A 46,942-nucleotide genomic window follows, 5' to 3' on the forward strand; every position below is an offset into this window, starting at 1 on the left:
CGACAGCGGCCCACCACCGACTCCGACCGACCCCGCACCGGCCACCCGGAACCGACAGCGCAGCGGGTGCCGGGAACGCCCGGTCCACTCGGGGAGGCTTCCCGGCGGGCTCGACTTGACCGGCTACTCGGTGGTGGCATCCGTCGGCAAGGCAAGGTTCATGTCTCGTCGAGAAACTTGGGTTTTTGAAGTGCCTGGGCGGTGGGTCAGGTTGTCTGGAGGTTTGCCAGCAGGGCCGACCACGATGCCTGGGTGATGGCGAGGTGGCCGAGGTCAGGAGTTTTGCTGTCGCGGACCGGGACGGCGGTGTGGGTGGTTGCGACCTCGACGCAGTCGCCGCCGTTGTTGCCGCTGTAGCTGCTCTTGCGCCAACCGGCGGGCGTGGTCTGTGGCATGGGATCACGAGTCCTTGTGTCGGCGGACCGGGCTCCGCCGTCCGGGAGTGGGCGGCGGAGGCCGGGCGGCTGGTCAGGTCGTGTGGAGGGCGGTCAGCATTGCTGACCAAGAGGTCTCGGTGATGGTGAGGTGGCCGAGATTGGGCGCCTTGCTGTCGCGAACCGGGATGGTACCGAGGGTGGTTGCGACCTCGACGCAGTTGCCGCCGTTGTCGCTGCTGTAGCTGCTCTTGCGCCAGTGCCGGGGCGTGGCTGCCTTCGTGATCATGGGCTCACAGTTCCTTCAGCGTGGAGGCGATCAGATCCATTGACCGCGTGGGCGAAAGTGCCTCGGCAGTCAGCAGATCGTAGGCGCGCTGAGCGGACCTCACTTCCGCCGGTGCCGCCAGAATCTGCCCCTGCAAGAATCCGTCCACGTAGACCACGTCTGGTCCTTCGTCCAGCGTAAGCGCTGCGAACGGCCCGCCCACCCCCGCATGACCGCCGGCTTCGTAGGGAATCACCTGGATCACGAAGCGAGGCAGTTGCGCAAGTTCGATAATGCGCTCGAACTGCTCGCGCATGACCTCGGAACTCCCCCAACAGCGGCGCAGGGCGTTCTCGTCCAGCACGGCACGAAACTCTGGGGGATCAATGCGCTCGAAGATGCGTTGCCGCTGCATCCGAGCCGTGACCTGTTCCTCAAGGGCGGTCGCATCGGGACGCCTGGCTGCCAGAACCGCGCGGGCGTAGCGCTCCGTCTGAAGCAATCCGGGTACTACCTGTACCTCGAACGACCTGATGATCGTCGCCGCCTCTTCGAGTTCGACGAACGGCCTGAACCACGTCGGGTACGCGTACCTGATCACCAGTGGCCACAACCGCTGGAAGCGGTCGCCTGTTTCGAAGAGTTCGTCGGCGAGCTTGGACAGGTCTTCGGTGGGGAGGCGCTTCGCGGCCTCGATCTTGTTGAGCAGCGACGGGGCCATCCAGGCGCGTTTGGCCATCTCGCGTTGGGTCATCTTGATCTTTTCGCGCTCGCGCCTCAGTTCGGTCGCGTAGAACTTCAGAACGGACGCCGAGGGGTCCAGTTCGGTGGCGGCGGACACAGTGCCCCCAGAAACGTGTTGAAAGCGAACGAAGTCAACCCCGGCCCCAGCCGATCATAGGCACTTCTCGTCACGCTTGGCATACAAACGACTGCATTGAGCTTGTATGTCAACGAAAGGCGGCCCGGCGTGACCCACCCCCTGCGAAAGCCCCTTGCCCCCTCGCATCTCATCGACGCGGACGCCGAATCCGTCCCCGAGCCGCCGGGCAGCGGCATCACGATCGCCGTGTACACGGTCGGGCCGGAGGGGGTGCGCGTGGTCGTGCCGCGCGAGCTGCACAAGCGTTCGGCGCGGGATCCGTGGCCCACCCCGGATCCGCCGTGTCGGTGTTCGCCGGATTGCCCGACGCGGTGAACCTCCCGGCGTAGCCGAGTCCTTCGCGCGGTCGCCCACGGATCGGCGTCGGGGCTCAAGTCTTGGGAGTGGGGCGCCGATGACGCGATCGAGGCCCCCGCGACCCTCGTGATCCCCACGATCCCGTGAACGAATCGAGAGGCATCTGTATGACTACGCGCTACGTATGGGATGACCTGCCCCGCGCCGTTCGGCGGGGCGTCGAGTCGGTCGTGGGGACGGTCGTCGGGGCCGAGAGTCCCGACACGTCGTGCCACACGTCGCCGTTCGTGGCGGCGCTGGCCACCGCGGAAGGCGGCCGTGCGTTCGCCAAGGGTGCGCCGATCGGGGACACCGACGCGGCCGAGGGGTTGCGGCGGGAGGCGGTGGTGTCGCCGATCGTGGGGCGGTTCGCGGCGACGCTGCTCGGGGAGATCGCCGTCGACGGGTGGTGCGTGCTCGTGTTCGAGTATGTCGACGGGGCGCATCTCGATTTTTCGCCCGGCTCCGGCGAACTGGTCGTGCTGGCCGAGACGTTGGAGGACGTACAGACCATCGACCCACCTCCCGGCGTCGAACTGCCGCCCCTCGCCGAACGATGGGAGAAGTACCTCACCGGTGACGAGCGTTCCCTGCTGGCCGGCGACACGCTCGTGCACACGGACCTGGTCCCGGAGAACCTGAAGATCAGGTACGCCGGTTACGGCCGTCGGCTGTACCTGCTCGACTGGGGTCGCGCGGCGATCGGGCCGGCGTGGGCCGAGTACGCCGGGCTCTACGACCGGCTGCTCGTGCGTGGCCACACTCCCGAGTCGGCCCGGGCCTGGCTGCGTCGCTTCGCCGTGTGGCGGCACGCCGGCCGCGCCGCGCTGTGCGCCTTCGTCGCGGCCCGGCAGCGGCAGGAGATCGACCTCATGGGGGACAGGGCCGCCGCCCCCGGCGTCGCGCGCTGGGCGACGCTGCTCGACGAGTGACCGGCGACGCCGCCCTCACCGGCGGGATCTCTCCCGCTCACCGCACCCTCAGCGCATCCACCGCCAACCTCCCCACCGTCCCGATCACCGCGTCCGCGGCCGGCAGCGCGGCCGCCGTGTCGGCCGAGCGGGTGCAGACCGTGATCGCGTAGCGGCCGCCGTCCGGGTATTCGACGACGCCGGCCTCGTGTCGCATCGTCGGCAGCGTGCCGGTCTTCCCGGAGACCCGGACGTCGTCGAACGGGAAACCGGACGCCAGCCGGTGCGACCACGCCTGGAGGCCGAGCACCCGGCGCAGCCCCGCCCCGAATTCGCCCCCGCACGCCTCGTCACGCCAGATCGCGGCGAGCAGCCGGGTCAGGTCGCGCGGCGTGCCGCGGTTCGAGCGGTTCGGGTCGAGGGCCCGCAGCCGGGCCACGACGGCCGGGTCGACCAGCGCCGCCGGGCCGTTCGGGCCGGCGTCCTCCCGCATGCCCGCGTACAGCTCGCGCAGCGGTTCGATCGCCACCGTCCGGGTCAGCCCGAGCTCGACCATGGTCGCGTTCACCGTGTCCAGGCCCAGCTCGTCCCACAGCGCGTCGGCCGCCGCGTTGTCGCTCACCGCCACCGTCAGCGAGGCCAGGTCGCGCAGCGACATCGTGACCGGATCCAGCATCGCGGCCACGCCGGTACCCCCCGGCGAACGACCGGCGCCCGCAGGCAGTTCGAGCCGCCGGGTCAGCTCCACCCGGCCCGCCGCCGCCTCCCGGAACAGCGTGGTGACCAGGCACAGTTTGTGCAGACTCGCGGTGCTGTACAGCGTGTCGGCGCCCACCTCGACCTCGCGACCCGTGTCGATGTCGACCGCGTGCAGCGCACCGGTGACGCCGGCGTCGGCGAACGCGGCGGTGATGCGCCCCCGGACGGTGCGCAGGACGCGCGGCGGCGGGGTGCCGGGGCCCGTACTGCCGGGGCCCGGACGGTCCGGGCCCGGACTGCCGTCGGGTGCGGTGCGGGGATCGGTCACAGCGGGAACTCCGAGGCGGGACGCGGGAAGAGCGGTCGACCGGGACGTTCGGCGAGCACCCCGGCGTGGCGCCGCAGCGCGTCCTGCGCGGTCTCGGTGAACGCCCGAACGGCCGGCCCATCGGCGCCGCGCGGCCAGGCCGTCGAGGTACGCCACGCGAGCGGCGTCCCGGCCAACGGCCGCCACACGGTGCCCGGTTCGGGCGCCGTCGCGGGCATCAGCGCCACCGCCGCGCCGGACAACACCAGCGCCCGGGCGAAGTCGCCGGCCGGGACGTCGTGCACCGCCGCCGGCGTACAGCCGTGCCGGGCGCACGCGGTCAGCGTCTCGTCGTACAGCGCCGGGGCGAACTCCCGGGGGAACAGCACCAGCTCACACCCCGTCAGGTCGGCGAGCCCGATCTCGATCGAACCCGCGAGCGCGTTCCCGGCGGCCAGGAGCACCCCGAGCGGCTGGTACGACATCGGCCCCAGCTCCAGATCGGCCACCGCGCACGGGTGGCGCAGTACGCCCACGTCGAGGGTGCCGGCCGCCAACTCGCGCAGTTGCCCGGCGGTGGTCAGCTCGCGCAGCTCCAACGTGCCGCCCGGTGAGCGGTCCCGAAACCCGGTCAGGATCGCCGCGACGGCCGCGCCGCCCAGATCCGGCGGCACGGCCGCCCGGATCGCGCCCGTGGTCCCGCTGCGCAACCCGGCCACGGCCGCGCCGAGCCGATCGGCGGCGGCCAACAACGCGCCCGCCTCGGCCAGGACGACCCGGCCCGCCGGGGTCAGGGCGACCCCCCGGCTGTTGCGATCGAACAGGCGCACGCCCAGTTCGCGTTCGAGCCGCTGGATGCGCTGCGACAGGGACGGCTGGGCCACCCGCAGTCGTTCGGCGGCGCGGCCGACGTGTCCTTCCTCGGCAACGGTCCGGAAGTACCGGAGATGCCGAAGGAGGTCCATGACCAGCAATGATAGCCACCGGGCTATCAACCTCGGTGCGATCACACTCTTGGACCTCCCGGTCGAATCCCTGTTCTCCTGTCGAGGCACGCAGATCGGGGAGGACGCAGATGACGCACGGAGTGAACGCGATACCCGGGTCGCCAGGATCGCCCGGACCGCAGACCCGAGCCAGGCGCCGCCCCGGGCGGCCCCGCCGCGCCTGGGCCCTCGTGGTCGCGGGCACGCTGGTCCTCGGCGGCACCGGCTGGGCCGCGGCCGATCGCTGGTTCGGGGGCGGGGACGACGACCGACTCGGCCCGGCCGGGGCGCGGGGCACGGCGAGCGGCGAGGCGGACCGGGCCGCGCGTACCTTCCTCGACCACTGGGCCGCCGGCCGCTGGGCGGAGGCGGCGCGGCTGACCGACGATCCGCCGACCGCCGAGACCACGCTGCGCAGCTTCACCGTCGGCTTGGAGATCACCGAGCCCACGTTCACTCCCGGCCCGGCCCGGACGGCGGCGGCCGGCGCGGTCACGGTGCCGTTCGGCGCGGCGATGCCGGTGGCCGGATTCGGCGCCTGGAACTACGACTCGACGCTCACACTGGCCGAGGGCGACGGCGGCTGGATCGTGAAGTGGCAGCCGGCCCTGGTCCACCCCAAGCTCGGCGCCGAGGCCAAGTTCCGGCTGGCCAAGGGCGCTGCGGGCGCGCCGGCGGCGAAGGTGCTGGACCGCAACGGCGGTGTCCTGTCCCCGGCCGACCACCCGTCGCTGACCCCGATCTTCGCCGCCGCCGGCGGCGGGGCCGGAGCCGGTGGCGGATCGGTACAGCTGATCAACCGGGCCACCGGCGAAGTCGTGTCCACCGAGGCCGAGTTCGGCGCGACCAAGCCGCCCCCCGGCGGCGGCCCGGTGGCCACCACGATCGACCCGAGGCTCCAGCGCGCGGCGGACGCGGCGGTGGCGAAGCACGCGAACGGCCGGCTGGTCGGCCTGGTCGCGGTGAGCATCGACAAGGGCGAGGTGCTGGCGCTCGCGAACGCGCCGACCACGGGTATGAATCGGGCCTTCATGGGCCGGTACGCACCCGGCTCGACGATGAAGGTGATCACCACCGCGGCGCTGCTGAGCAAGGGCGCGGTGAAGCCGAGCGACGTGGTGGACTGCCCGAAGTACCTGACCGTGGGAAAGCAGTTCCACAACGTGGAGACGTCGGAGATCCGCGGGGCCACGTTCCGCGAGGATTTCAAGCACTCGTGCAACACGGCGTTCGTCTCGCTGCGCGGCAAACTCGGCAACGACGAGCTGAGCCGATTCGCGAACGACCACTTCGGGATCGGCCAGGAGTGGAAGACGGGGATCGCCTCGTTCGACGGCAAGGTGCCGCTGCCGGTGGACGAGACCGACAAGTCGGCGGCGATGTTCGGCCAGGGCACGGTACAGGCGAATCCGCTGGTCATGGCGTCGGCGACGGCGACGGCGGTGTCCGGCAAGTTCCGCCAGCCGGTGGTGATCAAGGGCCAACGGCCCACCGCGAAGGGCCGCGACCTGCCCGCGTCGGTGGTCGCCGACCTGCGCGGCCTGATGCGCGCCACGGTCACCGACGGCTCCGCCAAGGTGCTGGCCGACCTCCCCGGCGACGTCGGCGCAAAAACCGGCACCGCCGAGGTGACCGAGACCGGCCCCAACAACGGCTGGCTGGTCGCCTACCGAGGCAACGTGGCCATCGCCTGCCTGGTCGAAGGCGGCATCACCGGCAGCGGCTCCGCCGGCCCGATAGTCCACGACATCCTGTCGACAACGACCTGACCAGCCCCATCACCAACCGAACCGCCCACCGAATGCCAACCTCGAAAGCCGGCCGAGCCAATTCCGGCCCGGCCGGCGTTCGAGGCCGAGTAGCCCGTCCGGCGCTCGAGGACAAGCGGGCCGCAGGCCGGCCACCCGCTGACAGCCACACCGCAGGCCGGCCACCCGCGAACCGCCGACCACTCCGCCCAAGGAGACCTAAGCCCCAAAGGCCAACCCCACAGACCGCCCTATCTCCCGCCGCTGCAGGTAGAAACACGCCTTGTGCGGCTCCGCCCCATGCTCCCCGGTGTACCCACCCCGAAGCACCGGCCCGCCCTCCGTAGGCACCGGGAACATCCGCGCCAACGTGGGATCGGCCGCCACGAGATCGTCCCGGTCGGCGAGGTTCACCCAGTTCTCCACGAACGCCGGCGGCTGCGCCGGCTGCGGCCGCACCCACGAGTCGACCACCGTGTCCGGGCCGAGCGGCGACCCGAGCGTGATCAGCAGCGGCAGCGGTCTGCGCAAGCGGTGCGCGAGTTCGTACGCGACCACCGCCCCGAGCGAATGCCCGATCACCACCTTGGTGTCGAAACCGATCTCGGCACCCACCCGGTCCAGCACCCGGTTCCGGGTCTGATCGTCCGTCAGATAGCGGGTGAGCTGGGTGAGCGCCTTGTTCACGAATCCGCCGGCCGAGCCCGGGCCGTCGGCCGCGAACCAGCGCAGCCCCGCGAGTCCACACGTGGGGGAGAGCACGACGGTGCGTCCCGTCTCCCCGGGCCCGCCCTCCAGGCGGGCGATCTCCCGTGCCGCGCGCTGCCGTTCCGGCGGCACCGAGCCGCGAACCGCGGCACGATCCAGCCATTCGCGGCCTATCCGCGCGGTCACCTCGTGCTGGATGTCCTCGTCGATCATTTCGCTCTGCGACGGGTGCCGGCGGAGCAGATCACCATAGAACGCCATCCGCGCGTCGATCCCGCGACGGGTGTGGCGATACTTCCACAGACGGTCCGCGACCTCGGGAAAACCTGCGGCCTTCACTCCCCGGGCCAGTCGTGGGACCCACTCCTCCTCGAGCGTGTGGGCCGACCTGTATTCCTGCGCGATCCCGTGTACCAGCACGATGGCGGCCATCGTGTCCCCTCCCAAGCCCCGAGTCCTTGACGAGCGCGCTCTCGGACGCCGGGCCCAAGAGTTGTGCGAAGGGCCGATCGACGCGGGGGGACGCAGACCGGAGAGTGGCTTCGCAAGGTTCTCTTACCCAGTCGGTAACGGAAGTTGGCATTTGAGTGAAGTTACTTCCGGGTTGTTCGACGAGATGTGCCATCCGGCCGGAAATATTCGCACCTGCCCGGGGTCGCCACGCCCCCGCCACGTCCCCGCTACGTCCCCGCCACGACCCCGCGGCGCCCTCGGCGCGCGTTCGCGCACCCGCCGAGCCACTCCGAGCCGGCCGTACTCCGCGTGAACCGCCGCGCCGTCGGGCGGTCGACCGCCCCGCCGCCGAACCGCGCCGCCGGCCCGTCCGGCCGTCACGGAATCCGTTTCCGCTTCGCCATAGACTTGGCCCCCACACCCGACGAAACCGAAGGAACCCGCCTGCATGCCTGGCATCACGCGCGAGGAGGTCGCCCACCTCGCCCGGCTGTCGCGCCTCGAGCTCGGGGCCGAGGAGCTCGACCACCTCGCGGCCCAGCTCGACGACATCATCGGCGCGGTGGCCCGCGTCGCCGAGGTCGCAGCCGACGACATCCCGCCGACCTCGCACCCGCTGCCGCTGACCAACGTCATGCGGCCGGACGTCGTCCGCCCCGGGCTCACCCCCGAGGAGGCGCTGTCCGGTGCGCCGGCCGCCGAAGAGCAGCGTTTCCGGGTGCCCCGGATCCTGGGAGAGGAGTGACGGCCATGACCGAGACCATCCGCTGGACCGCGGCCGAGACCGCCTCCGCCATCGCCGACGGCAAGGTCACCGCCGTCGAGGTCGCCCAGGCGCACCTGGACCGCATCGAGGCCGTCGACGCCAAGGTGCACGCCTACCTGCACGTGGACGCCGACGGCGCGCTCGCCGCGGCCAAGGCCGTCGACGACGCCCGCGCGCGCGGCGACCGCCTCGGCCCGCTGGCCGGCGTACCGCTCGCGCTCAAGGACGTGTTCACCACCAAGGGCGTGCCGACCACCTGCGGGTCGAGGATGCTGGAGGGCTGGCGGCCGCCGTACGACGCGACCGTGACCCGCCGGCTCAAGGACGCGGGCGTGGTCGTCCTCGGCAAGACCAACATGGACGAGTTCGCCATGGGGTCCTCGACCGAGAACTCCGCCTACGGCCCGACCGGCAACCCGTGGGACACCACGAAGGTGCCCGGCGGCTCCGGCGGCGGTTCGGCCGCCGCGATCGCCTCCTTCCAGGCGCCGCTGGCGATCGGTACCGACACCGGCGGCTCGATCCGCCAGCCCGCCGCGCTCACCGGCACGGTCGGCGTCAAGCCGACCTACGGCGGGGTCTCCCGCTACGGCCTCGTCGCCTTCTCCTCCTCGCTCGACCAGGGCGGGCCGTGCGCGCGCACCGTGCTCGACGCGGCGCTGCTGCACGAGGCCATCGCCGGACACGACCCGCTCGACTCGACTTCGATCGACGCCCCGGTGCCGAACGTGGTCGAGGCCGCCCGCTCCGGGAGCGTGCGCGGGATGCGCGTCGGCGTGGTCAAGGAGTTCGCCGGCGAGGGCTACCAGGCGGGCGTGCTGGCGCGCTTCGCCGAGGCGGTCGAACTGCTGCGCGAGCTGGGCGCGGAGATCGTCGAGATCTCCTGTCCCAACTTCACCTACGCGATGCCGGCCTACTACCTGATCGCGCCCTCGGAGGCGTCCTCCAACCTGGCCCGCTTCGACGCCATGCGCTACGGCCTGCGGGTCGGCGACGACGGCGAGCACTCGGCCGAGGAGGTCATGTCGCTGACCCGCGAGGCGGGCTTCGGCGCCGAGGTCAAGCGCCGGATCATGCTCGGCACGTACGCGTTGTCCTCCGGCTACTACGACGCGTACTACGGCCAGGCGCAGAAGGTCCGCACGCTGATCACGCGCGACTTCGAGGCCGCGTTCGCACAGGTCGACGTCCTGGTCTCGCCGACCACGCCGACCACCGCCTTCCCGATCGGGGAGCGTGCGGACGACCCGATGGCGATGTACCTCGCGGACCTGTGCACCATCCCGTCCAACCTCGCGGGCAACGCCGCGATGTCGCTGCCGTGCGGGCTCGCGGACGAGGACGGCCTGCCGGTGGGTCTGCAGATCATCGCGCCGGCGATGGCCGACGATCGGCTGTACAAGGTGGGCGCCGCCGTCGAGGCCGGCTACCTCTCCCGCTGGGGTGCCCCGCTGCTCGACCGCGCACCCGCGCTCTGATCCCTCCCGACTTTCCCGGCGACTTTTCGAGGAGTCGATATGGCCAAGAAGAAAGCCCCCAAGAGCAACATCGGCAAGGTCTTCAGCGTCGGCATGCAACTCGTCGGCGCCTTCGGTGTGATCAAGCAGATCAAGGAGGCGCGCGGCAAGAACGACAAGCTCGAACTGGCCGACGCGGTGATCAGCGCCGCCGCGGTCGTCACCGGCTTCGCCCTGCTGATCCGGGCGATGCGCGAGACCGACGACGAGCTGACGGAGGCCGACGCCCTGTGAGTACCACCAGCCTGATGTCCTACGAGGACGCGCTGGAGACCTACGACCCGGTGATGGGCCTGGAGGTCCACGTCGAACTGGGCACCGCGACCAAGATGTTCTGCGGCTGCTCGACCGAATTCGGCGCCGCGCCCAACAGCCAGGTCTGTCCGACGTGTCTGGGCATGCCCGGCGCGCTGCCCGTGGTCAACGCGACCGCGGTCGAGTCGGCGATCCGGATCGGCCTCGCGCTCAACTGCTCGATCGCCGAGTGGTGCCGCTTCGCCCGGAAGAACTACTTCTATCCGGACATGCCGAAGAACTTCCAGACCTCGCAGTACGACGAGCCGATCGCGTTCGACGGCTACCTCGACGTCGAGGTCGAGGGCAAGACGTGGCGGGTCGAGATCGAGCGCGCGCACATGGAGGAGGACACCGGCAAGTCGCTGCACATGGGCGGCGCGACCGGCCGCATCCACGGCGCCGACTACTCGCTGCTCGACTACAACCGGTGCGGCATCCCGCTGATCGAGATCGTCACCAAGCCGATCGAGGGCGCGGGCGAGCTGGCCCCGCTGGTCGCCAAGGCGTACGTGGCCGAACTGCGCGAGCTGATCCGCGCGCTCGGGGTGTCCGAGGCCCGGATGGAACTCGGCCAGATGCGCTGCGACGCGAACCTGTCGCTCCGGCCCAAGGGGCGGGAGAAGTTCGGCACCCGCAGCGAGACCAAGAACGTCAACTCGCTGCGCTCGGTCGAGCGGGCCATCCGGTTCGAGATCCAGCGGCACGCCACGGTGCTCTCCGACGGCGGCACCATCGTCCAGGAGACCCGGCACTTCCACGAGGACGACGGCAGCACCACCGCCGGTCGGATCAAGGAGGAGGCGGAGGACTACCGCTACTTCCCCGAGCCCGACCTGGTGCCCGTCGCGCCCGCGCGCGAGTGGGTCGAGGAGCTGCGCCGAACGCTGCCGGAACTGCCGTCGCTGCGCCGGGCCCGGCTCCAGGCCGAGTGGGGCGTCAACGACTTCGAGATGCAGTCGATGGTCAACGCGGGCGTGCTCGACGTGATCCTGGCGACGATCGACGCCGGGGCCGACGCGGACGCGGCGCGCAAGTGGTGGCTGGGCGAGCTGTCCCGGCGGGCCAACGAGCGCGGCGTCGAGGTGGCCACGCTGCCGATCACCCCGACCCAGGTCGCCCGCGTGGCGGCGCTGGTCAAGGGCGGCGAGCTGAACGACAAGCTGGCCCGCCAGGTGATCGACGGCGTACTGGCCGGCGAGGGCGAGCCGGACGCGGTGGTCGAGGCGCGCGGGCTCAAGGTCGTCTCGGACGACTCCGCGCTCGGCGCGGCCGTGGACGAGGCGATCGCGGCCAACGCGGGCATCGCCGACAAGATCCGCGGCGGCAAGGTGCAGGCGGTGGGCGCGCTGGTCGGCGCGGTGATGAAGACCACGCGCGGACAGGCCGACGCGGCGCGCGTGCGGGAACTGATCCTGGAGCGTCTGGGCGTGTCCTGACCGGGCCGCCTTCCCGGATGGTGCCGAGAGCTCCCGACCGCCGCGTGCGGTCGGGGGCTCTTCGGCGTTCTTCGAGTCCGGTCGGGGGCCGGCGTCCGGCGGTCTTCGGCCTCCGTTCAGCCGCTCTTCACCGTCCGTGGTCGCAAAGTGCCTCGGTGTGCCTGAAGTTCCACCGGGGTTCTCCCTAGGTCTGTTCGACCCCCTTATCGGGTTCTTCCGAGGCGCCTTAGATCGGTGGTGGGCGAGCCGAGTGATCCCGGATGCGGCATCCGACCGATGTCCGTGGCCCCCCTGGGACGCGAAGCTCGTACCACGAGCCGGACGGACCGGCTCGGTGACCCGGAGGTCGAACACCATGTTGGAATACGAACTCTTCCGCACCCGCGAACTCGAACTGCGCGCCACCGCCGAGCGGGACCGTCTGGTCCGCGAGGCGCTGCGCACGAGCCGACTGGCGGCCAAGGCCGCGCGGGCGGCCCGGCGCGAGGAGCGGCGAAGCGGTCACGGTGCCGGCGGTCTCAGTTCCGATCGCGGCGTATCGGGGTGGCGGATATCCCATCTGCGCCTGTTCGCGCGGTAGAAGGGCGAGAGACGCGAGCACGCACGTGACGCCGGCCACGCTCGGCGGAACCCTGCGGCTGACCTGCGCAAACGGGTTTCGCCGGGCGTGAAATACCCCGCTGCGAGGGGGAGGGACGTGACATGCTCGGCATCGTGGCGAGTATTTCGGTTTCTCCCGTGTTCGTAGGCCGGTCCCTGGAAATGGCGCGGTTCGGCACGGCCCTGCGCGAGGCCGACGAGGGCACGCCGGGCGTGGTGCTCGTCGGCGGCGAGGCCGGCGTGGGCAAGACCCGGCTGCTCCAGGAGTTCCTGCAGCGCGCCGAGGAACAGGGCGCGGTCACCACCGTCGGCGGCTGTCTGGAACTGGGCGCGGAGAGCCTGCCGTTCGCACCGATCTCGGCCGCGCTGCGCACCCTCTCGCGCCGGATGGGCCCCGAGCTGGCAGAGGCGGCGGCCGGCCGCGAGCGCGACCTCGCCTGGCTGCTGCCCGACCTGGCGCCGGGCACCATCACGCGCGACGGCGAGTTCGACCGGGTCCGCCTGTTCGAACTGATGCTCGGCCTGCTGGAGCGGCTCGGCACCGACCGCACCCTGGTGATCGCGATCGAGGACCTGCACTGGGCCGACTCGTCCACGCGCGAACTGCTCGGTTTCCTGTTCCGCCTACTGCGCACCGGCCGCATCCTGATCATCGGTACGTATCGCGCCGACGCGGTCGGCCGCCGCCACCCGCTGCGCTCGTTCCTGGCCGAGCTGGACCGGGTGCACAACGTCTCCCGGATCGACCTGTGCCGGCTCACCCGGGCGCAGGTCGGCGACCAGCTGCGCGGCATCCTGCGCGAGGAGCCGCCGCGCCGGCTGATCCGGCAGATCTTCCAGAAATCGGAGGGCAACGCCTTCTTCGTCGAAGAGTTGGCGTGCAGCATCCGCGACGGCCAGCTCACCGGCATCTCCGACACGTTGCGCGACCTGCTGCTGATCCGGATCGAGGAGTTGTCCGAGGACGCGCAGAAGGTGATCCGGCTCGCCGCGATCGGCGGGGTCACGGTCGGCCACCGGCTGCTCACCGAGGTCTCCTGGCTCGACCCCGACCGGCTGGAGGAGGCGCTGCGCACGGCGGTGTCCGCGCACGTCCTGGTGCCGACGGGCGACGAGTTCCAGTTCCGACACGCGCTGGTGCGCACCGCCGTGCGGGAGGACCTGATGCCGGGCGAGCGGGTCCGGCTCTACGCGACCTTCGCCGAGGCCCTGGAGCGCTGCCCCGACCTGGTCGGCGCCGACGAGCTGCGCGGGCGGATCGCGACCTACTGGTTCCACGCCGGCAAGGCGGTCAAGGCGCTGCCGGCGGTGCTCGCGGCGGCGGAGGCGGCCCGTGAGCGCTATGCCTTCGACGAGCGCACCCGGCTCCTCGAGCGGGCCCTGCTGCTGTGGGAGCAGGTGCCCGAGCCGGAGCGGCTGAGCGGTCGCCGGCTGCTCGACGTCTACATCGAGGCGGTCACCGCGGCCCGGCTGGGCAGCGAGCGGGAGTTGGCCATCCACTTCTGCAAGCGCGCCATCGAACTGGTCGACCCGGTCGCCGAACCCGAGTTGGCCGCGTTCCTGTGGCGGGAGAAGGCCCGCGGTCTGCGCACCATGTGCCGCTCGTCGGGCCGGCCGGAGCTGAACCGGGCCAAGGAGATCCTGGACGGACTGCCACCGTCGAAGGAACAGGCCCGCGTGCTGGCGCACATCGCCCGGGACCGGATGCTCGACGGCGAGGGCGGGGAGGTGGTCGCCGACGCGATGATCGCGCTGGAGCACGCGCAGCTCGTGGGCAGCCCCGACATCGAGGCCGAGGCGCGCAAGACGCTCGCCTGCGGCCTGGTGCAGATCGGTCGGGTCGAGGAGGGCATGGCGCAGCTGGCCCTCGCCGAGGAGACCGCGATCCGCAGCAGCGAGCCGGACAGTCGCGTACACATCCTGAGCAACAAGGCATCGCTCCTGGAGGGCCTGGGCCGGCACCGGGAGAGCACGGTGGCCGCGCGACTCGCGATGGAGCTGGCCGCCGAGCGCGGACTCACCCGCACGTCGGGCTCGTTCGCGCTGGGCAACCTGGCCGAGTCGCTGTTGTCGGTCGGCGACTGGGCCGATCTGGCGACGCTGGTGGAGAAGACCCTCGATCTCGATCCGGGACCGCAGACCACCCGCCACCTCGAACTGCAACTCGTCGGGCTGTGCCTGGCGCGGGGCGACGTGCGGGGCGCCAAGGCGCACCTGCGGCGGTCCCGGCTGGCCGCCGGCTCGCGCTACGTCGAGGCGCAGTACGCGATCCCGCTGGCCCGCGCGGAGATCCGGGTGGCCGAGGCGCAGGGCAGGCTGGACGAGGCCCGCGAGGCGCTGGTCGCGGCACTGGCCGCCGGCTGCCCACCCGGCCACCAGCGCTACATGTGGCCCCTGCTCGCCGACGCCGCCGCGAACGAGGCCGACGCGCGCACCTCGACCGTGCGCCCACGCGAATCGGAGCTGAAGACCCGCCAGGACATCGCCGACCGGATCGCGGCGATGGCCGCGTCGCTCGCGATCGACTGCCCGCTCGACGCGGCCTACGCCGCGCTGGTCGGGGCCGAGTCGGCCCGGGCGGCCGGCACCGACGACGCCGAACTGTGGGGCCTGGCCGCCGCCGCCTGGGAGCTGACCGAACAGCCCTACCGCACCGCCTGGGTCCGCTTCCGCCACGCCGAGACCCTGCTCGCCACCGGCAACCGCGACGCCGCCGCCCGACGCCTGGCCGAAGCCGCCGAAACGGCCGCCCGGCTCGGCGCCAGGGCGCTGCGCGAACACATAGACCTGCTCAGCCGCCGAGCCAGGGTCGGCTCGCCCACCCAGGGCGAGTCCGACACGACGCTGCCGACCCTGACCCCACGCGAGATCGACGTCCTGCGGCTGGTCGCCGACGGCCGCAGCAACCGCCAGATCGCGGAGGAGCTGTACATCAGCGCCAAGACCGCCAGCGTCCACGTCTCGAACATCCTGGCCAAACTCCAGGTCACCGGCCGAGGCGAAGCCGCCGCGGTGGCACATCGGCTGCACCTGGTCGACGGCTAGCGGCATCACGGGGGCACTGCCCGCGCCACGGTGGCCGTCCAGCCACAGACGGCCCACCCGGCGGCGCCGCCGAGCCGACGTACGGGGCTCCGAGACGTGGGGCTTCCGGTGGGGCGGGTGTGTTGGTCGGCGGAAAACCGGCCTGCAGCGGCGGGCGGGGTGGGTGCTCGGGTCGGGTCCGCCGGGCGTGCGTTCTTGAGTGGGCCGGGGGCGGCTTCCGGCGCGCGTTGCGCTTTTGGTGGCGGGTGGCCGGTGCGGGGCCGGTCAGAGTCGGGGATGGGCCGCCGCCGGCGTGCGGGGCTCCGAGACGTGGCGCTTCCGGTGGGGCGGGCGTGTTGGTCGGCGAAAAAGCGACCAACAGCGGCCGGCGGGGTGGGTGCTCGGGTCGGGTCCGCCGGGCGTGCGTTCTTGAGTGGGCCGGGCGACTTCCGGCGCGCGTTGCGCTGTTGGTTGCGGGTGGCCGGTGCGGGGCCGGTCAGAGTCGGGGATGGGCCGCCGCCGGCGTGCGGGGCTCCGAGACGTGGCGCTTCCGGTGGGGCGGGTGTGTCGGTCGGCGAAAAAGCGACCAACAGCGGCCGGCGGGGTGGGCGCTCGGGTCGGGTCCGCCGGGCGTGCGTTCTTGAGTGGGCCGGGCGACTTCCGGCGCGCGTTGCGCTTGTGGTTGCGGGTGGCCGGTGCGGGGCCGGCCTGAGTCGGGGATGGGCCGCCGCCAGCGTGCGGGGCTCCGAGGCATGGGGCACCCGACGTGGCGGCGTGTTGCTCACCGAAAACCGGCCGGCAGCGAGGGAGTGGGTGGGGGCTTGGGTCGAGTCTGTCGAGGGGCCTTCCGGGGTGGGTCGGGGCGTTTGGTGGTGTTGGGGGAAGGTTGGGGTTCGGAACCGGATCTCGGCGGGTGGTTGTGCGCTTCGAGGTTCCGTGACCTGCGCTTCTGTGGGGTCAGCGTGGAAAGTCAGGTGGCGAGTGCCGGTTTCGTGCGCTCTGACCCCCTCAACGCGAGCGCCTTGCGGACCGTCGAGGGGACCGAAAGTGCCCAGTGAGGGTCGAAACCGGATCCCGAGGCACCTCAAACTCTCTCCTCTTCGCGCTGACCTGCGGTTTTCCCTCATACCGAGGCCACGGCATCCCACGCCATCCGGTTTTGTGAACCTTCGTCACCCACACGCCGACCGCACACTGAAAACACCCGGCCCACTCGGGAAGGCTCCTCGGCGGACTCGACCCGAGCGCCCTCCTGCCCGCCGCTGCCGGCCGGTTTTCGGTGAGCAATACGCGCGCCACGTCGGGTGTGCCCCATGCCTCGGAGCCCCGCACGCTGGCGGCGGCCCATCCCCGACTCAGGCCGGCCCCGCACCGGCCACCCGCAACCACAAGCGCAACGCGCGCCGGAAGTCGCCCGGCCCACTCAAGAACGCACGCCCGGCGGACCCGACCCGAGCGCCCACCCCGCCCGCCGCTGTTGGTCGCTTTTTCGCCGACCAACGCACTCGCCTCGCCGAAAGCCCCATGCCTCGGAGCCCCGCACGCCGGCGGCGGCCCACCACCGACTCAGACCGGCCCCGCACCGGCCACCCGCCACCAAAAGCGCAACGCGCGCCGGAAGCCGCCCGGCCCACTCAAGAACGCACGCCCGGCGGACCCGACCCGAGCACCCACCCCGCCGGCCGCTGTTGGTCGCTTTTTCGCCGACCGACACACCCGCCTCGCCGAAAGCCCCATGCCTCGGAGCCCCGCACGCCGGCGGCGGCCCACCACCGACTCAGGCCGGCCCCGCACCGGCCACCCGCCACCCGCCACCCGCCACCACAAGCGCAACGCCCGCCGGGTGTGCCCCGCCTCTCGGGGAGCCCCCGGCTCGCACACGCCTCCGAGGTCCTGCCGCCCCCGGCCCGGTCGTGCGGCGAAGCCAACGGCTAGGCTGGAGGGAGCATCGCGTGTCGGTCGCCGGCTGGGTGAGGCATGGAGGTGCCGGGAGTTGCCTTCGGAGGCATTCCTTGTCTGTCGAGTTGAATCACACCATCGTCCACGCCCGGGACAACCGGGAGTCCGCCGAGTTCTTCGCGGATCTGTTGGGACTTGAAATCTCCGGCGAGTGGGGGCCGTTCGTCGCGGTCGCACTCGGCAACGGCGTCACGCTGGACTTCGCCGCCCTTGCGCTGGACAAGATCACCCCACAGCACTACGCCTTCCTCGTCTCCGAACCGGAGTTCGACGCCGCGTACGCGAAGATCAAGGCGCGCGGGATCGAGCACTACGCCGATCCGCATCGGCAATACCCCGACACGATCAACCACAACGATGGCGGCCGAGGCGTGTACTTCATCGATCCGGCGGGCCACTACATGGAGTTGATCACCGTGCCGTACGGCGGTTGGCCCGCGTAGGTCACCGATGCGGAGACGCCATCCCCGCACGGCTGCGATGCGGGGATGGGGTGGGTCAGATGTGTAGGCGGGCGGCGAGGCCGTCCAGGATGCAGTCGAGGCCGGTTTCGAATTGCCACTGCGGGTTGTCCTTGTGCCGCGCCGTGGAGATGTAGTTGTGGAAGGCCGGGTAGCGGCCGGTGCGGATGAGCCAGGTCATCTCCGGGGCCATGGACGTGCGCAAAGCGTCGGGGTCGCCCGGGGCGCCCTGGGCCGCCATCAGGCACCGCGTCGCGACCTCGGCGGCCGTGCGGCCCTGGACGTATGAGCCCACCGCGTCGACGGCGGCCATCGTCTCGTCGGCGGACAGGCCGGCCTCGGTCAGCGCCCGCAGGCCCCACTCGGCCACCGCCACCCGGTTCGGGGTCGGCGCGACCGCCGCCCGAGCCGAGGGCAGCTGTACCAACCAGGGGTGGCGCAGGACCAGTTCGCGGGTGGCCACGGCCAGGCTCCGCAGCGTCTCGCGCCACCCCGCACCCGGCTCGGGCGCGACCAGTTCGCCGTACGCGCGGTCGACCATCAGCTCCAACAGGTCGTCCTTGCCCGACACATACCGATAGGCCGCCATCGGCGCGACGCCCAACTCGGTCGCCAGCCGCCGCATCGTCACCGCCTCGATGCCCTCCGCGTCGGCGATCCCGACCGCGACCTCCGCGATGCGCTCCGGCGTGAGCACGGTGCGGGCGGCCGGGGCCGGGGCGGCCAATCGCTCCCACAGCGAGATGCGCGGCGCTGCGACGTCGGGGACGCCCGACCCCGCCCGGGCCGGGGGCGACTTCTTCTTCTGGCCGGCCATGGCGGCGGCTCCTCCCGGGACATTCGGTCTGTTGCGCACGTGGATGTGTACAACGTATCAGGAGTGGACGACGTACACCTTGCTGTGTACGTTGTATCCGAATCGATACGACGTACGCAGCCAAGTGGTCCGATACTCGGGAGCCCCCATGTCCACCCCCCTCCGCCTCGCCGTCCTGGTCGGCAGCACCCGCGAAGGCCGCTTCGCCCCCGTCGTCGCCGAGTGGGTCCGTGATCGGGCCGCCGCCCGGGACGACCTCCGCCTCGATGTCGACGTCGTCGACCTCGTCGAGACGCCGCTGCCCACCGTGTTCCCGGCCTTCGGGCAGCCGCCCGCGGCCGACACCGTCGCGTTGCTCGCCGAGGTGTCCCCACGGCTTGCCGCCGCCGACGCGTTCGTGATCGTGACGCCGGAGTACAACCACAGCTTTCCGGCCGCGTTGAAGAACGCCATCGACTGGCACGGCCCGGAGTGGCAGGCCAAGCCGGTCGGCTTCGTGTCCTACGGCGGACTCTCCGGTGGTCTGCGTGCGGTCGAGCAACTGCGGCTCGTGCTGGCCGAGTTGCACGCGGTCACCGTCCGGGACACGGTCAGCTTCCACGGGCACTGGGACAAGTTCGACGCCGACGGCGGCGCGATCGACCCGGCCGCGAACGCCGCCGCCGACACCATGCTCGACCGCCTCGCCTGGTGGGCCCACGCCCTGCGCGACGCGAAAGCGGCCCGTCCGTACGCGGCCTGACCCACCGTCACCCCACCCGACCCAGGCCACCCGACCCACGCCGCACCCACACCCGCACCACGCCCCGGGGGGACCCATGCACTCCGACACCGCGCCGCCCGACCGAATCCCCCTCGCCGTCCTCGGCCCGATCCTCGGCATGTTCCTGGGCATGCTCGACGGCACCATCGTCGGCACCGCCCTGCCCACCATCGTCGGCGACCTGGGCGGCCTGGATCGGCTCTCCTGGGTGGTCACCGCCTACCTGCTCGCCGCCGCCGCGACCACGCCCATCTGGGGCAAGCTCGGTGACCTGTACGGCCGCAAGGGCGCGTTCACGGCCGCGATCGGCGTCTTCCTGGTCGGCTCGATGGCGTCCGGCCTGGCCCGGGACATGAACGAGCTGATCGTCTTCCGGGCCGTGCAGGGCCTGGGCGCCGGCGGGCTGATGGTCGGCGCGTTCGCCCTGATCGGCGTGCTCGTGCCGCCGCGCCAAAGTGGCCGCGTGCAGTCGCTCTTCGGCGCGATCATGCCGATCGCGCTGGTCGGTGGGCCGCTGCTGGGCGGCTTCCTGACCGATCACCTGGACTGGCGCTGGGCGTTCTACGTCAACGTCCCGGTCGGCATCCTGGCGCTCGCCGTCGTCGGCCTGGGCATCCGCATCGAGCATGTACGGATCAAGGCCCGCGTCGACATCGCCGGCGCCGCCCTGCTCACCATCGGGATCGTCGCGCTCACCCTGCTCGCGGGCTGGGCTGGCACCTCCCACGCCTGGACCTCGCCGCCGATCCTCGGCCTCGCCGCCGTCACCGTCGTCGCCCTCGCCTGCTTCGTCCCGGTCGAGCGGCGCGCGGCGGAGCCGATCATCCCGCCCCGGCTGTTCGCCGACCGCAACTTCACCCTCGCGCAGGTGCTGAGCTTCCTGGTCGGCGCGGTGATGATGGCCGCGATGAACTACCTCCCGCAATACATGCAGTTCGTCCGGGAGACCTCGCCGACCGCCGGCGGCCTGCTGCTCCTGCCGCTGATGTTCGGCATGCTCGGCGTACAGATCGCCACCGGGCGCCTGATCGGCCGCAACGGGCGCTACCGGATGTACCCGATCCTCGGCGGCGCGGTGATGGTCGTCGGCGCGCTCGCCCTGCTCGGGCTGCGCGTGGACACCCCCACCGCCGTCGCCTCCGCGCTCACCGCCGTGGTCGGGATCGGCATCGGCTTCGTCATGCAGAGCACCATGCTGATCACCATGAACAGCGCCGACCGCCGCGACCTGGGCGCGGCGAGCGGTACCGCCACGCTGACCCGGACCATCGGCGGCTCGCTCGGCGTCGCACTGCTCGGCTCGGTGTACGCCCGCCATCTGGACGGGAACACCCCCGCGGCCCCGCGCGAGCTGCCCGCCGCCGCCCGGGACACCTTCCACGCCGCGGTCACCGGCGGCCTGCACGGCGTGGCGATCGGGCTCGCGATCCTGTCCGCGCTCGCGTTCGCGGTGTCCTGGCTCGTCCGCGAGGTCCCGCTGCGCGGCGCGCCCGACGAGCCGGCCGCGCCCGGATCGGCCGAGCCGGTCGCGGCGTCCGCCGGGGCCCGGGACGCGTCGAACTAAGCTTCCGGGCGTGGACACCCCAGAACGCACTTTTCCCTGGTCACCCGGCGCCACCGGAATCGGTTCGATGCCCGGGGGCAACATCCGCGAGACGGTCGAGATGACGCTCGAACTGCTGCCCGACCTGCCGCACCTGCCGGAGCTGCCGGCGCGCGGACCGGGCGCGGATCTGACCGGGCGCTCGGCCGGGCTGCTCGTCGACCTGTACGCGGACGTACAGCCCTCCGGATGGCGTTTCGTGGACCGCCCGGGGCGCGACCACCGCCGGGCCCGCTCGTTCCTGGGCCAGGACCTGGACGCGCTGGAGGAGTTCACCCAGGGCTACACCGGCCCGCTCAAGGTCCAGGTCGCGGGCCCGTGGACGCTGGCCGCCACGATCGAACTCGGGCACGGCGACAAGGCGTTGGCCGACCCGGGCGCCTGCCGCGACCTGGCCGTCTCGCTCGGCGAGGGCATCCGGCTGCACCTGGCGGAGGTGGCCCGCCGGGTCCCCGGGGCGAGCCTGCTGCTCCAGCTGGACGAGCCGGCGCTGCCCGGGGTGATCGCCGGCGAAGTGCCGACCGCGAGCGGGTTCGGCCGGTTGCGGGCGGTGGACAAGGCGGTGGTCCGGGACACGCTGCGGGACGTGATCGCGGCGGCCGGGGCGCCGACCATCGTGCACTCCTGCGCGCCGGGCATCCCGATCACCCTGCTGCGTCAGGCCGGCGTGGTGGGCGTATCGCTGGACATGTCGCTGCTGGGCGAGGCCCAGGACGAGTCGATCGGCGAGGCGATCGAGGCGGGCCTGCGGCTGTTCGCCGGCGTGGTGCCGAGCCTGCCCGCCGAGCCGGCGTCCGCCGAGGCCACACCCGGTGTGGGAGCGCGCCCACTGTCCGACCCGCCCGGTACCGTCAGGTCTGTCGGAACGTTGTGGAACAGGCTCGGTTTCCCGCCGGAGTCCCTGGTCGAAGCCGTCGTGGTGACCCCCACGTGTGGCCTCGCCGGTGCCTCTCCGGCCTACGCCCGAGCGGCTCTGTCACACAGCGTGGCTGCCGGCCGGGTGCTTCGGGACGACCCCGAGAGCGCCATGCGGAGATAGCGCAACGCGACTTCGCGAACCTCATTCGAACTGGTGGCGCTGGAGGGCGACGACGTGGCTGGTGCGACGACCGGAGTGGACGAGATCCCGGCCGAGGTGCGCGAACGCGCCGCCACTCTCGCCCGTGAGCTGGAGGAGCACCGCTTCCGCTACTACGTGAAGGACGCGCCGGTCGTCAGCGACGGCGAGTTCGACGCGCTGATGCGGGAGCTGGAGGCGATCGAGGAGGAGTATCCGGCGCTGCGCACGCCGGACTCGCCGACCCAGAAGGTGGGCGGGACCTACTCGACCGACTTCGCCTCGGTCGACCACCTGGAGCGCCTGCTCAGCCTCGACAACGCGATGAACGAGGAAGAGCTGGACGAGTGGGACGACCGCCTGGTCCGCGAACTGGGCACGGGGACGTTCCACTACCTGTGCGAGCTGAAGATCGACGGGCTCGCGATCAATCTCCTGTACGAGAACGGTCACCTGGTTCGGGCATTGACGCGCGGAGACGGACGCACCGGCGAGGACGTCACACCGAACATCCGCACCATCGCCGAGATCCCGTCCCGGCTGCGTGACGACGGCGGGCACGACGTACCCGAGCTGGTGGAGATCCGAGGCGAGGTCTTCTTCCCGATCGAGAAGTTCGACGCACTCAACGAGCGCCTGGTGGCGGCCGGCGAGAAGCCGTTCGCCAACCCCCGCAACGCCGCCGCCGGATCGTTGCGGCAGAAGGACCCGCGCGTGACCGCGTCGCGTCCGCTGCACATGATCGTGCACGGCATCGGCGCCCGGCGGGGCTTCGAGATCGACTGCCAGTCGCACGCGTACGAGCGCCTGCACGCGTGGGGGCTGCCGACCGCTCGGCACAACAAGGTGGTCGACACGATCGAGGAAGTGAAGGAGTTCGTCCGATACTTCGGCGATCACCGCAACTCGGTCGAGCACGAGATCGACGGCATCGTGATCAAGGTCGACGAGATCCCGATCCAGGGTCGGCTGGGTGCCACCTCGAAAGCGCCGCGCTGGGCGATCGCGTTCAAGTACCCGCCGCAGGAGGTCAACACCAAGCTGCTCGACATCGAGGTGGGCGTCGGGCGCACCGGACGGGTGACGCCGTACGCGGTGATGGAGCCGGTCACCGTGGCGGGCTCCGTGGTGGCCCGGGCGACACTGCACAACCAGCAGGTGGTCAAGGCCAAGGGCGTACTGATCGGCGACACGATCGTGCTGCGCAAGGCCGGTGACGTGATCCCGGAGATCCTGGGCCCGGTGGCCGATCTGCGCGACGGCAGCGAGCGCGAGTTCGTGATGCCCGCCACGTGCCCCGAGTGCGGGACCGAGCTGCGCGCGATGAAGGAGGGTGACATCGATCTTCGCTGCCCGAACGCGCGGTCGTGTCCGGCCCAGTTGCGTGAGCGAATCTTCTACCTCGCGGGCCGCAAGGCGTTCGACATCGAGGCGCTCGGCTACGAGACGGCGGCGGCGCTGACCCGGCCCGCCGCGGGCCCGTCGGTGTTGGCCACCGAGGCCGACCTGTTCGACCTGACCGCCGAGCAGCTGCGCGATGTCCAGATGTGGCGCAAGGTCAACCGCAAGGGCGCGGCCGAGGACGAGAAGGAACTCGTCCCCTACTTCTGGTCGAAGGCCACCTACGACAAGGAGGGCAACGTCAAGAAGCCCTCCGAGCCGAAGGCCAACACGCTCAAGCTGATCGAACAGCTGGAGAAGGCCAAGGCCCAACCGCTGTGGCGTGTCCTCACCGCACTGTGCATCCGCCACGTCAGCGACACCACCGCCCGCGCGATCACCACCGGCTTCCACGACCTCGACCGGCTCGGCGCCGCGTCCGAGGAGGAGATCGCGGCGGTCGACGGCGTCGGCCCGATCATCGCCGGCGCGGTGGTCGAATGGTTCGCCGAGGACTGGCACCGGGAGATCGTGGACAAGTGGCGCGCCGCCGGTGTCCGGCTCGCCGAAGAGGGGGCCGACGAGGAGAAGCCTCCCGGCCCGCTTGACGGGATTGTGACGGTCGTCACCGGGACGCTCGCCGGCTATACCCGGGACAGCTCCAAGGAGGCCTTGGAGCAGCGCGGCGCCAAGGTGACGGGATCGGTCTCGAAGAAGACCGACTTCGTCGTCGTGGGCGACAATCCGGGCTCCAAATACGACAAGGCCGTGCAACTGGGTCTGCCGATCCTGGACGACGAGGGCTTCGCGGTTCTGCTCGCCGACGGCGCCGAAGCGGCCCGCGCGTGGGTGGCCGAGCGCGCCGGCTGATAACCCTCCCTAGTCGTGCCGGAACGACCTACCCTGGGCACGAGCTTGCCCCACCCGGGGGGCTCGGTGCCCCACAGGCGTACCCGTCCCGGCGCCCGGGATGCCGCCCGACGAGGCCGCAGGGAGCAGGCGCATGGGTCGGATCGGCAGGACGGACCTGTCGCGACTGGCACGACCGCGCGCGTTCTTCATCCATACCGGGATCGTCGCGCTGGCCGGTGTGCTCGCGCTGGTCGTCCCGCCCACGACGCAGCTGATCGACGGTCGCAGTCCGGTCCCGGCGACCCCGGGCGTGTGGATCATGCTCGCCCTGGTGTCGATCGACGGGGTCTACACGGCGGTGACGCGCCGGGGGTTGTACATCCCCGGCGCGATGCCGTCGATCGCCATCACGTTCGGTCTGCTGCTGGTGCACGGGTGGCAGGTCGCCGCGCTGTGGCAGACCGTTCCGGTCCTGGTGTCCGGGCTGCTCCGGGGTGATTCGTGGTGGCGGATCGGCTACACCGTGGGCCATTACGTGCTGGGCTTCCTGGCCGCCGACGCGGTGCTGGCGGTGTTCGGGATGGATCCGGGGCCGGACTCCGCCCGGGCGCTGCACGTGGGCGACTTCCCCGTGGTCGCGCTGGCCGGCCTGGCGATGGCGGCCGTCTCGCAGACGTCGGGCTGGTTGACCAGGGCGAATTGGCGCGGGGTCAGCGTGCTCACCCTGGCCCGCGCGGAGATCCGGGCCCGCGCCGTCTCGCACGGCGCGCTGATCGGACTGTCCCCGCTGATCGCCGTCATCTGCGCCGAACAGCCGTGGCTGCTCCCGCTGTTCGTGGTCCCGCTGCACACCCTCTACCGCAGCACGATGGTCCGCTTCGACCGCGAGCAGGAGTCGCGGCACGACGCGCTCACCGGTCTGCCGAATCGGCGCCTGCTCCTGGAGCGCGGCGAGGAGGCGCTGGGGCGGGTCGGCGGCCGTGGTGGCCGGGTCGCCCTGCTGTTGCTCGACCTGCACCGGTTCCACGAGGTCAACGACACGCTGGGGCACGTCGCGGGCGATCGGCTGCTCCAGCAGGTCGGCGCGCGACTGGCCACCCTGGTCCGCCCCGGGGACACCGTGGCCCGGCTCGGCGGTGACGAATTCGCGCTGTTGTTGCCGGGGTTGGACATGGGCGCCGACCGGCTCACCGCGCAGGAGGTGGTCCTCGGGCTGGCCCATCGCATCGTCGACCGGCTCGGTGAGCCGTTCGATCTGGACGAGTTGACCCTGGACGTGGAGGCCAGCGTCGGCGTGGCGATCTTCCCCGACCACGCCTCCGACGTGCTCGGATTGTTGCAATTCGCCGATGTGGCGATGTACTTGGCCAAACGCTCGCGCAGCGGGGTGGAACTGTACGACGACACGCGCGATGTGAACACGCGGGACAAGCTGCTGTTGCTCGGCGACCTGCGGCGGGCCTTGGACAACCACGAGGTCGAGCTGCATTATCAGCCGAAGATTCGGCTCGCGGACGGTCGGGTGGACGGCTGCGAGGCGCTGGTGCGGTGGCGGCATCCGACCCGGGGGCAGGTCTCCCCCGAGGAGTTCGTGCTGCTCGCCGAGCAGACCGGCCTGATGCCCCGGCTCACCCGCTACGTGGTGGACGTCGCGCTGGATCAGGTCGCGCGCTGGCATGTGGAGGGCATCGACGTCACGGTCGCGGTGAACATCTCCGCGCGCGACATCCACGTGCCCTCGTTCGCCGACTCGGTGGCCGCCGGATTACGCGAACACGACGTCGCGGCGGGGGCGTTACAACTGGAGATCACCGAGCGGGTGCTGCTGGAGGAGCCGCAGCGCGCGGCCGAGTCGCTGGACGCGCTGCGCCGGCTGGGTGTGCGGTTGTCGCTCGACGACTTCGGGACCGGCTACTCCTCGCTCGTACATCTGCGGCACATCCCGGTCAGCGAGATCAAGATCGACCGCTCGTTCGTGGCCCGGCTGACCATGAACGAGGAGGACGCGGCGATCGTGTGCTCGATCGTGCGGCTGGCCCACTCGTTGGGACTGCGCGTGGTCGCCGAGGGCGTCGAGGACGAGGCGACCTACCAGCGCCTGCGCGAACTGGGCTGCGACGCGGCCCAGGGCTGGCTGATGTCCAAGGCGCTGCCCCGCGACGAGGCCACCGCCTGGCTGCTGCGGCACGGCGCGGGCGCCCACGCGACCCCGGCCGCCCCGACGGAGATCCACCACCACCGCCGCGCGGACGTGAGCTGACGCCGCCCCGCCCTCAGCCGCTCTGCGCCGCCTCGCGCTCGCGGAGTTCGACGGCGGCGCGGTCGGATCCGCTCGCCTCGACGCAGAATTCGTTCCCGGCCGGGTCGGCGCAGACGACCCACCCTCGGCCGTCGGGCTTGCGCATGTCGGCGACGACCGTCGCGCCCAGGGCGAGTACGCGCTCCAGTTCCTCCTCGCGGGTGGTGTCCGGCTCCAGGTCGAGGTGGACCCGGTTCTTGCCGGCCTTGGCGTCCGGCACCCGCACGAACAACAACATCGGCCGGCCGTCGCCGGCGATCACGGCCGCCTCCGGGTCGCCGGGGAAGTCGTCCGGGCCGAGCGGGAGTTCGAGCACCCTGCTCCAGAACAGGGCCAGGTCGTACGGCTCGTGCGGCGCCGCGCAGTCGATGGTGATGTGTCGGACGGTGGAACCCACGCGGTGTCTCCCGAGGTGCTGCGGCGGTGCGACAGGGCCCGTCATTGTCCACTTACCGCGAAGGGCCGACAACCTTCGGGCGCACATCAGCAACTTTCGCCGGTCGTGCGGCCTCGGCACACGCCGGCATCGTGGTGGCTCCGGCGCGGATGTACCCCGTGATGCATTACGTCCGCGCCCGGTGCCCAGTGCCGTGCCCGGAGGGGGTTCACCGGTACCGGACGGCTCGGCCTTCACCGCTGGGGTGGCGGCAACACCGAGCGGGCGCCGGCACGATCCCCGGGCCTCATCCCCCGGCCCGGGGATTCCTGCCGTCCCGGCTACGCCGTGGCGTCGATCGTCGCCGAGCCGATCACGCGTGTCCCGGCGTACAGCACCACGGCCTGCCCCCGGGCGATGCCGCGGATCGGCTGCGCCAACCGCACCCGGACCTCCCCGTCGACCACCTCGGCGACCGCCGCCGTCTCCTCGCCGTGCGCCCGGACCTGGGCGGTGCAGTCCATCTCGCCCGCCGGGGCAGGACCGCACCACCGCGGCCGGATGCCGACCAGCCGGTCAACGTCCAGCGCCTCGACCGGGCCGACCGTGACCGTGTTGTTCACCGGCGAGATGTCCAGCACGTAGCGCGGCTTGCCGTCGGCCGCCGGGTGCCCGATGCGCAGGCCCTTGCGCTGGCCGATCGTGTACGCGTAGGCGCCGTCGTGCTCGCCGAGCTTGGTGCCGCTCGCGTCCACGATGTCGCCGCGCTCGGTGCCCAGATGCTTCGCGAGGAAGCCCTGGGTGTCCCCGTCGGCGATGAAGCAGATGTCGTGGCTGTCCGGCTTCTTCGCCACCGCCAGGTCGCGCCGCTCCGCCTCCAGGCGCACGTCGCCCTTGGTGTCGCCGCCGAGCGGGAACATCGCGTGCGCGAGCTGGTCGGAGTCGAGCACGCCGAGCACGTACGACTGGTCCTTGCCCATGTCGACCGAGCGGTGCAGCTCGCGCGAGCCGTCGGGGTGCTCCACGATCCGCGCGTAGTGCCCGGTGCACACCGCGTCGAAGCCGAGCCCGAGCGCCTTGTCCAACAGCGCGGCGAACTTGATCTTCTCGTTGCAGCGCAGACACGGGTTCGGGGTGCGCCCGGCCTTGTACTCGGCCACGAAGTCGTCCATGACGTCCTCGCGGAAACGCTCGGCCATGTCCCACACGTAGAAGGGGATGCCGATCACGTCGGCGGCCCGCCGCGCGTCCCGGGAGTCCTCGATCGTGCAGCAGCCCCGGGCACCCTCGCGCAGCGTCGCGGGTTTCGCCGAGAGCGCGAGGTGGACACCGACCACGTCGTGTCCGGCCTCGACCGCTCGCGCGGCGGCAACGGCGGAGTCGACCCCGCCGGACATGGCGGCGAGCACCCGGAGGCGGCGGCCGTTGGCGGGAGGAAGCATGTGATCAGACATAGCGCCTCAAGAGTACGTGGTCACCCGGGCGAGCCCCGAGCGGATTACCGCACACCCCGGCGTCGCTACCGGCGCGCCGAGACCGACCCCGCCGACCGGGCCCGGGTCACCACCGGCAGGATCGCCTCGCCCAGTTCGGCGACCTCCGCCTCCGTGGTGGTGTGCCCCAGGCTGAACCGCAGCGAGCCGCGCGCCCGGGCACTGTCGGCGCCCATCGCCAGCAGCACGTGGCTGGGCTGCGCGACGCCCGCCGAGCAGGCCGAGCCGGTCGAGCACTCGATCCCGCGCGCGTCCAGGAGCAGCAGCAGCGAGTCGCCCTCGCACCCCGGGAAGGAGAAGTGCGCGTTGCCCGGCAGCCGGTGGGCCGGGTCGAGCCGCCGGTCCCCGTTGAGCTGCGCGTCGGGCACCGCGGCCAGGATCCGGCGCACCAGTTCGTCCCGCAGCGCGCCCACCCGCCGGGCGTATTCGGCCTGTTCGCGCACCGACTCCTCGGCCGCGACGGCCAGTGCCGCGATCGAGGCGGCGTCCAGCGTGCCCGAGCGCACGTCGCGCTCCTGGCCGCCGCCGTGCAGCACCGGAATCGGGGTGATGCCGCGCCCGAGCACGAGCGCGCCGCAGTTGCCCGGGCCGCCGAGCTTGTGTCCGGTCACCGTCATGGCGTCCAGGCCGGTCGCGGAGAAGTCGACGGGGATCTGACCGACGGCCTGGACCGCGTCGGAGTGGAAGGGGATGCCGAACTCGTGCGCGATCTCGACCAGCTCGGCGATCGGCTCGACCGTGCCGACCTCGTTGTTGGCCCACATCACCGACACCAGCGCCACCGACGCCGGATCGCGCTCGATCGCCGCACGCAGCGTCTCGGGTTGCACCCGCCCGTCGGCGTCCACGTCCAGCCACTCGACCACCGCGCCCTCGGCCGACTCCAGCCACAGCACGGGGTCGAGCACGGCGTGGTGCTCGACCGGGCTGACCAGTATCCGCCGCCGGGCCGGGTCGTCCGCGACCCGCGACCAATAGATCCCCTTGATCGCGAGGTTGTCGGCCTCGGTTCCGCCCGCCGTGAAGACGATCTCGCTCGGCCGCGCGCCCAGCGCATGGGCCAGCGACTCGCGGGACTCCTCCACCGTGCGGCGCGCGCGTCGCCCGGACGCGTGCAACGAGGACGGGTTCCCGAGTTGGGCAAGCTGTACGGTCATCGCCCGGATTGCCGAAAGGCGCATCGGGGTGGTCGCCGCGTGATCGAAGTAGGCCATCGCACTGCGAAGCTTAGTCGGGTACCCGCGGGCGCCGGCGGGGGCGGCCGTACACCCGTCCGTATCGCGGCCCTCCGGGCAGGAATCGGTCGAGCCACAGGCGCGTGGAAAGCACCGACGCGGTCGCGTACGCCACGAGTCGCCGAAGCGGGCGCCTGCCCTTCGGATCGGGTTCGGTCGACCGGTGGTCGTAGGTCAACGGCTGCTGGATCTCCCACACATCCTGGTGCAACGCGCGCCGGGGCGTGTTGGGCACGGTCCACTCATACGAGTGGCCGGGTTGGGCCCGGCGGCGCAGCCCGCACCACCCGGGCTGCGGGGGGGTGTCCCGGGTCACTGCTCCTCGGCGCTGGTGCCGGAGTTGCGGCGCCACGCGCGTGGTGCCCGCCACCCGCGCCGAAGCGCGAGCACCCGAAGCAGGAAGGCGAAGGTGACCGCCGCGGTCGCGGTGACCGGGCCGAACAGGTCGAACTCGATCAGCGCGGCGGTGATGCCGGCGCCGAGCAGCGCGGGGAAGGTGTAGATCTCCTTGTCCCAGCGCAGCAGCGTGGGTACTTCCCGGGCCAGTACGTCGCGCAGCGCGCCGCCGCCGACGGCGGTGGTCACCCCGAGGGCGGCGGCCGGTATCGGATTGAGGCCGTACGCGTACGCCTTCGCGGTGCCGGTCACGCAGAACAGCCCGAGGCCGGCGGCGTCGAGCACGTCGATCGCCGACATGATCCGCTCGACCTGGGGATGCAGGAAGAAGACCAGTACGGCGGCGAGCAGCGGGGTGGTGAAGTAGCCGAGGTCGGTGAAGGCCGCGGGCGGGACCGCGCCGATGATCACGTCCCGGATCACCCCGCCGCCGAGGGCGGTGACCTCGGCGAGCAGGGTGATTCCGATGACGTCGAAGTTCTTCCGTACGGCCATCAGCGCGCCGGCCGCCGCGAAGACGAAGATGCCGAGCAGGTCGAGGACCTGCTGGAGCTGATGGTGGAAGATCTCGGGCGGCACCTCGGGTGACATAACGGATGTTCTACACCGCCGGGCCCGACCCGATACTCATGGGGCGGGTGTGGGTGGAGTGTCCTTCCCGGTCGCCTCGCCGGGGGCCTTCGGGGAGGCTTCGGCGGGAGTCTCGGCGGAGTTCTCCGCGGGGGTGTCCGCCGCAGGCCCGGCAGGGGCCTTCGCGGCATCGTCCGCGGAGGTCTCGGCCGGCGTCTCGACGGCCGTCTCGGCAGGGCTTTCCGCGGCGGCCTCGGCGTCCTCCCCTGCGGCGACCGCGGGCGCCGCCTCGGCCGGCGCCGGCTCGACCAGCAGCACCGCCTCACCCGCGCCGTTCTCCGCCGGCATGTTCTCCGGGAAGTGGCAGGCCACCTGGTGCCGCGTGGTCAGCTCGGCCAGCGGCGGCTCCTGGGTCTTGCAGATGTCCTGCGCCTTCCAGCACCGGGTGTGGAAGCGGCACGCCGGCGGCGGGTCCATCGGGCTCGGTACGTCGCCCTTGAGCAGGATCCGGTCACGGCTCTCGCGCCGGGCCGGGTCCGGCACGGGCACCGCCGACATCAGCGCCACCGTGTACGGGTGCTTCGGCGACGTGTACAGGTCCTCGCGGTCGGCGATCTCGACGATCTTGCCGAGGTACATCACCGCCACCCGGTCGCTGGTGTGCCGCACCACCGACAGGTCGTGCGCGATGATCAGGTAGGTCAGCCCGAACTCGCTCTGCAGGTCGTCGAGCAGGTTGACCACCTGCGCCTGGATCGACACGTCGAGCGCGGAGACCGGCTCGTCGGCGACCACCAGCTTGGGCCGCAGCGCCAGCGCGCGGGCTATGCCGATGCGCTGCCGCTGGCCGCCGGAGAACTCGTGCGGGTAGCGGTTGTAGTGCTCGGGGCTGAGCCCGACCAGTTCCAACAACTCCTGGACGGCCTTCTTGATCCCGCCCTCGGGGGTGACCTTCTGCAACCGGAACGGCAGCCCGACGATGGTGCCGACGGTGTGCCTCGGGTTCAGCGAGGACTGCGGGTCCTGGAAGATCATCTGGAAGTCGCGCCGCAGCGGCCGCAGTTGCCCTCGGGAGAGCTTGGTGAGGTCGCGCCCGCCGAACTCGATGGTGCCCTCGCTGGGCTCCAGCAGGCGCATCACCATGCGTCCGGTGGTCGACTTGCCACACCCCGACTCGCCGACCAGGCCCAGCGTCTCGCCCTCGCGGATGTCGAAGTCGAGCCCGTCCACCGCCTTGACCGTGCCGGCCCGGCGCCGGGTCATCCCGGAGCGGATCGGAAAGTGTTTGCGCAGCCCGCGCACGCGCACCAGCACGTCTCCCGGCTCGCGTCGGGACGCGGCCTCCGGCTCGCCGGCCTGCGCAACGTTCACGTCGTCTCCCGCTCGGGCGCCCTCGGTCACTTCCGCGTTCCCGTTCCCGTTTCCATCCTGGTGACCAGTCACGTGCCCATCCGCTTTCCCGTTCGCCGTCCCGCTCACAGCCGCGGCCTGATGTCCTCGGTCCAGATCCGCTCGCGCTCCCCGGGATCGAGGTGGCACGCGGTGCGGTGGCCCGGTTCGATCTCGACCAGTCGCGGGACCTCGGTCTTCTCCCGCCCGTCGTTGCGGTCCGCGTACGGGCAGCGGGTGCGGAACGCACAGCCCGAGGGCAGCGAGATCAGGCTCGGCGGGCTGCCCTTGATCGGCATCAGCCGTTCCTGGCGCGCCCGGTCGAGCCGGGTCAGCGAGCCCAACAGGCCCCAGGTGTACGGGTGTCGGGGCTGTTCGAACAGGGTGCGCGCGGGGCCGTGCTCGACCGCCCGACCGGCGTACATCACCAGGACGTCGTCGGCCAGTTCGGCGACCACGCCCAGGTCGTGCGTGATCATCACGACGGCGGAGTTGAACTCCGCCTGCAGGTCCCGGATCAGGTCCAGGATCTGGGCCTGGACGGTGACGTCCAGGGCGGTGGTCGGCTCGTCCGCGATCAACAGTTCGGGGTCGCAGCTGAGCGCCATCGCGATCATCGCGCGCTGGCGCATGCCGCCGGAGAACTGGTGCGGGTAGTCGTCCACCCGCCGGTCCGGGCGCGGGATGCCGACTCGTCCGAGCAGGTCGATCGCGTGCGCGCGGGCCTGCTTGACGCTCACCTCGTTGTGCACCTGGTAGGCCTCGATGATCTGGTGGCCGACCGTGTAGAACGGGTGCATCGAGGACATCGGGTCCTGGAAGATCATCGCCATCCGGCGGCCACGCATCAGCCGGACCTCTTCGGCGGTGGAGCGCACCAACTCCTTGCCGTCCAGCCAGATTTCGCCGCCGATTCGGGCGCTGGTACCGCCGTGCAGGCCCATCACGGCCAGCGAGGTCACGCTCTTCCCGGAGCCGGACTCGCCGACGATGCCGAGCGTTCGGCCGCGCTGGAGCGCGAAGTTCACGCCGTCGACGCTGCGCACCAGGCCGTCGTCGGTGGGGAAGTGCACGGTGAGTTCGCGTACTTCGAGGAAGTTCTCCGGCTCGGGCGGGGGCCCGGCCGGGGCGAGCTTGGGCAGTTCGGCCGCGGTGTCCCGCTTGCGGCGCGGTAGCAGTCGGGGCATCAGGTCCTCACCCGGGGATCGACGACCGCGTAGAGCAGGTCCACGACGAGGTTGGCCAGGATCACGAAGATGGCGGCGATCATCGTCACGCCGAGCACTTCGGGCAGATCCTGCTGTCCGATCGCCTCGACGGCGAACTTGCCGACGCCGTTGAGGGAATAGACCTGTTCGGTCAGGATCGCACCGCCGAGCAGCAGTCCGACGTCCATGCCGAAGATGGTCAGGATCGGGGTCAGCGCGGCGCGCAGCCCGTGTTTGACGATGACGTCGCGTTCGCGCAGGCCCTTGGCCCGCGCGGTGCGGATGTAGTCCTCGCTCATCGTCTCGAGCATGCCCGCCCGGGTGAGTCGGGCGTACAACGCCGCGTACAGGAACGCCAGGGTCAACCAGGGCAACACCAGGTTCCAGGCCCAACTCGCCGGATTGTCCAGGAACGGCACATAGTGCACGCCCTTGAAGATCGGCCATTGATAACTGAACAACGCCAGTGCCACCAGGCCGGTGAAGAACGGTGGCAGCGAGACGCCCGCCAGCGCGAAGCCCATCGAGAAGCGGTCCCACAGGCTGCCGCGTTTGAGCGCCGAGACCACCCCGATCGACACGCCGGCGATCAGCCAGATCACCGCGGCTCCCGCGGCCAGCGAGAGCGTGACCGGGATGCGGTCCTGTAGTCGTGGCCACACTTCCAGGTTGTTGCGGAAGGAGAAGCCCAGGCACGGCGGCGCGCAGTGCACCTTGCGTACACCGGTGTCGTAGTCCTTGCCGGCGACGATGCCCTTGACGAACCTTCCGTACTGGACGGGCACCGACTTGTCCAGGCCGAGGCTGTGCTTGACCTGTTCGATCGCGGCCGGGGTGGGCGACTTGCCGACGTAGCGCGCGGCGAGTTGGTCGCTTGTGGCGCCTCCCAGACGCGGAATCAGGAAGAAGATGGCGAAGACCGCCATGGTGACGATCAACAGGAGCACCACCGCTCCCGCCAGCCGCCTGAGCAGATAGAAAATCATGAGCCGGCGACCCGGTCCGGTGCGGGGAGCGGGATCACCGCTCCCCGCACCGGAACTGACGGGCCTTCACCTCTCCTTCGGGCTACTGACCTCGTCGCAGGCTTACTGGATACCGATGTTGAGGTAGTCGTACATCCCGGAGTACGCGGGCGTGACGACCAGGTTGGTCACGTTCGACGGGCGGTACAGCAGCGACTTGGTCCAGCCGAACGGGACGATCACCGCCGACTCCATCACCTTCTGGTCCAGCTGCTGCCAGATGGCCGCGCTCTGCGCCGGGTCGATGGTGCGGGTGGCCTGGTCGATCAGACCGTTGACCGCCGGGTCGTTCAGCTCGGACAGGTTCGTGCCACCGGCGGGCTTGATCGCCCGGCCGTCCACGATCTGCTGGAAGAAGCCGAACTGGGTGGGGAAGTCGGGACCCCACTGCATGAACATGATGCCGACCTTGTTCTCCGCGACCCACTTCGGGACGCCGGCGAACTGGGAGAAGTAGTCACCCGAGGGGTACTGCCGGATCTCGACCTTGATGCCGACCTTGGCGAGCGCGTTCTGCACCGACGTGGCGCCCGCGACCTCCTTGGGCCGGTTGGCGCGCGCGGTCAGCACGGTGCTGAAGCCGTCCCCCTTGCCGCACTGCTTGAGCTCGTCCTTGGCCTTGGCCACGTCACCGGTGTGCTTGGCACCGTTGGGGTACATGTCGGTGACCTTGGAACCGGCCAGCGTCGGCGGCATCAGGTTGGTCGCGATGTCGGAGCCGACCTCGCCACCCTGCGCACGCTGCAGCTGCGACTTGTTGACCGCGTACTGCACGGCGCGCCGGCAGTGCACGTTGTCGAACGGCGGGGTCTTGGAGCTGATCGCCAGGTAGGCCAGCGCGCCGGAGATCGCGTCGTCCGCGTTGTCCGCGAGCTTCTTGTCCGTGAGGATCTTGTTCTGCGCGGCGGCCTGGACGCCGGTGCCGACCACGTCCAACTGCGCCGTGCCGGCGAAGAGTCGGTTGTCGACGTCGTTCGCGTCCTGCTTCTCGAGCAGTTCGATCCGGTCCGGCAGCGCCTTGCGCAGCGGGTCGGTCGCCTGGTCCCAGTTCGGGTTGCGGACCAGGTTGACCGCCTTGCCGGGCTCGTACTGGCCGTCGACCATGTACGCGCCGGAGGCGATGGGGTGCTTGACGTACTCCTTGCCGGTGTCCTTGGCGGGCGGGACCGGCGCGGTCTGCGGGAGCGCGGCGAGGTAGTTGAAGTCCGCGAACGGCTCCTTCATCTTGAAGATGATGGTGTGGTCGTCCGGCGTCTCGATCGCGTTCAGACCCAGCTTGTCCGGCGCGGAGTCCTTGTACGGGCCCTTGTAGGTGCCGTCGGGGTCCAGGTACTGGGCGAAGTAGCCCGGACCGTTGGGCAGGACCTCCTTGTCGAAGGTCCGCTCGACGGCGTACTTGACGTCCGACGCCTTGACCTCGGTGCCGTCCTCGTACTTGACGCCCTTGCGCAGGTGGTACGTCCAGGTCTTGCCGCCGTCGTCGGTCTTGCCCACCTCGGTGGCCAGGTCCGGCGCGAACTCGTAGCTCGCGTTGCCCGGGGCGGGCTTGAAGGTGAGCAGCGGACGCGCCATCAGGCGGGAGAAGTTCCACGCCGAGGCGTAGTACATGTCGCCCGGGTCCAGCGAGTCGAACTTGTCCGAGCTGACCAGCTTGAGCGTGCCACCCTTCTTGGTGGACTGGTTGACCACTTCGGTGATCGCCTTGTTGCTCGGGCTGTACTTCTTCGAGCCGCCGCCGCCACCGCCACACGCGGTGGCGGCCATCGCGGTGACAGCCACCATGCCGATCAGCGCTTGGGTCCTGCGCCTGCGAGTTACCGGGTGTTTCATCGCTGGTCGTGCCTCCTCGTGGGGACTTGCGGGATATTCAGCGGCTGCGCGGGTCGAGGGCGTCTCGAAGGCCGTCGCCGAGCAGGTTGAACGCGAGCACGGTGATGAAGATGGTGACGCCGGGGACGACCATGAACATCGGCGCGTCCTGGTACCGGGGGGTGGCCGCCGAGAGCATGCCACCCCACGAGGCGGTGGGTTCCTGTACGCCGACCCCCAGGTAGGAAAGGGCGGCCTCGAACAGGATGTTCGTCGGGATCAGCAGCGTGGAGTAGACCAGGATCGGACCCACCAGGTTCGGCAGCAGCTCCTTGAAGATGATGTGCCGGTCGGTGGCCCCGAGACTGCGCGCCGCCTCGACGAACTCGCGTTCGCGCAGCGAGAGCGTCTGGCCGCGGACGATGCGAGCGATGTACGGCCAGCTGAAGAACCCGATCACGAAGATCAGCACGGTGATGCGGAGCGTGTCGCCGTGGAGGCCGAAGGCCTCGCCCTGGAGGCTGCTGCCGATGGCTATCGCGAACAGCAGCAGCGGGAAGGCCAGGAAGACGTCCATGGCGCGGCTGATCAGCCCGTCGATCCAGCCGCCGAAGTAGCCCGCCACGGTGCCCAGGACGACGCCGAGCACCACGGAGAGCAGGGTGGCGAGGAAGGCGACCAGCATGGAGACGCGGGCGCCGTAGCAGATGCGGGAGAAGATGTCCCGGCCGTTGACCGGCTCCAGACCCAGCGGGTGGTCCCAACTCGCGCCGCCGAAGCTGCCGGTCGGGATGTTCAGCACCGGGTCGAGCAGGTCGTCGTGGTACTCGGTGGGTCCACCGCCGATCACGTCGGTGATGAGCGGCGCGAAGATCGCGATGAGCACCATGACGATGATCACCACGCCACCGGCCATCGCGACCCTGTCGCGGCGGAATCGGGCCCACGCGATCTGACCCAGCGACCGACCCTCGATGCGTGCGCCGGCTGCCTCGGCGATCGCCTCGGGGTGCGCCTCTCGGGCCACACCGGTGGTCTCGATCGGTGCCGTCATGGATCGACCCTCCCCGCTCACGGATGCGACGGCGGCTCGGGATCGCCGCGTCCCGTCGCCATACCCGGCATTGCGATCCCGATGATCTTCGGGATCTGTCGTCCGGGTGAGACTCCTCCGTGACGCGGGTCACGAACAGGGGTGGAGGAATACCTTTACTGAACCGTGATTACGCAGACACGATTCACTGGTTGATCCGCGTAGATCGGTCACGAAATCACAACAAGGCAGCGGTTGATGACGTGACGTCAGTTTTTTGGGGGCATCACTGCCTGTTGCCCCGGCTCGCCACGTTCCGCCGATCTTCGCTCACTGCGCGTGGTGTGTGCCCGCGGCGGCCGGGTGAATCACCGTGCGGGACGGGCGCCTTCGTCGGGCATGTCGATCACCGGCCCTGGCGGGCGGCCTCGTCGAGCATGTCGATGCCGATGAACGGCCGGGTGTGCTCGCGCATCCACGCGGCGATCGGGTCGAAGGGGTCGTCGAGCGCGACCGAGGAGAGCGTCAGACCGGGCGGCGCGGCGGCCGACGCGCGGGCCATCGCGTCCCGCATACGCTGCATCGTGGCGGGCTGATTGTCCGTCAGGCGCAGTCCGATCACGAGGCGTTCGGGGCCGACGGTGGGGCGTACCCAGGCCCGGTGGGCGGCGCGCACCACCTGGGTCTGGAACAGCTGACCGCCGAGCAGGGAGTAGAACGCCGGGTCCCACAAGGTGGGTTCGCCGACCTCCAGGGGGCCGGCCATCAGTCGGTCCAGACCGCCGACGATGCGGCGCAGGTCGAGGTAGGGCACGCCGACGCCGCCGCCCTGGGCGTGCGGATTCAGCCACAGACCCCAGCGGTCGGTGTACAGCGAGGACGCGATCTCGGGGACCGGACAGATCTCGAACGAGCGGTCCCAGCCACTGAGACGCAGCTGTTCCTCGGACGTGAACGCCGGCGCGTAGCGCCATCCGGCCACGTCCATGTTCCCGTACTGCGCGTCCGGGCTGCCGGGTTGCCCCTGCCACAACAACATCCACACGGGCGCGCCGACGAGCGCCTGCAACAGCCGCTCGTAGGCGTCGTAGCGCCCGGGGGCCACCTGGCTCAACGCCTGCTCGACCTGGTTCACGACGTCCTCCCCGAACCCCATGTATCTCGACACCGACGCCGGCCGCGGCCGGACGGGCTCAGCGCTGGTCGGCCCGCAGATAGAACGGCTGGGTCCGCTCCAGCATCCAGTCCCCCACAGGATCCTGCGCCACGTCCAGAAGCACCACGTTGACCGGCCACGGGCACGCGGCGCGGCCGAGCGCGCGCTCCAGGGCGCCGACCGCGGCCAGCCGGTCCTCCTCCTGCCACCGGTCCAGTTCGACGCCGACGAACAGGACCGGCGGATCGGACTCGACCTCGCCCAGGCCGCGCCGGGCGCTGAGCACCACGGGGACGTGGATGAACTCGGCGGCGGCGGCGATCAGGAAGTCCATCGGCTCCTGGTCGGGCTCGTACAGCCGCACCCGTGCGCCGCGGTGGGCCGCACCTGGCAACCGGGCCAGCTCCAGCACACCCGGCGGCGGGATCGGGATGCCCGCCTCGCCGCCCGGGTTGACCACGATGCCGATGTGCGGCGGCAGCCCTCGGGCGAACTCGCGCATCGGCGCCACGGTGCCCGCCATCGGCCCCGCGAGCCGGCGGAACTGCTCCTCCGAGGAGAACACCGGCACGTACGGCAGACCGTCGATCTCGGCGGTGGGCAGGGTCAGTTCGGTGTCGGCGGCGCTGCCTCCCTCGGGCAGCGGCACCCACACGTCCGCCTCGGCGAGGGCCTCGAACAGGGCCTCGGCCCGGGACGGGTCGCGCATCGCCGCGACGAGCGCGCTCTCCACGGGATTGGCCGGGAACGGCATGGTGGTGCTCCTCTTGGTGTCCGGCGCAGTTTACGACTTGCCCGCGTCCCGCCGTCGGGACTGTCCGGGTAGGGGGTCTGCGAAAACGATCCGGCGCAGTTGCCGCGCGGCCGGGCGGTCGAGCAGTACACACGAGGTGAAGCCGCCCGGGGCGGAGGCGAGGGCGGGTCCGGCGTCCAGCCACGGGGCGAGCCGGGCGAGCAGCGCACGCCATTCCCGGTGGTGTCGGGCGAACACCGCGGTGGACACCCCGCGCCCGCGCGCACGTTGGCCGGAAAGCGCCTGATGGGCCGTGACGTCCAGGAGCAGCGCGTGTGCCGGGATGCCGCGCCGCCGGGCCGCGCGCACCAGTATCCGGCGCAGGATCGGATTGCGGCCGCTGTCGTGCACGACCACCGCGCCGGGGCCGCGCAGCGCCCGGGCCACCTCGCCGTAGTGCGACAGCCGCACCAGCGGTCGGTAGGCCCGGTACGGCAGCCGCCCCACCCGCATCGCCCAGCGGGCCCGGACCAGGTCGGCGTCCAGGACCGCGACCGCGGGCCCGGCGGCGACCACCCGGGCCAGGAGCGTGCTCTTGCCCGCGCCCGGCAGGCCGGTCACCACGAGCACGCACGAGGCCGGGTAGGACAGCACGTCCACCTGCCGGACCCCGTCCCGCTCCCCCGCCCGATGCCGCTCCTCCCGCAGGTCGTGCACGGACCGGGGGGTCAACACGCCGCCCGCCGCGGCGCCGGTATGCGCCCCCGCCGAATCCGTCTCCACGAATCCTCCCCTGATGTCCCGAACCCACGTGCCCTGCGCATGGTGTCGTACCGAGGGCGCGAGCGGGCGCCGGCGCTCCCCGGCCCCGGCGGGGGATTGACGACACGCGCTAGCATGCCGGGCACAACCACATAACGGCCGTCGACCCCACGCGGGAGAGTCCTCGCCATCGAGCGGGGCGCCGAAGGAGCAACTCCTCCCCGGAATCTCTCAGGCACCGATACCGCATGGGTCAGGCACTTCTGGAAAGCAGGCGCACCGTCGGTGCGGCTCACCCACGGTGCAAATCCCGGTCCGACGCGGCAGCGGCGGACGGGATGAAGCTCTCAGGTTCCGATGACAGAAGGGGAGGGCACCCCACTTTTCGACCGACTTTGGCCGAAAAGGGCTGAACGCCATGGCAGGGAGCCCCCTTTGTCCTCGAATTCGTTCTCGTACTCGTTCCGGTTCTTGATCCGGGGCCCGTCCTCGTTCCGGTACGGGCCGCAGCACCCGTCACCTTTCGTCGCACCTCGGGCCCGCGCCCGGGTCCGCGCCGTCCGGCATGCCCCGGACCGGTCCGCGCCCGCCGGGGGCTTCCGCCGGCGTCCCTTCGAAGGAGTCTTCGCATGACCACCGACCGCCGGACCCCGCTCGACGCCGTGCACGACGCGCTCGGGGCCACGATGACCGACTTCGCCGGGTGGCGGATGCCGCTGCGGTACGGGAGCGAGCGGGACGAGCACACCGCGGTGCGCACCACGGCCGGCCTGTTCGACCTCACCCACATGGGCGAGATCGAGGTCACCGGCCCGGATGCCGCCCGCGCGCTCGACCACGCCCTGGTCGGTTTCGTCTCGAAGATCGGGATCGACCGAGCCCGGTACACGATGATCTGCACCGAGGAGGGCGGCATCGTCGACGACCTGATCGTGTACCGGCTCGGCGAAGAGCACTTCGTGGTGGTGGCCAACGCGTCCAACGCCGACGTGGTGGCGGGCAGCCTGAAGCACCGCGCGAGCGACTTCGACGCCACGGTGCGCGACGCGTCCGAGGAGTACACGCTGCTCGCCGTGCAGGGGCCCGCGTCGACGGAGATCGTCGGTTCGCTGACCGACGCCGACCTGCCCGCGCTCAAGTACTACGCGATCCTGCGCACCGAGGTCGCGGGCGTACCGGTGCTGCTCGCCCGCACCGGCTACACCGGCGAGGACGGCTTCGAGCTGTTCGCCGCGCCCGGCGACGCGGTCGCGCTGTGGGACGCGCTGCTGGCCGCGGGCAAGCCGCACGGGCTGGTGCCGGCCGGCCTGTCCTGCCGGGACACGCTGCGCCTGGAGGCGGGCATGCCGCTGTACGGCCACGAGCTGACCCGGGACACCACGCCGTACGAGGCCAACCTGGGCCGGGTGGTCCGGCTGGACAAGCCCGAGGACTTCGTCGGCCGCGAGGCGCTGGCCGCGGCGGAGGCGGACGTGCGCCGCACGCTGGTCGGGCTGACCTCGCCGGGCAAGCGGGTCCCGCGCGCCGGCTACCCGGTGGTGGACGCGGACAGCGGCGAGCGGGTCGGCGAGGTCACCTCCGGCGCGCCGTCGCCGACGCTCGGCATGCCGATCGCGATGGCCTACGTGGCGGCGGAGCGGGCCGAACCGGGCACCCGGCTGGCGGTGGACATCCGCGGCAAGGCCGAGCCGGTCGAGGTGGTGGCGCTGCCGTTCTACAAGCGCGGCTGAGCCGAACCCCTTCCTATATCACCGGAAAACGTCCCAAATCATCCTGAGGGACGGACTTACCTCATTCGAATGGAGAATGGACCCGTGCACGCACCCCAGCACCTGCGCTACAGCAAGGAACACGAGTGGCTCGACGAGGCGGCCTCCCCCGCCGTCGTGGGCATCACGCAGCACGCGGCCGAGGCGCTCGGCGACGTGGTGTTCGTCGAGCTTCCCGAGGTCGGCCGGGTGGTCGTCGCCGGTGAGCCGTGCGGCGAGCTGGAGTCCACGAAGTCGGTCAGCGACATGTACGCGCCGGTCTCCGGCGAGGTCGTCGAGATCAACGACGCCGTCGTCGAGGACCCGGCCCTGGTGAACTCCGACCCCTTCGGGGCGGGCTGGCTGTTCAAGGTGCGCATCGACGGCGAGGCCGAGGGCCTGCTGTCGGCCGACGAATACGCCGCGTTCTGCGGCGAATGATCGAGATCGACCCGATCGAGGAGCTGACAACCGTGACGATCCTGGACCGTCCCCTGGGCGAGGTGGACCCGCAGGTCGCCGCCGCCGTCGCCGACGAGCTGCACCGCCAGCAGAACACCCTGGAGATGATCGCCTCCGAGAACTTCGCCCCCGTGGCGGTGCTGGAGGCGCAGGGCTCCGTTCTGACCAACAAGTACGCCGAGGGCTACCCCGGCCGGCGCTACTACGGCGGCTGCGAGCACGTCGACGTGGTCGAGCAGCTCGCCATCGACCGGGTCAAGGAGCTGTTCGGCGCCGAGGCCGCCAACGTGCAGCCGCACTCGGGCGCGTCGGCCAACGCCGCCGCGATGTTCGCGCTGCTCTCCCCCGGCGACACGATCCTCGGCCTGGACCTGGCCCACGGCGGCCACCTCACCCACGGCATGCGGATCAACTTCTCCGGCAAGCTCTACAACGTGGTCGCCTACCACGTCGACGAGAAGACCCACCGCGTCGACATGGAGGAGGTCGAGCGGCTCGCCAAGGAGCACCGGCCGAAGCTGATCATCGCCGGCTGGTCGGCCTATCCCCGGCAGCTCGACTTCCCCGAGTTCCGCCGGATCGCCGACGAGGTCGGCGCGTTCCTGATGGTCGACATGGCGCACTTCGCCGGTCTGGTCGCCGCGGGCCTGCACCCCAGCCCCGTGCCGTACGCCGACGTGGTCACCACCACGACGCACAAGACCCTGGGCGGCCCGCGCGGCGGCGTGATCCTGTCCAAGGCGGAATACGCCAAGAAGATCAACTCGGCGGTCTTCCCGGGCCAGCAGGGCGGCCCCCTGGAGCACGTGATCGCGGGCAAGGCGGTGGCGTTCAAGGTCGCCGCCTCCGACGACTTCAAGGACCGCCAGAAGCGGACCCTGGAGGGCTCGGCCATCCTCGCCGAGCGGCTGACTCGCAAGGACGTCACCGACGTGGGCATCACCGTGCTCACCGGCGGCACCGACGTGCACCTGGTCCTGGTCGACCTGCGCGACTCCGAGTTGGACGGGCAGCAGGGCGAGGACCGCCTGCACTCGATCGGCATCACGGTCAACCGCAACGCGGTCCCGTTCGACCCGCGCCCGCCGATGGTCACCTCCGGCCTGCGGATCGGCACCCCGGCCCTGGCCACCCGCGGCTTCGGCAAGGCGGACTTCGAGGAGGTCGCCGACATCATCGCCGAGGCCCTGCTGCCCGACTTCGACGACACCCGCAAGGCCGCGCTCGCCGCCCGGGTCACCACCCTGGCCGAAAAGCACCCGCTCTACCCGAACCTCTGATCCTGCGGATCGGGTTCGTCGACACGACGAAGACCGGGGCGCCGACTCGACACCCGCCGAGTCGGCGCCCCGTTTCGTCGCGATCCCCACCGGGTTCGCCGACGGTCAGCGGCCCGAGAACTCGGGCTTTTCCTTGGCCACGAACGCGCGCATGCCGGTGGCCCGGTCCTCGGTGGCGAACAGGGCGGTGAACTGGAGGCGTTCGATCTCCAGGCCCGTGTCGAGGTCGGTTTCGAGGCCGCGGTCGACGGACTCCTTCGCGGCGCGCAGGGCGTAGGCCGGGCCGTTGGCGAATTGCCCGGCCCACTTCACGGCCTCCGCGTAGACGTCCTCGGCCGGGACGACCCGGTCCACCAGGCCGATGGACAGGGCCTCGTCGGCGGCGACGAAGCGGCCCGTGTAGATCAGGTCCTTGGCCTTGGACGGGCCGATCAGACGGGGCAGGCGCTGGGTGCCGCCGGCGCCCGGGATGATGCCCAGCGTGATCTCGGGCTGGCCGAGCTTGGCGTTGTCGGCGCAGACGCGGACGTCGGCGCACAGGGCCAACTCGCAACCGCCGCCGAGCGCGAAGCCGGTGATCGCGGCAACCACCGGCTTGGGGATCTCGGCGACGGCGGTGAACGCGGACTGCAGCGCGGCGCCCCGGTCGGCCATGTCCGTGTAGGTCATCTCGGCCATCTCCTTGATGTCCGCGCCCGCCGCGAACACCTTCTCCCCGCCGTAGATCACCACCGCGCGCACGTCGGCCCGCTCGCCCGCCTCCCGCGCCACCGCCCGCAGCTCCTCCTGGAGTTGCCGGTTCAGCGCGTTCATCGGCGGCCGGCTCAGCCGGATCGTGCCGACGCCGTCGGCCACTTCCAGGTTCACGAATTCGCCCATGACGCTCTCCTCTGGTCAGCCCTGATGTGCCGATCCGACCATAGGCGTCGCCACTCCGGCGGGCGGTGAGCGGGGCCACGACATCCGCCGCGGCCCCGTCCGCCGGGCGCCTCAGTGCGTGGGTGTCGTCGTACCCTGCGTGGTGCCGGGCGCGCCGGACGCGGTCCACTTGTCCCAGCTCAGGTTCCAGTCGGCGAAGCCGTTGTCGGCGTCGACCGTGCGCTCGTCGGAGCCGGAGATCTCGACCATGTCACCGGGGATCACCCGGTCGTACAGCCACTTGGCGTTCTCCTTGGTCATCGACACACACCCGTGGCTGGTGTTCTCGCTGCCGAAGACACCCGGGTCGGCCCAGTAGTTGCCGTGCACGAAGGTGCCCGAGGTGGTGACCCGCATCGCGAACGGCACGTCGTCGATGTCGTACTCGCTGCCCAGGCCCACCGTCTGCGAGTTCATCCGGGTCTTCTCGAACTTCTCGGTGATCGCCATCTTCCCGTTCCACGTGCTGTACTTCGGCGACTTGCCGGCCGTGATCGGGATGGTCTTGATCAACTGCTCGTTCTCGTAGACCTTCATGGTGTGCGCCTTCACGTCCACCATGGCGATCCGCTTGGTGGCGGCGACCTTGAAGCTGTAGCTCTTGAACTGGTTGGCGATCGCGCCGTTGCCCACGTCGACGCCGCGCAGGTTCAGGTTGACCTTCACATTCGTGCCGGGCGCCCAGTAGTCCCTGGGCCGGTAGTCGACCCGGGTGTTGTCGAACCAGTGCCAGGCGCCCTCCACCTTCGGCTCGACGTCGACCGACAGCGCCTTCTCCACCGCGGCCCGGTTCTTGACCGGGTAGTCGAAGGTCAGCGACACCGGGAAGCCGACGCCGACGGTGGCCCCGTCCTCGGGGCTGAAGCGCGCGGTGACCTTCTTGTCGCCGGAGAGCGTGTTGAACGTCGCCCGGGCCGTGGTCGGCGCGTTGTCGGCGTTGGTCGCGGTCGCGCTCACCGTGTACTTGCCGCCGAGGGTGAAGGCGACCTTGGGCTTCCAGGTCTTGCCGTCCGCGTCGAGCGTGCCGTCGACCGGCTCGTTCTGCGCGTTGACGACCTTGACCTCGCCGAGCTTTCCGCCGCCCACCACGATCGTGATCGGCGCCTGCGGGTCGATCGCGTTGGCGCCGTCGGCCGGCGTGAGCGTGACCGACGCGGGATCCGCGCCCTTCTTCGAATCGCCCTTGGTCGTGGTGCTGTTCGGGCCGCCGGGCTTCTTGCCGCCGTCGCCGCCGTCGTCCGAGCTACAGCCCGACACGAGCAGGAGCGCGCCGAGCAGCAGTGCGGGCACCACGCGCCATCGGGCCCGTGACCGCGTCGAGAGCGACTTCGATCCTGCTGACATGTACGGGCAGTCCCTTCATCCGGAGCCGGGTCGCGACCCGGCCGAGGCCGCAAGCCACATCCCACGTCTCATTCGACGAGCCGAACATCCACCGCGGTTCCGCATTCCGGGTCACGCGCGGGCAAATGAGGTGATCGGGGCGATCGTCGCCATCCTCGCGGACGACCGCGGGCCGCCTCGACCCGAATCGCATCGCGCCGTGATCCGTCATCCGGCCCGACGGTCGGCCTCCACCAGGGCGCGAATCAGCGTCGGAGCCGCGAATCCGGGCCGATCCACGGCCTCGGCGGGAAACGGACGGACGATCAATTCGTACTCCCCGGGCGAAGAAGCGGTCGGAGGCTGTGGCAAGACCGTGACGATCCGCTGGACATCCGTACCCTCGACGGCCTCGAGAAACCATTCCCAGGTATCGGCGGGCGTCCCCCGCCCGTCGGGGCCACGATCGAGGTGCAGCACGGTGTGCGCGCCGGCGAGCACCGCACCCAGTCGCAGCGGGTCGGACAGGTCGCTCACCGCGACCCGCACGCCCGCCGCGCGCAGCACACCGGCCGCGCCGCGATCGCGGACCGTGGCCCGTACCTCCCCACCGGACAGGGCGAGTTCGAGCGCGACGGCACGACCGAGCGGTTGGTCGGCTCCGGTGACGACGACGGGCATGGCGGCAACCTTACTCAAACCCGGCATTCGTGAAGCTCGGGTAAAGACGGGAGCGCGCGCTTCGCCGTGTGGGCCCACGAATCGAGTCGAGGCACACTTCCACGCTCCGCCGGTGGGGAGTGCGCCGTCGGTCACGCACCGTTCGTCGACAAATTAACCGAAATCGACAGAGTGGCCGAAACATTGCGCCTGATCGGCGAAAAATATCCCTCACCCGTAACCCTCCGTATCGGCACTCGTTGGGGGTTTAAGGGCTTCCATGTCACTCTCCCGAGGGAAGCCGGGCCGTACCGCTGGATTGTGCTCACCGTTTGCGACAGCTTGGTCACACGAAGTCGCCGTGGGAGTCGGATCGTTCGCCCCGCACGACGGCCCGTGGCGTACCTGATGGCGCCTACCCGATGACACCCGGGCCCCGCCCGGATCCGCGATACACGGAGGATCCCCATGAACCGCAAGCTCGGCACCCTGGCCGTAGCCCCCCTCGCCGCCGGTCTGCTCTTCCTCGGTGCGGGCGCCGCGTGCGCCGACGGCGGCAACGGCACCCTGGGCGACAACGGCTCGAACGCGTCGACCACGACCTCCTCCACGACCAACAGCGGCAGCGGAAACGTCCTCGGCGGTGTCGACGGCAACTACAACGCCACCCAGCAGAGCGCGACCGGCGCGGGCGCCTCGAACCAGAACAACAACGCCGGGATCAAGGGCAACTCGGGCGTCGTGGTGATCAACCAGGGCAACGCCGACGTGCAGCACGCCTGGCACCCCTGGTTCTGAGTGGACCCGATCGGCCGCACCGACCCGGCCGATCGTCGCCCGCGGCGGCGGCATCCCCCGGGGG

Annotated in this window: 42 protein-coding genes and 1 riboswitch; of the genes, 19 read left to right on the forward strand and 23 right to left on the reverse strand. The window is 71.1% G+C overall.

Going from position 1 to position 46,942, the window contains the following annotated elements:
* Window positions 1–206: 206 nt before the first annotated feature.
* The 3 genes from ACFRCG_RS31285 to ACFRCG_RS31295 all read right to left on the reverse strand — a co-directional run bounded on the left by ACFRCG_RS31285 (window position 207) and on the right by ACFRCG_RS31295 (window position 1,483).
* Window positions 207–395 carry a DUF397 domain-containing protein gene (locus tag ACFRCG_RS31285; protein ID WP_380037610.1) on the reverse strand — a complete coding sequence of 63 codons (189 nt, stop codon included), beginning with the start codon at window positions 393–395 and terminating at the stop codon, window positions 207–209.
* A gap of 73 nt (window positions 396–468) precedes the next feature.
* On the reverse strand, window positions 469–663 hold the full coding sequence (locus tag ACFRCG_RS31290; protein WP_380037612.1) for a DUF397 domain-containing protein: 195 nt from the start codon (window positions 661–663) through the stop codon (window positions 469–471).
* A 4-nt stretch (window positions 664–667) separates the two neighbouring features.
* Complete coding sequence (locus ACFRCG_RS31295; RefSeq protein ID WP_380037614.1) at window positions 668–1,483, reverse strand: Scr1 family TA system antitoxin-like transcriptional regulator; 816 nt, start codon at window positions 1,481–1,483, stop codon at window positions 668–670.
* Window positions 1,484–1,612: 129 nt separating this feature from the next.
* Here ACFRCG_RS31295 and ACFRCG_RS31300 point away from each other — a divergent pair, with 129 nt between their 5' ends.
* On the forward strand, window positions 1,613–1,840 hold the full coding sequence (locus tag ACFRCG_RS31300; protein WP_380037616.1) for a hypothetical protein: 228 nt from the start codon (window positions 1,613–1,615) through the stop codon (window positions 1,838–1,840).
* 149 nt (window positions 1,841–1,989) lie between these two features.
* Window positions 1,990–2,793 (forward strand): phosphotransferase family protein, encoded by an 804-nt coding sequence (locus ACFRCG_RS31305; protein WP_380037618.1) that lies wholly within the window; start codon window positions 1,990–1,992, stop codon window positions 2,791–2,793.
* Window positions 2,794–2,830: 37 nt separating this feature from the next.
* Here ACFRCG_RS31305 and ACFRCG_RS31310 read toward each other — a convergent pair whose 3' ends face one another.
* Window positions 2,831–3,706, reverse strand: coding sequence for a serine hydrolase (locus ACFRCG_RS31310; RefSeq protein ID WP_380037678.1), 876 nt, complete (start codon window positions 3,704–3,706; stop codon window positions 2,831–2,833).
* A gap of 89 nt (window positions 3,707–3,795) precedes the next feature.
* Window positions 3,796–4,743: a LysR family transcriptional regulator gene (locus tag ACFRCG_RS31315; RefSeq protein WP_380037621.1), complete on the reverse strand. Its 948-nt coding sequence runs from the start codon at window positions 4,741–4,743 to the stop codon at window positions 3,796–3,798.
* 110 nt (window positions 4,744–4,853) lie between these two features.
* Between ACFRCG_RS31315 and ACFRCG_RS31320 the strand changes: the two genes are divergently transcribed.
* Complete coding sequence (locus ACFRCG_RS31320; RefSeq protein WP_380037623.1) at window positions 4,854–6,533, forward strand: penicillin-binding transpeptidase domain-containing protein; 1,680 nt, start codon at window positions 4,854–4,856, stop codon at window positions 6,531–6,533.
* Between the two features lie 198 nt (window positions 6,534–6,731).
* Here ACFRCG_RS31320 and ACFRCG_RS31325 read toward each other — a convergent pair whose 3' ends face one another.
* Complete coding sequence (locus ACFRCG_RS31325) at window positions 6,732–7,652, reverse strand: alpha/beta fold hydrolase (RefSeq protein ID WP_126644106.1); 921 nt, start codon at window positions 7,650–7,652, stop codon at window positions 6,732–6,734.
* A 469-nt stretch (window positions 7,653–8,121) separates the two neighbouring features.
* On the opposite strand from ACFRCG_RS31325, the gene gatC reads away from it, so the two are divergent.
* The 7 genes from gatC to ACFRCG_RS31360 all read left to right on the forward strand — a co-directional run bounded on the left by gatC (window position 8,122) and on the right by ACFRCG_RS31360 (window position 17,715).
* Entirely contained in the window at window positions 8,122–8,418 is a 297-nt protein-coding gene (gene gatC / locus ACFRCG_RS31330; RefSeq protein ID WP_078975313.1) for an Asp-tRNA(Asn)/Glu-tRNA(Gln) amidotransferase subunit GatC, read from the forward strand.
* A gap of 5 nt (window positions 8,419–8,423) precedes the next feature.
* Window positions 8,424–9,917 (forward strand): Asp-tRNA(Asn)/Glu-tRNA(Gln) amidotransferase subunit GatA, encoded by a 1,494-nt coding sequence (gene gatA / locus ACFRCG_RS31335; protein ID WP_380037625.1) that lies wholly within the window; start codon window positions 8,424–8,426, stop codon window positions 9,915–9,917.
* A gap of 39 nt (window positions 9,918–9,956) precedes the next feature.
* Window positions 9,957–10,190 carry a hypothetical protein gene (locus ACFRCG_RS31340; protein ID WP_380037627.1) on the forward strand — a complete coding sequence of 78 codons (234 nt, stop codon included), beginning with the start codon at window positions 9,957–9,959 and terminating at the stop codon, window positions 10,188–10,190.
* 14 nt (window positions 10,191–10,204) lie between these two features.
* The gene (gene gatB, locus ACFRCG_RS31345) at window positions 10,205–11,689 is read left to right on the forward strand and encodes an Asp-tRNA(Asn)/Glu-tRNA(Gln) amidotransferase subunit GatB (RefSeq protein WP_380037680.1); all 1,485 of its coding nucleotides are present in this window, start codon (window positions 10,205–10,207) and stop codon (window positions 11,687–11,689) included.
* Between the two features lie 355 nt (window positions 11,690–12,044).
* On the forward strand, window positions 12,045–12,269 hold the full coding sequence (locus ACFRCG_RS31350) for a hypothetical protein (RefSeq protein WP_380037629.1): 225 nt from the start codon (window positions 12,045–12,047) through the stop codon (window positions 12,267–12,269).
* Between the two features lie 158 nt (window positions 12,270–12,427).
* The gene (locus tag ACFRCG_RS31355) at window positions 12,428–15,334 is read left to right on the forward strand and encodes a helix-turn-helix transcriptional regulator (protein ID WP_380037631.1); all 2,907 of its coding nucleotides are present in this window, start codon (window positions 12,428–12,430) and stop codon (window positions 15,332–15,334) included.
* Window positions 15,335–17,325: 1,991 nt separating this feature from the next.
* Window positions 17,326–17,715, forward strand: coding sequence for a VOC family protein (locus ACFRCG_RS31360; RefSeq protein ID WP_380037633.1), 390 nt, complete (start codon window positions 17,326–17,328; stop codon window positions 17,713–17,715).
* 55 nt (window positions 17,716–17,770) lie between these two features.
* Here the strand turns inward: ACFRCG_RS31360 and ACFRCG_RS31365 are convergent, their stop codons facing one another.
* On the reverse strand, window positions 17,771–18,550 hold the full coding sequence (locus ACFRCG_RS31365; protein ID WP_380037636.1) for a TetR/AcrR family transcriptional regulator: 780 nt from the start codon (window positions 18,548–18,550) through the stop codon (window positions 17,771–17,773).
* Between the two features lie 148 nt (window positions 18,551–18,698).
* On the opposite strand from ACFRCG_RS31365, the gene ACFRCG_RS31370 reads away from it, so the two are divergent.
* The 5 genes from ACFRCG_RS31370 (at window position 18,699) to ACFRCG_RS31390 (ending at window position 26,465) form a co-directional block, all read left to right on the forward strand.
* Window positions 18,699–19,292, forward strand: a complete 594-nt coding sequence (locus ACFRCG_RS31370) for an NADPH-dependent FMN reductase (protein WP_380037638.1) — start codon at window positions 18,699–18,701, stop codon at window positions 19,290–19,292.
* Window positions 19,293–19,368: 76 nt separating this feature from the next.
* Entirely contained in the window at window positions 19,369–20,877 is a 1,509-nt protein-coding gene (locus ACFRCG_RS31375) for an MDR family MFS transporter (RefSeq protein WP_380037640.1), read from the forward strand.
* A gap of 67 nt (window positions 20,878–20,944) precedes the next feature.
* On the forward strand, window positions 20,945–21,955 hold the full coding sequence (locus tag ACFRCG_RS31380) for a methionine synthase (protein WP_380037682.1): 1,011 nt from the start codon (window positions 20,945–20,947) through the stop codon (window positions 21,953–21,955).
* A gap of 54 nt (window positions 21,956–22,009) precedes the next feature.
* Window positions 22,010–24,223 (forward strand): NAD-dependent DNA ligase LigA, encoded by a 2,214-nt coding sequence (gene ligA, locus ACFRCG_RS31385; protein ID WP_380037642.1) that lies wholly within the window; start codon window positions 22,010–22,012, stop codon window positions 24,221–24,223.
* A 133-nt stretch (window positions 24,224–24,356) separates the two neighbouring features.
* The gene (locus tag ACFRCG_RS31390; RefSeq protein WP_380037644.1) at window positions 24,357–26,465 is read left to right on the forward strand and encodes a putative bifunctional diguanylate cyclase/phosphodiesterase; all 2,109 of its coding nucleotides are present in this window, start codon (window positions 24,357–24,359) and stop codon (window positions 26,463–26,465) included.
* A 13-nt stretch (window positions 26,466–26,478) separates the two neighbouring features.
* Here the strand turns inward: ACFRCG_RS31390 and ACFRCG_RS31395 are convergent, their stop codons facing one another.
* From ACFRCG_RS31395 to ACFRCG_RS31455, 13 genes are all read right to left on the reverse strand, one after another.
* Window positions 26,479–26,901, reverse strand: a complete 423-nt coding sequence (locus tag ACFRCG_RS31395) for a VOC family protein (RefSeq protein WP_380037646.1) — start codon at window positions 26,899–26,901, stop codon at window positions 26,479–26,481.
* Window positions 26,902–27,221: 320 nt separating this feature from the next.
* Complete coding sequence (gene mnmA / locus ACFRCG_RS31400) at window positions 27,222–28,322, reverse strand: tRNA 2-thiouridine(34) synthase MnmA (protein WP_380037648.1); 1,101 nt, start codon at window positions 28,320–28,322, stop codon at window positions 27,222–27,224.
* A gap of 77 nt (window positions 28,323–28,399) precedes the next feature.
* Window positions 28,400–29,587, reverse strand: a complete 1,188-nt coding sequence (locus tag ACFRCG_RS31405; RefSeq protein ID WP_380037650.1) for a cysteine desulfurase family protein — start codon at window positions 29,585–29,587, stop codon at window positions 28,400–28,402.
* 13 nt (window positions 29,588–29,600) lie between these two features.
* Entirely contained in the window at window positions 29,601–29,843 is a 243-nt protein-coding gene (locus ACFRCG_RS31410; protein WP_380037652.1) for a hypothetical protein, read from the reverse strand.
* 77 nt (window positions 29,844–29,920) lie between these two features.
* Window positions 29,921–30,595 carry a trimeric intracellular cation channel family protein gene (locus tag ACFRCG_RS31415; RefSeq protein WP_379995124.1) on the reverse strand — a complete coding sequence of 225 codons (675 nt, stop codon included), beginning with the start codon at window positions 30,593–30,595 and terminating at the stop codon, window positions 29,921–29,923.
* Window positions 30,596–30,631: 36 nt separating this feature from the next.
* Window positions 30,632–31,945 carry an ABC transporter ATP-binding protein gene (locus tag ACFRCG_RS31420; RefSeq protein ID WP_380037654.1) on the reverse strand — a complete coding sequence of 438 codons (1,314 nt, stop codon included), beginning with the start codon at window positions 31,943–31,945 and terminating at the stop codon, window positions 30,632–30,634.
* A 104-nt stretch (window positions 31,946–32,049) separates the two neighbouring features.
* Window positions 32,050–33,150, reverse strand: a complete 1,101-nt coding sequence (locus ACFRCG_RS31425) for an ABC transporter ATP-binding protein (protein WP_379995119.1) — start codon at window positions 33,148–33,150, stop codon at window positions 32,050–32,052.
* On the reverse strand, window positions 33,150–34,157 hold the full coding sequence (locus ACFRCG_RS31430; RefSeq protein WP_379995117.1) for an ABC transporter permease: 1,008 nt from the start codon (window positions 34,155–34,157) through the stop codon (window positions 33,150–33,152). The genes ACFRCG_RS31425 and ACFRCG_RS31430 overlap by 1 nt, the downstream gene beginning before the upstream one ends.
* A gap of 102 nt (window positions 34,158–34,259) precedes the next feature.
* Complete coding sequence (locus ACFRCG_RS31435; protein ID WP_380037656.1) at window positions 34,260–36,026, reverse strand: ABC transporter substrate-binding protein; 1,767 nt, start codon at window positions 36,024–36,026, stop codon at window positions 34,260–34,262.
* A gap of 37 nt (window positions 36,027–36,063) precedes the next feature.
* A complete protein-coding gene (locus ACFRCG_RS31440; protein ID WP_380037658.1) occupies window positions 36,064–37,059 on the reverse strand; it encodes an ABC transporter permease in 996 nt (331 codons plus the stop codon).
* Between the two features lie 385 nt (window positions 37,060–37,444).
* The gene (locus ACFRCG_RS31445) at window positions 37,445–38,173 is read right to left on the reverse strand and encodes an enhanced serine sensitivity protein SseB C-terminal domain-containing protein (protein ID WP_380037660.1); all 729 of its coding nucleotides are present in this window, start codon (window positions 38,171–38,173) and stop codon (window positions 37,445–37,447) included.
* A 58-nt stretch (window positions 38,174–38,231) separates the two neighbouring features.
* Entirely contained in the window at window positions 38,232–38,948 is a 717-nt protein-coding gene (locus ACFRCG_RS31450) for an enhanced serine sensitivity protein SseB (RefSeq protein WP_380037662.1), read from the reverse strand.
* 30 nt (window positions 38,949–38,978) lie between these two features.
* Complete coding sequence (locus ACFRCG_RS31455) at window positions 38,979–39,710, reverse strand: AAA family ATPase (RefSeq protein ID WP_380037664.1); 732 nt, start codon at window positions 39,708–39,710, stop codon at window positions 38,979–38,981.
* 142 nt (window positions 39,711–39,852) lie between these two features.
* Window positions 39,853–39,946: riboswitch (glycine riboswitch) on the forward strand.
* A gap of 372 nt (window positions 39,947–40,318) precedes the next feature.
* Between ACFRCG_RS31455 and gcvT the strand changes: the two genes are divergently transcribed.
* From gcvT to glyA, 3 genes are all read left to right on the forward strand, one after another.
* Entirely contained in the window at window positions 40,319–41,419 is a 1,101-nt protein-coding gene (gene gcvT, locus ACFRCG_RS31460) for a glycine cleavage system aminomethyltransferase GcvT (protein ID WP_380037666.1), read from the forward strand.
* Between the two features lie 84 nt (window positions 41,420–41,503).
* Window positions 41,504–41,878 (forward strand): glycine cleavage system protein GcvH, encoded by a 375-nt coding sequence (gene gcvH, locus ACFRCG_RS31465; protein WP_379995103.1) that lies wholly within the window; start codon window positions 41,504–41,506, stop codon window positions 41,876–41,878.
* Window positions 41,875–43,179, forward strand: coding sequence for a serine hydroxymethyltransferase (gene glyA / locus ACFRCG_RS31470; RefSeq protein WP_380037668.1), 1,305 nt, complete (start codon window positions 41,875–41,877; stop codon window positions 43,177–43,179). Before gcvH ends, glyA begins: the two co-directional genes overlap by 4 nt.
* A gap of 105 nt (window positions 43,180–43,284) precedes the next feature.
* Here the strand turns inward: glyA and ACFRCG_RS31475 are convergent, their stop codons facing one another.
* The 3 genes from ACFRCG_RS31475 to ACFRCG_RS31485 form a co-directional block, all read right to left on the reverse strand.
* A complete protein-coding gene (locus ACFRCG_RS31475) occupies window positions 43,285–44,058 on the reverse strand; it encodes an enoyl-CoA hydratase/isomerase family protein (protein ID WP_380037670.1) in 774 nt (257 codons plus the stop codon).
* Window positions 44,059–44,169: 111 nt separating this feature from the next.
* Complete coding sequence (locus ACFRCG_RS31480) at window positions 44,170–45,441, reverse strand: Ig-like domain-containing protein (RefSeq protein WP_380037672.1); 1,272 nt, start codon at window positions 45,439–45,441, stop codon at window positions 44,170–44,172.
* Window positions 45,442–45,648: 207 nt separating this feature from the next.
* A complete protein-coding gene (locus tag ACFRCG_RS31485) occupies window positions 45,649–46,101 on the reverse strand; it encodes an NAD(P)H-binding protein (RefSeq protein ID WP_380037674.1) in 453 nt (150 codons plus the stop codon).
* A gap of 447 nt (window positions 46,102–46,548) precedes the next feature.
* On the opposite strand from ACFRCG_RS31485, the gene ACFRCG_RS31490 reads away from it, so the two are divergent.
* Window positions 46,549–46,878, forward strand: coding sequence for a hypothetical protein (locus tag ACFRCG_RS31490; protein WP_380037676.1), 330 nt, complete (start codon window positions 46,549–46,551; stop codon window positions 46,876–46,878).
* Window positions 46,879–46,942 lie beyond the last annotated feature (64 nt).

This window comes from Embleya sp. NPDC056575 (assembly GCF_042793325.1).
Lineage (GTDB): Bacteria > Actinomycetota > Actinomycetes > Streptomycetales > Streptomycetaceae > Embleya.

Excerpts from the sequence above, each read along its gene's own strand:
- ACFRCG_RS31380 (WP_380037682.1), top strand. The coding sequence starts at position 20,945 with ATGCCCGGGGGCAACATCCGCGAGACGGTCGAGATGACGCTCGAACTG.
- ACFRCG_RS31350 (WP_380037629.1), top strand. The coding sequence starts at position 12,045 with ATGTTGGAATACGAACTCTTCCGCACCCGCGAACTCGAACTGCGCGCC.
- ACFRCG_RS31320 (WP_380037623.1), top strand. The coding sequence starts at position 4,854 with ATGACGCACGGAGTGAACGCGATACCCGGGTCGCCAGGATCGCCCGGA.
- ACFRCG_RS31325 (WP_126644106.1), bottom strand. The coding sequence starts at position 7,652 with ATGGCCGCCATCGTGCTGGTACACGGGATCGCGCAGGAATACAGGTCG.
- ACFRCG_RS31440 (WP_380037658.1), bottom strand. The coding sequence starts at position 37,059 with ATGACGGCACCGATCGAGACCACCGGTGTGGCCCGAGAGGCGCACCCC.
- gatB (WP_380037680.1), top strand. The coding sequence starts at position 10,205 with ATGTCCTACGAGGACGCGCTGGAGACCTACGACCCGGTGATGGGCCTG.
- gatC (WP_078975313.1), top strand. The coding sequence starts at position 8,122 with ATGCCTGGCATCACGCGCGAGGAGGTCGCCCACCTCGCCCGGCTGTCG.
- ACFRCG_RS31480 (WP_380037672.1), bottom strand. The coding sequence starts at position 45,441 with ATGTCAGCAGGATCGAAGTCGCTCTCGACGCGGTCACGGGCCCGATGG.
- ACFRCG_RS31375 (WP_380037640.1), top strand. The coding sequence starts at position 19,369 with ATGCACTCCGACACCGCGCCGCCCGACCGAATCCCCCTCGCCGTCCTC.
- ACFRCG_RS31475 (WP_380037670.1), bottom strand. The coding sequence starts at position 44,058 with ATGGGCGAATTCGTGAACCTGGAAGTGGCCGACGGCGTCGGCACGATC.
- gcvT (WP_380037666.1), top strand. The coding sequence starts at position 40,319 with ATGACCACCGACCGCCGGACCCCGCTCGACGCCGTGCACGACGCGCTC.
- ACFRCG_RS31485 (WP_380037674.1), bottom strand. The coding sequence starts at position 46,101 with ATGCCCGTCGTCGTCACCGGAGCCGACCAACCGCTCGGTCGTGCCGTC.
- ACFRCG_RS31450 (WP_380037662.1), bottom strand. The coding sequence starts at position 38,948 with ATGCCGTTCCCGGCCAATCCCGTGGAGAGCGCGCTCGTCGCGGCGATG.
- mnmA (WP_380037648.1), bottom strand. The coding sequence starts at position 28,322 with ATGCTTCCTCCCGCCAACGGCCGCCGCCTCCGGGTGCTCGCCGCCATG.
- ACFRCG_RS31490 (WP_380037676.1), top strand. The coding sequence starts at position 46,549 with ATGAACCGCAAGCTCGGCACCCTGGCCGTAGCCCCCCTCGCCGCCGGT.
- ACFRCG_RS31435 (WP_380037656.1), bottom strand. The coding sequence starts at position 36,026 with ATGAAACACCCGGTAACTCGCAGGCGCAGGACCCAAGCGCTGATCGGC.
- ACFRCG_RS31425 (WP_379995119.1), bottom strand. The coding sequence starts at position 33,150 with ATGCCCCGACTGCTACCGCGCCGCAAGCGGGACACCGCGGCCGAACTG.
- ACFRCG_RS31340 (WP_380037627.1), top strand. The coding sequence starts at position 9,957 with ATGGCCAAGAAGAAAGCCCCCAAGAGCAACATCGGCAAGGTCTTCAGC.
- ACFRCG_RS31305 (WP_380037618.1), top strand. The coding sequence starts at position 1,990 with ATGACTACGCGCTACGTATGGGATGACCTGCCCCGCGCCGTTCGGCGG.
- ACFRCG_RS31390 (WP_380037644.1), top strand. The coding sequence starts at position 24,357 with ATGGGTCGGATCGGCAGGACGGACCTGTCGCGACTGGCACGACCGCGC.
- ACFRCG_RS31430 (WP_379995117.1), bottom strand. The coding sequence starts at position 34,157 with ATGATTTTCTATCTGCTCAGGCGGCTGGCGGGAGCGGTGGTGCTCCTG.
- ACFRCG_RS31405 (WP_380037650.1), bottom strand. The coding sequence starts at position 29,587 with ATGGCCTACTTCGATCACGCGGCGACCACCCCGATGCGCCTTTCGGCA.
- ACFRCG_RS31415 (WP_379995124.1), bottom strand. The coding sequence starts at position 30,595 with ATGTCACCCGAGGTGCCGCCCGAGATCTTCCACCATCAGCTCCAGCAG.
- ACFRCG_RS31285 (WP_380037610.1), bottom strand. The coding sequence starts at position 395 with ATGCCACAGACCACGCCCGCCGGTTGGCGCAAGAGCAGCTACAGCGGC.
- ACFRCG_RS31315 (WP_380037621.1), bottom strand. The coding sequence starts at position 4,743 with ATGGACCTCCTTCGGCATCTCCGGTACTTCCGGACCGTTGCCGAGGAA.
- ACFRCG_RS31290 (WP_380037612.1), bottom strand. The coding sequence starts at position 663 with ATGATCACGAAGGCAGCCACGCCCCGGCACTGGCGCAAGAGCAGCTAC.
- glyA (WP_380037668.1), top strand. The coding sequence starts at position 41,875 with ATGATCGAGATCGACCCGATCGAGGAGCTGACAACCGTGACGATCCTG.
- ACFRCG_RS31365 (WP_380037636.1), bottom strand. The coding sequence starts at position 18,550 with ATGGCCGGCCAGAAGAAGAAGTCGCCCCCGGCCCGGGCGGGGTCGGGC.
- ACFRCG_RS31370 (WP_380037638.1), top strand. The coding sequence starts at position 18,699 with ATGTCCACCCCCCTCCGCCTCGCCGTCCTGGTCGGCAGCACCCGCGAA.
- gatA (WP_380037625.1), top strand. The coding sequence starts at position 8,424 with ATGACCGAGACCATCCGCTGGACCGCGGCCGAGACCGCCTCCGCCATC.